Genomic DNA, 52,834 nt, shown 5'->3' with positions numbered 1-52,834 from the left:
TTCTGCCGCCTCAAGGACTTCCGACGCATCGCCACCCGCTACGACAAGCTCGCCTGCACCTACGCCGCAGCCGTCTGCCTCGCCGCCATCGTCATCTGGTGGTTATGAGGCTGGACCCTAGACGTCCACCTCGGCGTCCAGGGCGTTCTCCTGGATGAACTCGCGGCGGGGTTCGACGAGGTCGCCCATCAGGCGGGTGAACATGTCGTCGGCGTCGTCGGCGTGGTTCACCTTCACCTGCAGCAGCGTGCGCGCCTCGGCGTCGAGGGTGGTCTCCCAGAGCTGGTCGGGGTTCATCTCGCCCAGGCCCTTGTAGCGCTGGATGGAGAGGCCGCGCCGGCCGTTGTCCATCACCGCGCCCACCAGGTCGAGGGGCCCGCGCACCGTGGTCGCGCGCTCCTTCCGCGTGAAGGTCGCCAGGCCGTTGAACACCTCGGCCAGCTCCTTGGCGCGCTCGGCCACCCGGCGGGCGTCGGCGGCCTGCAGCAGCACCTCGTCCAGCACGATCCGTTCCGAGACGCCGCGCTTCACGCGCGAGAAGACGTAGCCGCCGCCCTCGCCCTTCTCGCCGCTCCAGGGCCCGTCGCCCTCCTCGGCGTAGAGGTCGAGCCGCTTCGCCGCCGCGGCCAGGTCGCCGGCCTCGCCGAACAGGCCGGCCAGGGCCGCCTGCTCGATGGCGAAGGCGGGCGCGCGCGCCGACAGCCGCTGGATGTTGGCCCGGGCCGTGCGCGAGGCGTTGACCAGGCGCAGCAGGTCGGCCCCCGTCAGCCGCTCGCCCGAGGCCAGCTCCAGCACCGCCCCGTCGGTCCCCTCGTCCACGAGGTAGGCCTCCAGTTCGGCGTCGTCCTTCAGGTAGCGCGAGGACTTGCCCTTGGACGCCTTATAGAGCGGCGGCTGGGCGATATAGAGGTAGCCCCGCTCGATCACCTCCGGCATCTGCCGGTAGAAGAACGTGAGCAGCAGCGTGCGGATGTGGGCGCCGTCGACATCGGCGTCCGTCATGATGACGATCCGGTGGTAGCGCAGCTTCTCGATGTCGAAGTCGTCGCGGCCTATGCCGGCGCCCAGGGCGGTGATCAGCGTGCCCACCTGGTCCGACGACAGCATCTTGTCGAAGCGGGCCCGCTCGACGTTCAGGATCTTGCCGCGCAGGGGCAGGATGGCCTGGTTCTCGCGGTTGCGCGCCTGCTTGGCCGAGCCGCCGGCGGAATCGCCCTCCACCAGGAACAGCTCGGACTTGGCCGGGTCCTTCTCCTGGCAGTCGGCGAGCTTGCCGGGCAGGGAGGTGATGTCGAGGGCCGACTTGCGACGGGTGAGCTCGCGGGCCTTGCGGGCCGCCTCGCGGGCGGCGGCGGCCTCGGCGATCTTCTGGACGATCAGCTTGGCCTCGTTCGGATGCTCCTCGAACCAGGTCGAGAGCCCCTCCGACACCAGGCCTTCCACGGCCGGGCGGACCTCGGACGAGACCAGCTTGTCCTTGGTCTGGGACGAGAACTTGGGGTCGGGCACCTTCACCGACAGCACGCAGGTCAGGCCCTCGCGCGCGTCCTCGCCCGAGACCGACACCTTCTCGCGCTTCGCCGCGCCCGAGCTTTCGGCGTAGCCCGTGATGATCCGCGTCAGCGCCGAGCGGAACGCCGCCAGGTGCGTGCCCCCGTCCCGCTGCGGGATGTTGTTGGTGAAGCACAGGACGTTCTCGTGGTAGCCGTCGTTCCACCAGAGCGCCATGTCGAGTTCCACCGTGTCGCGGCGGCCGCGCACGACGATGGGCGCCTTGACCAGCGGATGCTTGGCCTTGTCGAGGTGGCGCACGAAGGCCTCGATGCCGCCCTCGTAGTGCATGACCTCCTCGAACGGCTCGGCCCCGCGCAGGTCCTTCAGCCAGATGGTCACGCCCGAGTTCAGGAACGCCAGCTCCCGCAGGCGGTGCTCCAGGGTCTTCAGGTCGAACTCGATGAACCGGAAGGTCTCGGCCGACGGCAGGAAGGTGACGTGGGTGCCGGTCAGGAACTCGCCGTTCTCGCGCAGCGGCGCCTTGCCGGTGACGGCCAGCGGAGCGACCGCGTCGCCGCGCCGGAACTCCATCTCGTGCTGCAACCCGCCGCGGAAGATCTTCAGGCGCAGGAAGTCCGAGAGCGCGTTCACCACCGAGACGCCCACGCCGTGCAGGCCGCCCGAGACCTTGTAGGAATTCTGGTCGAACTTACCGCCGGCATGGAGCTGGGTCATGATGACCTCGGCCGCCGAGACGCCCTCGCCCTCATGGATGTCGGTGGGGATGCCCCGGCCGTCGTCGGTGACGGTGCACGAGCCGTCGGCGTTCAGGATCACCTCGACGCGGGTGGCGTAGCCGGCCAGGGCCTCGTCGATGGCGTTGTCCACCACCTCGTAGACCATGTGGTGCAGGCCCGAGCCGTCGTCGGTGTCGCCGATGTACATGCCCGGCCGCTTGCGCACCGCGTCCAGGCCCTTGAGGACCTTGATGGACTCCGCGCCGTACTCGGCCGCCCCGTTGCCGTTGCCGTTCGTCTCGGGAGTGGTGTCTTCGCTCATGCTTCGTCCGAAAGAGGCGCCTTCTTCGGGTTCGGCCCCGGGATCGGACCGGGGCTCGGATGCGCCTGATGGGCGGACGCGCGCGCCCGCGGGATTCACGTCCTCCTATATAGGGTTCGAAGCTGATTCTGCACGAATTTCGGGGGGCGCGGGCCAGAGAGCCGCACCCGCCGCTGGAGAGGGCCGGCGAGGCTAGCCCTCGACTCCTCCCCAGGCTTCACGCCGGGGGGACAGGCGCCGGTCCAGCGGGCCTTCATGGTCGTCACGCCGCCGTCCCGCGCGCCGTCGGGCATGACCACGTAGAGGCCGAACTTCACGTCGTAGGCGACGTCGCTGCCCGTCATCACGAGCTGGGTCTCGGTCTTCAGCCCGCCGGTCTGGGCGCAGACGGCGCTGATCTTCAGGCCGCCCTGGATCGCCGAGCGCCTGGTCTGGCAGGTCGGCGTCTCGCGGGTGAGCATCTCACGCACCTTGGTGTCGATCTCGTCGCCGATGCAGCGGTGAGAGGTCTCGGTCTGGCCCTCCTCGGTGCTGATGATCTCCCACCAGCCGTTGCGGAAGCGCGGCACGCCGTCGCCGCCCAGCTTCAGGCCGGCGGCCTGGATTCCCGCGGCCGAGGTCTCGGCGGCCGGCGTCGCCTCGCCGGTCCGGGCTTCCGAAGCGCCTTCGGGGGCGGCGGGGCCGCAGGCGGAGAGCCCGGCGACGGCGGCGGCGAGGAGCAGGGCGGAGCGAATGCGCATCTGGGCTGACCTTGGTGAGTGGGACGGCCCCGCATGAAGTCCTGGCGGACGCCCTCGCAAGCCGGTTGCGCCCGAGGCCGCCGGCGCGGCGACGAACGCGGCTCAGCCCGCCGCCGCGAAGCCCTGGGCGTCCATGCGGAAGCCCTGGGCGCGCCCCTCCAGGGCCTCGAACAGGTGCTCGTCGGTGCCGGTGAGGAAGGCCTGGAGGCCCAGGGCCTCGATCTCGTCGAACAGGGCCGCGCGGCGGGTGCGGTCCAGGTGGGCGGCCACCTCGTCCAGCAGCAGGATGGGGCTGGGCGCGGCGGCGATGCGGGCCAGGCGCGCGGCCTGGGCCAGCACCAGGTTGAGGATCAGGGCCTTCTGCTCGCCGGTGGAGCACTCGGCGGCGGGCCGGTCCTTCTCGGCGTGGACGACCGAAAGGTCCCCCCGGTGCGGCCCGGTCAGCGCCCTGCCGGCGGCGGCGTCGCGGTCGCGGGCGGCCCTGAGCGCCCCGGCCAGCTTCCCCTCGATGTCGGCGAGCTCGGCGCCGTCCGCGGCCATCTGCGCCCACTCGCCGGTCAGCGTCAGCTTGGCCTGGGGGAAGGGCCGTTCGCCGCGCGTGGCGATCTCGGCGGCGAGCACCGCCACCGTGCGCGCCCGGGCCTCGGCCATCAGGGCGCCGGACTCGGCCAGCCTCGCCTCCAGGGCGTCCAGCCAGGCCGCATCGGCGGGGCCCTCGGTCAGCAGCCGCATCCGCTCGCGCATGGCCTTCTCATAGGCCTGGACGTGGGCGGCGTGCCCGGGTTCGGCGGCGAACACCAGCCGGTCGAGGAAGCGCCGGCGGTCGCCCGCGCCTTCCAGGAACAGGCGGTCCTGGGCCGGGGTCAGCCAGACCTGCCGGACGTGCTCGGCCAGCCGTCCGGGCGGGACCGGCTCGCCGTCCACCCGCACCACGCGGCGCGAGGCCCCGCCCTGCTCGACCCCCGTCCCCAGGCGGATCTCGTCGTCGCCGGACAGAAGCGTCGCGGCCGCCGCCCAGGCGCGGCCCTGGGCCTCGCCCGGCAGTCTTCGGCCGACCTCGGCGATGGACGAACCGCGCAGGCCCCGGCCGGGGATCAGGAAGCTTACGGCCTCCAGTAGGTTCGTCTTGCCCGCCCCGTTCGGCCCGGCCAGCCACACCGGCCGGCCGTCCAGCGCCAGCTCGGCCGTGGCGTACGAGCGGAAATCGGTCAGGGAAAGGCGGGTGAGAGCCGTGCGCACGACTGGGGTCTTAGCCCGCCGCGCCGGTCAGCGTCGATGCTTGGCGACGTGCAGCAGGCCCGCCAGCGCCCCGCCCAGGATCAGGCCCATGACCGCCGAGAACAGGGCGGTGACGACCCAGGCCGCCGCCCCGCCAATCCCGGGCAGGGCGCGGACCGGCGCCGCCAAGGCGTGGGCGAGGTCCGGGATCACCGGGACGCGGTAGTGCTCCAGCCCGTGCAGCAGGATGCCGCCGCCGACCCACAGCATGGCCGCCGTGCCCACCGTGGCGAGCGTCGCCAGCACGCCCGGCATGCCCTTCACCAGGCCCCGGCCCATGGCGCGGGAGAAGGCGGTCGGACGCCGCGCCATGTGCAGGCCGATGTCGTCCATCTTCACGATCAGCGCCACGACGCCATAGACGCCCACGGTGATCAGCAGGCCCACCAGGGCCAGGGCGGCGGCCTGCACGGCCAGCGGCCGGTCGGCCACGTTGGAGAGCGAGATGGCGACGATCTCGGCCGACAGGATCAGGTCGGTGCGGATCGCGCCCGAGACCTTTTCCTTCTCCAGTTCCGCCGAACCCAGGGCCAGTTCGTCCACCTCGTCGGCGGCGTCCTCGTGGAGGATCGCCTCCAGCACCTTCTCGGCCGCCTCGAAGCAGAGGTAGGTCCCGCCCAGCATCAGGATCGGGGTGACGAGCCAGGGCGCGAAGGCGCTGAGCAGCAGCGCGCCCGGCGCCAGGAACAGGAACTTGTTCTTGAGCGAGCCCAGCGCGATCTTCCAGACGATCGGAAGCTCCCGGTCGGGCGTGAAGCCCATGGCGTAGCTGGGGGTGACGGCGGCGTCGTCGACGACCACCCCCACCGCCTTGGTCCCCGCCTTGCCGGCCGCGGCCGAGACGTCGTCGAGCGAGGCCGCCGCCACCTTGGCGATCGCCGCCACGTCGTCCAGCAGGGCGACCAGTCCCGAAGCCATGCGCCTTGGTCCTCCCGTTCCCGCCGATCCGCTAAGGCGTCCAGAAGGCGCCGTCAAAGCCGTTCGAGTCCGAATTCCGCGAGCGACGCGTCACACGCCGCCCCATATCCTCGTCCTGACCGGCGAAGCTCTCAGAGGGGAAACCATGGACCAGTCCGCCAAGGCCGAAGCCTTCCGTCGCCTGCACACCGGGGCCGAGATCCTGGTGCTGCCCAACGCCTGGGACGCGGCCAGCGCCGCCATCATGGCCGACGCCGGCGCCAAGGCCGTGGCCACCTCCTCGGCCGCCGTGGCCTGGGCCCACGGCTACCCGGACGGCGACGCCGCTCCCATCGACAAGATGTGCGCGACGATCGCCGAGGTCGTGGGGGCGGTGGACGTCCCCGTCACCGCCGACATCGAGGGCGGCTACACCGACGACCTCGCCGAGCTCGCCGACAACGTGGCCAAGGTGGCCGGGGCCGGCGCGGTGGGGATCAACCTCGAGGACGGCAAGCGCGCGCCCGAGCTGCACGCCGCCAAGATCGCCGCGGTCAAGACGGCGCTGGGCGACCGCCTGTTCGTCAACGCCCGCATCGACGTCTATCTGAAGGGCCTGGCCGAGGGGCACGCGGCCTTCACCGAGGTCATCCAGCGGGCCGAGCGCTACCGCGAGGCCGGCGCCGACGGCATCTTCGTCCCCGGCCCCGCCGACCCCGACCTCATCGGCCGCCTGGCCGACGCCATCCGCCTGCCGCTCAACGTCATGGGCTGGACCGGGGTGCCGGACGCCGCGCGGCTCCAGGCGCTCGGCGTGCGCCGCCTGTCCTCGGCCACCAACCCGTTCCGCGTGGCCTACGCGGCGCTCGCCCGGTCCATGGAGGCCTTCCTGAAGGACGGCGATCCCGACGCCCTGGCCGCGGCCGGCGCGGGCTTCCCCAACCTGCAGAAGCGGTTCGGCTGACAGCCACTTACGCAAGGCCGCGGGATCGGGCTAAGACCGGCGCCAGGAGGCGCCGCTGAAACTCGACCCTGACGCCATGCCGGACATCGGCCGGATCCGTGAGCAGAGCGCCGCGGCGCTTCGCGCCGGGCGGCACGAGGAGGCTGTCCGCCTGTTGCGCGAGCTCGTCGCCCTGGACCCGGGCGACTGGGCCGGCCACACCAACCTGGGCGTCGCCCTGCGCGCCGTCGGGCGGATCGCGGAGGCCGTGGCGGCGCACGAGGCCGCGCGGCGGCTCAAGCCGGATTCGCCGGCGGTGCTCAACAATCTGGGAAATGCGCTGCTGGCCCTCGATCGCATGGCGGAGGCGCTGGAGGTCTTCGAACGCGTCGTCGCGCTGACGCCGGATAGCCCCCTCGGCCACCGGCACCGAGGGCTCACGCTGATCCGGCTCGAGCGGTTCGCGGATGCGCTGGAAAGCCTGCGGACGGCTGTTTCGCTCGCCCCCCAGGACGCCCAGGCGCACCTCCTCCTTGGCCAGGCCCTGGTGGCCCTGAACCGACATCGCGAGGCGCTCGCCGCCTACGACAGGTCCATCGCCCTCGATCCCCGCCAGGCCACGGCGCACAACGACCGCGGCCTGGCGATGATTTCGCTGGCCTATGCTGAAGGCGAGAGGGCGTGGGAGAAGGCCGGCCTGGCCGCGCTGGACACGGCCGTCGCCATGGATCCGAACAACGGAGACGTCCGCCTGGCGCGCAGCCTCGCGCTGCTTCTGCTCCACCGTTTCTCGGAGGGCTGGGCGGACTACGAGCACCGCTGGCGGGTCGACAGCTTCCGGCGGGGATCCCGCGGCGAGGCGCGCCGCGGCCTGCAGTCGCGCTTCGAGCCGGGCGTCTCCCTGGACGCCCTCCGGGGCCGCAACGTCCTGCTGGTCGCCGAGCAGGGCGTCGGCGACGTCGTCATGTTCGCCAGCATCATCCCGGACCTGATGGCGACGGCCGGATCCGTGACCCTGGTCTGCGAAACGCGGCTGCACCGGCTGTTCGCCCAGGCGTTTCCGGGCCTGGCCCTCCGGGGACCGATGGAGGACGACGACACCGCGCCCGAGTTCGACAAGGTCCTGGCGATGGGCTCGCTGGGCCGGCTGTTCCGGAACCGACTGGAGGACTTCCCGGGCCGTCCCTACCTGTCGGCGTCGGACGAGGTCCGCGCCCGCTGGGCCGCGCGCCTGGGCCCGAAGGAACGGCCGCTGCGCATCGGCCTCTCCTGGCGCGGGGGGCCGCCGGGGGAATCGTCGATCAGGCGCTCCATGACCCTCTCCACGCTCCGGCCATTGCTGGAACGGCCGGACTGCGAGTTCGTGAACCTGCAGTACGGCGACGTCCGGGCGGAGCTGGCGGCCGAGAACGCGACGCTGCCGCGGCCGATCTGGTCGCCGCCCCCCGAGGACGTCGCGGACTTCGAGGACCTGGCCGGGCTCGTCCAGAACCTGGACCTGGTGGTCTCGGTCCAGACGGCGATCGTCCACCTGGGCGGGGCGCTGGGCGCGCCGGTCTGGATGATGGCCCCGCGCCAGCCCGAATGGCGCTACGGCGCCGAGGGCGAGCGCATGCCCTGGTACGGCTCGGTCCGCATCTTCCGCCAGTCTCCCGATGGCCGATGGGAGCCCGTCGTCCGCCAGGTCGCCGACGCACTGACCGCGCAGGCAAGGAACATCGCCCGGGAACGGGGCGTGGCGGCGATCCGCGAAGGTCGCTACGGCGATGCGGTCCGCCTGCTGCGGGAGCACGTCGCGAAGGATCCCGCCGACTGGATTTCGCACACCAACCTCGGCTCGGCCCTGCGCAGCCAGGGGCGCAGCGCCGAGGCTGTCGACGCCCACGAGGCGGCCCGAAGGCTCAATCCCCACTCTGTGGCGGTGCTGAACAACCTGGGGAACGCCCTCCTGGACGTCCACCGCGTCGCCGACGCGCTGGCGGTGTTCGAACGCGCGGTGGAGCTGGAGCCGGACGGCGCCCTCGGCCACCGGCACCGCGGCCTCGCCCTTGTCAGGCTCAAGCGACACGAGGAGGCCCTCGAGAGTCTCCAGAAGGCCCTCGCCCTGGAGCCGGACCACGCCCAGACGCTCTTCTTCATGGGCAACGCCCTGAGCTGCCTGGGACGCCTGCGCGAGGCGCTCGCCGTGTACGACAGGTCCATCGCGCTCGACCCGCGGTATGCGCTGACGCACAGCAACCGCGGCTTCATCCTGATCGACCTCGCCTACGCCGAAGGGAACAGGGAGCTGGAGCAGGAGGCCCTGGCGGCCTTCGAAAGGGCCGCCGCGCTGGACCCCCATCACGAGGACATCCGCTGGTCGCGCAGCCTCGCGCTGCTTCGGCTCCACCGTTTCTCGGAGGGCTGGGCGGACTACGAGCACCGCTGGCGGGTCGACAGCTTCCGGCGGGGATCCCGCGGCGAGGCGCGCCGCGGCCTGCAGTCGCGCTTCGAGCCGGGCGTCTCCCTGGACGCCCTCCGGGGCCGCAACGTCCTGCTGGTCGCCGAGCAGGGCGTCGGCGACGTCGTCATGTTCGCCAGCATCATCCCGGACCTGATGGCGACGGCCGGATCCGTGACCCTGGTCTGCGAAACGCGGCTGCACCGGCTGTTCGCCCAGGCGTTTCCGGGCCTGGCCCTCCGGGGACCGATGGAGGACGACGACACCGCGCCCGAGTTCGACAAGGTCCTGGCGATGGGCTCGCTGGGCCGGCTGTTCCGGAACCGACTGGAGGACTTCCCGGGCCGTCCCTACCTGTCGGCGTCGGACGAGGTCCGCGCCCGCTGGGCCGCGCGCCTGGGCCCGAAGGAACGGCCGCTGCGCATCGGCCTCTCCTGGCGCGGGGGGCCGCCGGGGGAATCGTCGATCAGGCGCTCCATGACCCTCTCCACGCTCCGGCCATTGCTGGAACGGCCGGACTGCGAGTTCGTGAACCTGCAGTACGGCGACGTCCGGGCGGAGCTGGCGGCCGAGAACGCGACGCTGCCGCGGCCGATCTGGTCGCCGCCCCCCGAGGACGTCGCGGACTTCGAGGACCTGGCCGGGCTCGTCCAGAACCTGGACCTGGTGGTCTCGGTCCAGACGGCGATCGTCCACCTGGGCGGGGCGCTGGGCGCGCCGGTCTGGATGATGGCCCCGCGCCAGCCCGAATGGCGCTACGGCGCCGAGGGCGAGCGCATGCCCTGGTACGGCTCGGTCCGCATCTTCCGCCAGTCTCCCGATGGCCGATGGGAGCCCGTCGTCCGCCAGGTCGCCGACGCACTGACCGACATCGCTCCGGGAGGCTCGCCGGCCGATCGCCGCAGATGACCTCGGGCCCGAGCCGCCCTATCTTGCCGGGATGACCGACACGCTCGACGCCGATCCCCAGACGGGCCCGGAAACCCTGGCCGAGATCCCGCGCGAACCGACCCAGGATGGGCCCAAGGTCCGGCTCTATCTGGTGGACGGCTCGGGCTTCATCTTCCGGGCCTTCCACGCGCTTCCGCCGCTGACCCGCAAGTCCGACGGCCTGCCGGTGGGCGCCGTGGCCGGTTTCTGCAACATGATCTGGAAGCTGCTGGTCGAGATGCGCAGCCAGGCCGACGCGCCGACCCACCTGGCGGTCGTCTTCGACCACTCCGAGAAGACCTTCCGCAACGCGCTCTACGACCAGTACAAGGCCCACCGTCCGCCGCCGCCCGAGGACCTGGCGCCCCAGTTCCCGCTGGTGCGCGAGGCCGCCAGGGCGTTCGGCGTGCCGTCGCTGGAGCTGCCCGGCTACGAGGCCGACGACCTGATCGCCGCCTACGCCTGCAAGGTCCGCGACATGGGCGGCGAGGTGGTCATCGTCTCGTCCGACAAGGACCTGATGCAGCTCGTCGGGCCGCAGGTCTCCATGCTCGACACCATGAAGAACGCCCGCATCGGCATCGAGCAGGTGATCGAGAAGTTCGGCGTAACGCCGGACAAGGTCGTCGATGTGCAGGCCTTGTGCGGCGATTCGGTGGACAACGTACCGGGCGCGCCGGGCATCGGCATCAAGACCGCCTCCCAGCTCATCAACGAGTACGGCGACCTCGACACCCTTCTGGCCCGCGCCGCCGAGATCAAGCAGCCCAAGCGCCGCGACACCCTCATTGAGTTCGCCGACCAGATCCGCCTGTCGCGCGAGCTGGTGCGGCTCGACTGCGACACGCCGCTCCCCTTGCCCATCGACGAGCTGGTGGTGGACGATCCCGACCCGGCCGTGCTGGCCGACTTCCTGGAGCGGATGGAGTTCCGCACGCTCGCCCGCCGCGTGGGCGACGGCAAGGCCGGCGCCGCGAACGGCGCCCAGAATGGAACCGGGCCCGCCGCCGACACGCCCGCCCCCGAGGCCCGCCCCCGCGTGGCGCCCAGGCACGGCGCCATCGACGTCAACGCCTACGCCTGCGTCCGCGACCTCGACACCCTCGACGCCTGGATCGCGCGCGCCTACGCGGCCGGCGTCATCGCCTTCGACACCGAGACCGACGCGCTCTCGGCCTCCAGCGCCGGGCTCTGCGGGATCTCGCTGGCCGTCGCGCCGGGCGAGGCCTGCTACATCCCGGTTGGCCACGCCGAGAGCGAGGGGCTGCAGCTCGACGCGCCCTCCGACCTCACCCAGATCCCTTGCGAGGAGGTCGTCGCCCGGCTGAAGCCGCTCCTGGAAGACCCCTCGATCCTGAAGGTGGCCCAGAACGCCAAATACGACCTGGCGGTGCTCGCCCGCTACGGGATCGACGTGGCGCCCATCGACGACACCATGCTGATCAGCTTCACGCTGGAGGGCGGCCTGCGGAAAGGCCACGGCATGGACGAGCTCTCCAAGGAGTGGCTGGGCCACGAGCCCATCGCCTTCAAGACCGTGGCCGGGACCGGCAAGGCGCAGAAGAGCTTCAAGTACGTGGGCCTCACCGAGGCCACCTGCTACGCCGCCGAGGACGCCGACGTGACGCTCAGGCTCTGGGAGCACCTGAAGCCGCGGCTGGCCCAGGAAGGTCTGGCGACGATCTACGAGACCGTCGAGCGCCCCTTGCCGCGCGTGCTGGTCGACATGGAGCTGGCCGGCGTCAAGGTCGACACCCAGCGCCTGCGCGAGCTCTCCAACGACTTCGGCGTGCGCATGGGCGAGCTGGAGGCCGAGGCCCACCGGCTGGCCGGCCGGCCGTTCAACCTGGGCTCGCCCAAGCAGATCGGCGAGATCCTCTACCAGGAGATGGGCCTGGCGTCCGGCAAGGCCACGGGGACGGGGGCGGCCTCCACCGACGCCTCGGTGCTGGAGGACCTGGCGGCCCAGGGCCACGCCCTGCCGCGCACCCTGCTCGACTGGCGCCAGCTCTCGAAGCTGAAGGGCACCTACACCGACAACCTCGTCGAGGCGATCAATCCGAAGACCGGCCGGGTGCACACCTCGTTCAAGCTGGCGGCCGCCACCACCGGGCGCCTGGCGTCCGAGGACCCCAACCTCCAGAACATCCCGATCCGCACCGAGGAAGGGCGCAAGATCCGGCGCTGCTTCATCGCCGAGCCGGGTCACGTCCTGATCAGCGCCGACTACAGCCAGATCGAATTGCGTCTCCTCGCCCACATCGGCGACATCCCGCAGCTCAAGCGGGCCTTCGCCGAGGGCCTGGATATCCACGCCATGACCGCCTCGGAGATGTTCGGCGTGCCGATCGAGGGCATGCCGTCCGAGACCCGGCGGCGCGCCAAGGCGATCAACTTCGGCATCGTCTACGGCATCTCGGCCTTCGGCCTGGCCAACCAGCTCGGCATCCCGCGCGAGGAGGCCGGGGCCTACATCAAGACCTACTTCGAGCGCTTCCCCGGCATCCGGACCTACATGGACCGCATGCAGCAGCAGGTGCGCACCCAGGCCTTCGTCACCACCATCTTCGGCCGCAAGGTCCACATCCCCGCCGCCCGCGGCAAGAGCCAGGCCGAGCGCAGCTTCGCCGACCGCGCCGCCATCAACGCCCCGATCCAGGGGGCGGCCGCCGACGTCATGCGCCGGGCGATGATCCGCATGCCGGGCGCGCTCAAGGCCGAGGGCCTGACGGCCAGGATGCTGCTGCAGGTGCACGACGAACTGGTCTTCGAGGCCCCCGAGGCCGAGGCCGAGGCCGTCATCGCCGTGGCCCGCCGGATCATGGAGAAGGCCGCCGAGCCCGCCGTCTCGATCTCGGTGCCGCTGGTGGTCGAGGCCCGCGCCGCCGCCAACTGGGACGACGCCCACTAGGGTTATTCAGCCGTGGGCGTGGCCGTGATGGTCGATATGGGCGTGGGCGCCGGCCCGCACCTCGATGGTGACGTGCGACAGGCCGGCCAGCCCGGCGAGGCGGGCGCGGTAGGCCTCCACCGGCTCTGGATGGTCGGCCGCCAGCACCGCGATGGCGGCGTGATGTCCCGGCCCCAGGCGCCACAGGTGCAGGTCGATCACCCGCTCTCCGCCCGACGAGAGCCGCGCCCGCACCTCGGCGGTCAGCTCGGGCGAGGGGTTGATGTCGAGGAGGGCCTTGCCGGCCCGCTTCAGAAGGGTCGCGGCGAACTGGGCGACGAGCCCGGCCGCCAGCAGGCCCGCCAGCGGGTCGGCGAAGCTCCAGCCCAGCCGCTCGCCCGCCACCACCGCCGCCAACGCCAGCACGGACACCGCCGCGTCGGCGCCCAGGTGCAGGTGGATGGCCGAGAGGTTGAGATCGCCGTCGGGATCGTGCCGGGCCGCGTGTTCCCGGGTGGGCCGCAGCAGCCACATGCAGACCAGGGTGACGGCGAGGCCGCCCGCCGCGATCGGCGTCGCGCCGGCGTAGTCCACGGCGTGCGGCCTGACGAAGCGCTCGACGCTCTCGGCGGCGATCAGGACCGCGGTCCCGGCCAGCACCACGGCGTTGGCGAAGCCCGCCAGGTAGCCCACCTTGCCGGTGCCGAAACTGAAGGCCGGGTTCTCCGCATGGCGGCGCGCCAGCCGGTAGGCGTAGGCCGCCACCACCAGGGCCACCACGTGGGCGGCCATGTGCAGCCCCGCCGCCGTCAGCGCCACCGAGCGGGTGGCGAGGCCGCCCGCCACCAGCGCCACGAGGGTGCCTGCGCAGATCACGGTGACGATCAGGGTGCGGCGCTCGTTCCGGCGATGGTCGGCCCCCAGATAGGTGCGGTCCTCGCGGAAGGCGTCCAGCGTCGTGGCGGGTTCGGGGCGCTCGACCATGTTCATGGTGTTACTTTATAACACTCCAGCTTGAGAACGCCACTTCATAAGTTCGCGCGTCGGCCCTACATGGACGCCCATGAACGACAAGACCGCGAGCGAAAAGACACCCGTGACCGTGCTTACCGGCTATCTCGGCGCCGGCAAGACCACCCTTCTGAACCGCATCCTCTCGGAGGACCACGGCAAGACCTACGCCGTCATCGTCAACGAGTTCGGCGAGGTCGGCATCGACAACGACCTCATCGTCGGCGCCGACGAGGAGGTGTTCGAGATGAACAACGGCTGCGTCTGCTGCACGGTGCGCGGCGACCTGATCCGGGTGCTCTCGGGCCTGATGAAGCGGAAAGGCAAGTTCGACGCCATCATCGTCGAGACCACGGGCCTCGCCGATCCGGCCCCGGTGGCCCAGACCTTCTTCGTGGACGAGGACGTCAGCGCCCGCACCGAGCTCGACAGCGTCACCACCGTCGTCGACGCCAAGCATCTGCCGCTGCGCCTGAAGGATTCCAGGGAGGCGGCCGAGCAGATCGCCTTCGCCGACCAGATCATCCTCAACAAGACCGACCTCGTGTCCGAGGACGAGCTGGCGGAGGTCGAGAGCGCCATCCGCACGCTCAACCCCCTGGCGCCCATCCACCGCGCCCAGCGCTCGAACGTGCCGCTCGATCTCATCCTGGGCCGCCACGCCTTCGACCTGACGCGGGTCACCGAGCTGCAGCCCGACTTCCTCAACCCGGCCCACGGCGAGCCGGGCCACGTGCACGACGAGCACTGCGGCCATGACCATCACGACCATGGGCACGACCACCATCACCATGATCACGGCCACGACCATGGGCACATCCACGACCACGTGGCCGAGAGCGGTATCGGCTCCATTTCGCTGACCGCCCGGTCGCCCCTCGACGGGAACAAGGTCACCGCCTGGCTCAACAACGTGCTGCAGACGCAAGGCGTCGACATCCTGCGCGCCAAGGGCATCCTCGACATCAAGGGCGAGGACCGCCGGCTGGTCTTCCAGGCCGTGCACATGATCCTGGAGGGCGACTTCCAGGGCCCCTGGCGCGAGGGCGACAAGCGCTATTCGCGCCTGGTCTTCATCGGCCGCAACCTCGACGAGGCCGCGCTGAAGGCCGGCTTCGAGAGCTGCATCGCCTGACCCTTCCTCTCCCGCTCCCCGGGAGAGGGGGACCGCCCGCCGACCCCGGCCTTGAGCCGGGGGAAGAGCGGGTGGGGGAGAGGGAAAGCGGCGCGCACGGCGCCTGCGGCCTTCCCTTCCCACCCTCGGCTCTTCGCTGCGCTCGGCCGACGGTCCCCCCTTCCCGCAAGCGGGAAGGGAGCCGACAAAGAAAAAGCCCGCCGAGGTCTCCCCCGGCGGGCTCTTCCCGAAACTGGTCCGAGGAGCCTAGAGCTCTTCGTTGATCAGCGCGACCTGGTAGAAGCCGTTGCCCTGCAGGTCGTTCATCACCGACATGAAGTCGCCGTAGCGGACGTCGCGGTCGGCGCGGATGTAGACGCGCTGCTCGGTGGCCGGCTTGGTCGGATCGTCGCGCTGGAGCTGGGCCGTCAGGTCCGACGCCAGGCGCTCGAGCGCCGTGGGCTTGTCGCCGATGAACAGGCCGCCGCGCTGGATGTTGATCAGCGTCGGCTCCTCGACCTTGGTGCCGGGCGGCGGCGGAATGGCCGGCGGCAGGTCGAGCTTGATCGACACCGTCGCAGCCGGGATCGACACCATGAAGATGATGAGCAGCACGAGCATCACGTCCACGAAGGGCGTGACGTTCATGTCCGCATTCTGGCCGAGGTCGAACTTGCTGCCGCCCCCGCCACCCATTTTAGCGCCCATACGTCCTGGATCCTTCCCTGATCCTCAAACCTTGGGGCGGCGAGACCTTGCGCGCCCGATCGGGGCGACCATTGGCAAGCCGATAACGGGTTGTAAAGGCCCTAAGCGGCCGCCTTGCGGTCCGGCCCCTCGCCGGACTAGGCAGAAGCCATGATTTTCAGCTTCGACGCCTATGTAACCGCCGCGCTGTTCGACCGCTCGGGTAACGCCGGATTCGCACTGGGCGACGGGACGGTCCGGTTCCAGGGCGGCGAAACCGTGGAAGCCCACGACGGCGCGAGCCTCTCTGCGTGCGTGCATCCCTCGGGCGAGGGCCTGCTGTCCGGCGGCGACGACGGGCGCCTGGTCTGGGCGAGGGCCGGCGGGGTCCAGGAGCTGGCCAGGGTCCCCGGCCGCTGGATCGAGACCGTGGCCGCTTCCGCCGACTCCAGGCTCATCGCCTTCGGGGCCGGCCGCGAGCTGCACGTCCGCGACGCCGCCGACGCCGCGTTCTCGCGCACCTTCGCCCATGAGAAGACGGTGGCCGACGTGGCCTTCGACCCCAAGGGGCGGCGGATCGCGGTCGCCACCTACGGCGGCGCCTGGCTCTGGTACGCCCGGATCGCCGACCAGAAGCCCGTGGTGCTGAAGTGGGCCGGCAGCCACGTGGCGCTGGCCTGGAGCCCCGACGGCAAGTTCCTGATCAGCGCCATGCAGGAGAACCAGCTCCACGGCTGGCGCGTGGCCGACGAGAAGAACATGCGCATGGGCGGCTATCCGTCGAAGCCGCGCAGCCTGGCCTTCCTGTCCAAGGGAAGCCTCCTGGCGACCTCCGGCGCCAACGGCGTGGTGGTCTGGCCGTTCGCGGGCGCCACGGGCCCCATGGGCAAGCAGGCCGCCGAGGTGGGCTATGACGAGAGCGCCACCGTCGTGAAGGTGGCGACCGCGCCCGCGACGAGCTGGCTGGCCGCCGGCCTCGACGACGGCCGCGTCTGGGCCTGCGACCTCACCGGCCAGCGGATCATCCCCCTGAAGGCCGAGAAGGGGTCGCAGATCACCGCCCTGTCGATCACCCCCGACGCGAAGCGCGTCGCCTGGGGCGACGAGGACGGGAACGCGGGCGTGGCGGCCGTGGCCTAGAACCCGCGCAGCTCGCCCCAGGCCTCGAAGGGATCGCGGGCCGCCTTCAGGGTGTTGATGGGCGCACCCTCGTCGCGGTAGCCCAACGCCATGCCGGAGAACAGCATCAGCTCCTCGGGCAGACCCAGGACCTCGCCGACCGTCTTCGGATAGCGGGCCCAGTACTCCTGGGCGCAGGTGTCGAGGCCGCGCTCCACCGCCAGCAGCATCACCGTCTGCATGTACATGCCAAGGTCCGCCCACTGCGGGGGCCCGAGCTTGCGGTCCAGGCAGAAGAAGATCCCTGCCGGCGCGCCGAAGAACTCGCCGTTCTTCGCGAGCTGGCGCAGGCGGGCGGGCTTGTCCTCGCGCGGGATGCCGATGGTGGCGTAGAGGTCCTCGCCGTTCTGGAACCGCCGCGTGCGGAAGGGGTCCCAGAGGTTCGGCGGATAGACGTCGTACTCCGGCGGCTCGCCGAAGGGATTGGCGGCGACCCGCCGCTTCAGCTCGGCCAGCGGCGCGCCCGCCAAGGCATAGACCCGCCAGGGCTGCAGGTTGCCGCCGGAGGGCGCCTTGGCCGCCCGCTCCAGAATCTCGCGCACCAGGGCGCCCGGGACCGGATCGGGTCTGAAGGCGCGGATCGAGACGCGGCGTTCGACGGCCTCGGAAACATTCATCTTGCGGCAACCATGTCCTAGGAGTTTCGGGAGCTTAAGCATCCGGTCCTAGGGTCAAGGCAAGCCAGTGGCCAAGCGCGCAAAGGGGATCTTCCGCCGGACGGCGGGCGGCCTGCTCGTCGCGCTCCTGCTCGTCTTCTGGGTGGGGCCGGTGCTGGCCGTGGCCGTCTATCGGTTCGTCCCCCCGCCGATCACCTTCCTGATGGTCCAGCGGGCGTTCGAGGGGAAGGGCTTCGAGCGGCGCTGGGTCCCGCTGGACGACATCTCGCCCCACCTGGTCCGCGCCGTGATCGCCGCCGAGGACGCCCGCTACTGCCAGCACATGGGCTTCGACGTCGAGGCCATCGAGAAGGCCATGGAGGCCAACGCCCGCGGCGGCAAGGTCCGCGGCGGCTCGACCATCAGCCAGCAGACCGCCAAGAACGTCTTCCTGTGGCCGCGCCGCGACTGGGTCCGCAAGGGCCTGGAGGCCTATTTCACCGTCCTGATCGAGGTGGGCTGGGGCAAGCGGCGGATCATGGAGGTCTATCTGAACTCCATCGAATGGGGGCCGGGAATCTACGGCGCCGAGGCCGCCGCCCGGAAGAACTTCGGCGTTCCGGCGAAGAAGCTCACCGCCGCCCAGTCCGCGCGGCTCGCCGCCATCCTGCCCAAGCCGCTGTCCTGGCGGGCCGCCAAGCCGGGGCCGTACGTCAAGCGCCGCTCGGGCTCGATCCGCCGCAACGCGGGCGCCGTGCGCAGCCAGGGCCTGGCCCACTGCGTGCTAGACTAGCCGGCGAAGCTATTCGTTCTCTTCGCTGTCCTCGACCTCGCGCAGCTTGGCGCGCTCCTCGGCGAGGAACATTTCCAGGCGCTGTCGATCCTCGGGCGCGGTCGCCGTCTCGAGGAGATCTTCGAAGTGCCTGATGTTCTGTTGGATCACGAATTTCTGCATGCGCAGCGATCCGCAAGTTCACATGCCCCAGGGACTAAATTCATAGCATAGCCACTACCGTAAGGCGAATCCGCGCCCCTAATCGATAACGTGGTTACTTGAATTCGGGCCGCCGAAGTGCGGAGCCGCACTCCCGATTACTGATCGCCGGTAAGACTAAAGCGAAACGGGCTTCCTGGCCGCGTCAGCGGTCGTCGCCGTAGCGGTCGTGGTCGCGACCGTAGTAGCGGCCATAATAGCGGCCCGTTTCGTAGCGGTCGTAGCCGCTGTAGCGCGTGTCCCGGTAATAGGGCCGGGCGGCGCGATAGCTGTGGCGATAGTGCTTCTTGTCCTTGGCCGTCGCCGCGCCCAGGGCCGCGCCCGCCGCCGCGCCCACCAGGACGCCGGTGGCGTCGTCCTTGGCGATGGCGGCGCCCGCCACCCCGCCCAGGATCGCGCCGATCACCGCGCGCTCGGTCTTCTCGCCCGCCTGGGCGCCGGCAGCGCGATCGAGCCCGCCACCAGGGCGGCCACCCCGACCTTGATCTTGCCCTTCGTCTTCTGGCCTTGCCTCATTATGGTCTGGCTCCTTGTCCGTTGGAGCCGTTATGGCGCCCGCGCCTTGAACCCAGGCTGAAACACCCCGTTCACCTGCCGCTCATCTTCCGACACATGAAAAAGCGCCCCGCGGAGGTCCCGCGAGGCGCCTCGAAGTCCGTCGGGAAGTCCGTCGGTCGGCGGGGACGTCAGTCCTTCTTGCCGGCCTGCTGCTCGATCCGGTCGGCCTGGGCCTCGCCCCGCCGCTCGACCGCGTCGGCCTTGTTCTCCAGGGCGTCGGCCGTGGCCTCGTGGCCGGCCGTCTCGGCGGCGTCGGCCTGGTTCTCGATGGCGTCGGCCTTCTGTTCGGTCTGGGCCTCGACGGCGTCGGCCTTCTGTTCGGCGGCCTTGTCGGCGGGGCTGTTGCAGGCGGCCAGGCTCAGGGCCCCGGCGGCGGCCAGGATGGCGATCCCAAAACGCATTCGTCTCTCCGAAACGGGTTGAAGCCCAGCTTCAGCGCACGGAGACGTGATCGGTTCCCTCGGAGCTCCCGGTCAGGCCTTGCGGACGAACTCCGCCCGCAGCACCAGCCCCTTGATGCCCTCGTAGCGGCAATCGATCTCCTGGGGATCGCCGGTCAGCCGGATCGAGCGGATCTTCGTGCCGCGCTTCAGCGTCTGGCCCGCGCCCTTCACGTCCAGGTCCTTGATCAGCACCACCGCGTCGCCGTCGGCCAGCAGGGTCCCCTGGAAGTCCCGCACCTCGACGACGCCCGCGGATCTGGCCTTCTCGGCGGCCTCGGCCGCGCTGATCCACTCGCCGGTGGCCTCGTCGTAGACGAAATCCTCGCCGCTCATGCCGCCCTCCCATCACGCAAACACGCGCCGGCTTAGCCCCTCGCCGCCCCAAATGTCACGAAGCTGAATCGAGACCGCCAGATTTGCGGCGTGTTCGTGCGCCACAAGGCGGGGCGTGGGGAGCCCGTCTTACAGGGAGCGCCGCCGATGACGCCGACGCCTGCGGATTTCGAAACCGACCGCCGCCCGTCCAGGGCCTTCGCCCTCCACTTCACCCCGGCCGAATGGCGGGCCCTGCTGGAGGACGAGTCCTTCCTGCGCGAGGGCGACAACAGCTATCGCCCGCGCCGCTTCATGGGCGTGCCGGTCGAGATCGTCCCCGACCACCGCTTCGGCTAGGTCTGCGGGACGACGCTCTCCTCCTCGGCCTCGCTGCTCGACCAGGCCGCGCCCGCCGCCGCGGCCATCACCATGGCCACCCCGCCGATCTGGACGAGGCCCAGCCGCTCGCCCAGCAGCACGAGGCCCGAGAGCACCCCGAACGCCGGCTCCAGGCTGGTGAAGACCGCGAAGGTGCGGGCCGGCATCCGGGCCATGGCCCAGAACTCCAGCGAGAAGGGCACGGCGGTCGACATCACCGCCACCAGCAGGGCCAGCGGCAGCAGCGCGGGGTCCAGCAGCGCGGCCCCGGCGTGGCTCACCCCCACCGGCAGCATGATCACCGCCGCGAGGCCGATGGAGAGCGCCGCCGTCGAGCGCCCGAAGGCCGCCGTCACCACCCGGCCGGCGACGATGTAGGCGCCCCAGCAGGCCGCCGCCCCCAGGGCCCAGGCGATCCCCACGAGGTCGAGCTTCGTCCCGGCCTGCCCCCCGTCGTGGCCCGCGCCGTGGCCCTGCGCCACCAGCAGCCAGACCCCGCCGGCCGCCAGGGCCGCCCAGGCGAGGTCGGCGGGCTTGCGCGAGCCCACGACCGCCACGGCCAGGGGTCCCATGAACTGCAGGGCGATGGTCACGCCCAGCGGCAGGGTCTCCAGCGCCAGGTAGAAGAAGACGATCACGCCCGCCACCGCCGCGCCCAGCACGGCCAGCGCGCCCAGCGGCGGCTTCACGGGCCAGTTCCGCCAGGGCCGCATCAGCGCCAGCAGCATCAGGGCCCCCAGCACCAGGCGCAGCGTCGCCGCCCCTTGCGCCCCCACCGCCGGGAACAGCCCCTTGGCGAAGGCCGCCCCGGCCTGGAACGCCGCCATGGCCGCCACCGTGGCGAGCAAGGGGAGCACGATCCCCGCCGGTCCCTTCCGATCCCCCACCCGAATACCCCCTCGCTACGGTCAAGCTCTCGCGCGATGCTCACGGCAAGAACAACGATTCGGAGGAAACCCCATGGACACCGCAGCCGTCGCGCCCATCCTGGGCCCCGTCGTCGCCCTCGTGCTCTGGTCGATGGTCATGTGGGCCTGGCTCTACGCCACCCGCATCCCGGCCATGCAGAAGGCCAGGATCTCGCTCGACCCGACCCTCACCGCCGCCGACCTCGCCGCCAGGCTGCCGCCGAACGTCCGCTGGAAGGCCGACAACTACAACCACCTGATGGAACAGCCGACGGTGTTCTACGCCACGGCGCTCGCCCTCGCGCTCGCCGGCGCCGGGGCCGATCCCCTGAATGTCGGCCTCGCCTGGGGCTACGTCGGCCTGCGCGTGGTCCACAGCCTGATCCAGGCCACGGTCAACGTCATCATGCTCCGCTTCGCCGTCTTCTCGGTGGCCTCGCTGGTGCTGGTCGCCCTCGCCGTCCGCGCGGCGATGGTGGTGTTCTAGCTTCGCGTGCTACGTCGGCGGGATGAGCGATCCCGCCGACAAGCCCGAAACCCCGATGCAGAAGGCCCTGCGCCTGAAGAAGGCCGCCCAGAAGGCCGCCCAGCGCCCCGGCGCCGAGCAGCACAGCGAACGCGCCGCCGCCCACGCCTCCTCGTCCAAGTCCAAGCCCTGGATGAAGCGGTAGGGTCCCCCACGCCGTCATCCCCGGCCTCGTGCCGGGGCCCCAGAAACGCCGACCCGCCTCCAGTCCGGCCCAGGCCCGCGCTTATGGGTGGCCGGGACGGGCCCGGCCATCACGGTCAGAGGGGAAACGGCCCCCCGACGTTGACTCAGCGCTCGCCGCCTGTATAACCGCGCCTCCTCGCTCGTGAGCCCCGCTCGCGGGCGCGAACACGCTTTCAATCAAGAAGAAATACAAAGGCGCGAGACGATGTACGCGGTGATCAAGACCGGCGGCAAGCAGTACCGGGTCCAGCCCGGCGACCTGCTGGTGGTCGAAAAGCTCGAAGGCGAACCTGGCGCGAACGTCGCGTTCGGCGAAGTTCTGATGCTGGGCGACGGCGAGGCTGTCACCGTGGGCGCGCCCACCGTGGCCGGCGCCTCGGTCGCGGCCACCCTGATCGAGACCCGCAAGGGCGACAAGGTGAAGATCTTCAAGAAGATCCGCCGTCAGGGCTACCGCCGCACCCGCGGCCACCGCCAGCTCGAAAGCGTCCTGCGCGTCACCGCCATCGCCGCCAACGGCAAGGAAGCCAAGTGGGACGGCAAGGTGGACCTGACCACCAAGGCCGAGCTCGACGCCCGCGCCCGCGGCCTGGCGTTCCAGGCTCCGGCCGCCAAGGCCGAAGCCGCCCCGGTCGCCAAGGCCGCCCCCAAGGCCAAGGCCGCCGCGCCGAAGGCCAAGGCCGAAGCCGCCCCGCAAGCCGAAGCCAAGCAAACGCCGGCGCCGAAGAAGGCCGCCGCCCCGAAGGCTGAAGCCGAAGCCAAGAAGCCCGCGGCCAAGAAGGCCGCCGCCAAGAAGGACGAGGGCGCCGCCGAGTAATCGGCCGGGCCCCTTTGAGAGAGTAGGAGCGAGCTATGGCTCACAAGAAATCCGGCGGCTCCTCGCGCAACGGGCGCGATTCCGCGGGCCGTCGTCTCGGCGTGAAGAAGTTCGGCGGCGAAGCCATCAACGCCGGCGGCATCATCGTGCGCCAGCGCGGCACCAAGTTCTGGCCGGGCGAGAACGTGGGCATGGGCAAGGACCATACCCTCTTCGCGCTTGTCGGCGGCGCGGTGAAGTTCGTCACCAAGCGGAACAACCGTACCTACGCGACGGTGGTCCCGGCGAACAAGGTGATGGCGGCCGAATAGGCGGAACCACCTTCCAACCGGTTCCGCCCACTCCATCTGAGGCGGACCGGAAAGGCGAACCTAGCGGGGAGTCCGGTCGGCCGGGCTCCCCGCTTTCGTTTTGGCCCCTCACGACAACGAAGGGGCCGGGAGGGTTGAAGACATGTGCGCGCTGGAAGTGGCTCCCGCCATCGGGACCGACCGGCTGATCCTCAGGCGTCCGGTGAAGGCCGACGCCCCCGCGATCGCCGAACTGGCCAACGACCTGGGCGTGGCCGGGATGCTGGCGCGCATGCCCTACCCGTACCGCCCGGCCGACGCCGAGGCCTTCCTGTCGCGGTTGGGCGGCGAGAACCCGCGCACCGAGGCGACCTTCGCCGTCGAGCACCGCGAGTTCGGCCTCATCGGCATGCTGGGCTTCCGCGAGGACCAGCCCCGCCGGCCCGAGGTCGGCTACTGGCTGGGCCGCCCCTTCTGGGGCCGCGGCTACGCCACCGAGGCGCTGAAGGCGGCGCTCGCCTGGGCGCGCCAGGACTGGCGGAAGAATGTCGTCTGGGCCGGCCACTTCGCCGACAACCGGGCCTCGGGCCAGGTGCTGGTGAAGGCGGGCTTCCTCTACACCGGCGACGTCGAGCCGCAGGACTGCCTGGCGAGGGGCTGCAAGGTCCCGAGCCGCAGGATGGTCTGGCTCGCCTGATCAACCACGAAAAGCACGAAAGACACGAAAGGACCGCGAAGCGGTCGATCAGCGAGGATCAAACCACGGAAGACACGGAATACACGGACGGCGTCGGCGCTTTCCGTGTCCTTCCGTGTATTCCGTGGTTCCTTCGAGGGGACGCCGCCGCGCTGGCGGCGGCCCATTTTCTGGACCACGGATTTCACGGATGAGCACGGATTACGCCGCCGCCATCCGTGCAATCCGTGAAATCCGTGGTTTCTGTGATATTGCGACCGGCCCATGAAGTTCCTCGACCAGGTCAAGATCTACGTCCGCTCCGGCAACGGGGGCGCCGGCGCCGTGTCGTTCCGGCGCGAGAAGTACATCGAGTACGGCGGCCCCGACGGCGGCGACGGCGGCAAGGGGGGCGATGTCTGGATCGAGGCGGTGGAGGGCCTGAACACCCTCATCGACTACCGCTACCAGCAGCACTTCAAGGCCGCGACCGGCGTCCACGGCATGGGCCGCAACCGCCACGGCGCCAACGGCGAGGACGTGGTGCTGAAGGTCCCGGTCGGCACCGAGGTGCTGGCCGAGGACAAGGAAACCCTGATCGCCGACATGGACGAGGCCGGCAAGCGCGTCCGCCTGCTGAAGGGCGGCAACGGCGGCTTCGGCAACGCCCACTTCAAGGGCCCGGTGAACCAGGCCCCCAAGCACGCCAATCCCGGCCAGCAGGGCGAGGAGATGGCGATCTGGCTGCGGCTCAAGCTGATCGCCGACGTGGGCCTCGTGGGCCTGCCCAACGCCGGCAAGTCCACCTTCCTGGCCGCCGCCAGCGCGGCCAAGCCCAAGATCGCGGACTACCCCTTCACCACTCTGACCCCCAACCTGGGCGTCGTGGACCTGTCCGAGGGCGAACGCTTCGTCCTGGCCGACATCCCGGGCCTGATCGAGGGCGCCCACGAAGGCGCCGGCATCGGCACGCGCTTCCTGGGCCACATCGAGCGCACCGCCGTCCTCATCCACCTGGTGGACGGGACGCAGGAGGACATCACCGGCGCCTGGAAGACCGTCCGCCACGAGCTCGAAGCCTACGGCGCGGACCTGGCCGACAAGCCCGAGCTGCTGGCCATCAACAAGATCGACTCCCTCGACGAGGCGGCCCGCGCCGAGAAGCAGGCCGAGCTCTCCAAGGCGGCCGGGGCCCCCGTCCGCCTGGTCTCGGGCTTCACGGGCGAGAACGTCACCGAACTGCTGCGCGAGGCCTTCGCCCTGGTGCGCGAACGCAAGGCGCAGGCCGCCGAGGAGGCCGCCCGCGCGTCCGGCGCGGCCCCCGGGGGCTGGACGCCGTGAGCGGCCTTGCGGCCGCGAAGCGGGTCGTCGTCAAGGTCGGCTCGGCCCTGCTGGTGGGCGAAGGCGGCGCGCCCAACGCCGCCTGGCTGGCCGATTTCGCCGCCGACGCCGCCCGCCTCCGGGCCAGGGGCCAGCAGGTGCTGGTGGTCAGCTCGGGGGCGGTGGCGCTGGGCCGCCGGCGCCTCGGCTTCGGCAAGCGCGCGCTGACGCTCCCTGAGAAACAGGCCGCCGCCGCCGCCGGCCAGTCGGCCCTGATGCGCGCCTGGGAGGAGGCCTTCGAGCCCCACGGCGTCGTCTGCGCCCAGGTGCTGCTCACCCGCGACGACACCGAGGTCCGCCGCCGCTGGCTGAACGCCCGGGCCACGGTCGAAACCCTGCTCGACAATGGCGTCATCCCCATCGTCAACGAGAACGACACCGTCGTCACCGAGGAGATCCGCTACGGCGACAACGACCGGCTGGGCGCCCGCGTGGCCCAGCTCGCCGGCGCCGACGTGCTGGTCCTGCTCTCGGACGTGGACGGCCTCTACACCGCCGACCCGCGCAAGGACCCGGCCGCCCGGCACATCCCGCGCGTCGGCCAGCTCACGCCCGAGATCGAGGCCATGGCCGGCGGCGCCAACGCCGAGGGCGGGGTCGGCACGGGCGGCATGGCCACCAAGATCGCCGCCGCCCGCATCGCCGCCGCCGGCGGCTGCGCCACCGTCATCACCCTGGGCGCGCGGCCCCGGCCGCTGGCCGCCGTCGAGGCGGGCGAGCGGGCCACGGTCATCGAGCCGGCCCTGACTCCCGCCGCCGCGTACAAGGCCTGGATCGCGGGCTCCCTGGCGCCCGCCGGCTCGCTGGTGGTGGACGCCGGCGCGGCGGCCGCCGTGCGCAAGGGCAAGAGCCTGCTGGCCGCCGGCGTGACGCGCGTCGAGGGCCGCTTCGACAAGGGCGACGCCGTGGTCGTCCGCGACGAGGCCGGGACCGAGATCGCCCGGGGCCTCGCCCGCTACGACGCCGAGGACGCCGCGCGCATCTGCGGCCTGAAGTCCGAGGCCATCGAGGCCGTCCTCGGCTACACCTCCGGCCCCCTGGTCCACGCCGACGACCTGGCGCTCCACGCCCTCCCTTGATGGGGAGTTTGCTGACCCAGGGAAAGACGCCTAGGAAGTGCTCAACCTGAGCATATGGGGTCCAGGGTGGACGACGGCGGAACATCGAAGCGGACGGACGCGCGGCTGGAGAGCCTCTCTCCGGGCCAGCCGATCCCGTTCGGCGGCGACCGCGTGGCCCATGTCTCCCCCGAACTCGCGGCCGCCTTCCGGGCCGGCGATCGGCTGGTGGTCGTGCAGGACACCGGCGACCTGTTGCACATCCCAGCCGCCGAGCATGCCACGGCGTCCGCCGCCGTCGGCCTCGCCGCCGCCGCCTTCGCCCGCATGGGCGAGGTGAGCGACGCCGCGATCACCGCCTTCTTCGACGCCTTCGCCCGCCGGCTGGAGGACGACGCCGTCTGGGCCGCGATCGCTCAGGCCAACGCCCAGGACGTGGAGCGCGCCAGGGCCCGGGGCCGCTCCACCACCCGCCTGGAGGTTTCCGACGCGATGCGCCGGGACATGGTCCTAGGGCTCCGCGCCTGGCGCGACGCCGAGGGCGCGCGGGGCCGCGTGCTGGAGGCCGTCGAGCATCCCGGCTGGCGGGTCGAGCAGGTCGTCGCGCCCCTGGGCGTGGTGGGCTTCGTCTTCGAGGGCCGCCCCAACGTCTTCGCCGACGCCACCGGCGTGATCCGCACCGGCAACACCGTGGTCTTCCGCATCGGCTCGGACGCGCTGGGCACCGCCCGCGCCATCGTGGCCCGGGCCCTGGACCCCGCCATCGCCGAGGCCGGCCTGCCGCCCGGCTCGGCCGTGCTGGTGGATAGCGCCGCCCACGCCGCCGGCTGGGCCATGTTCGCCGACAGCCGGCTGGCGCTGGCCGTGGCCCGGGGGTCGGGCGCGGCCGTGGCCCAGCTCGGCGCCATCGCCCGCCAGGCCGGAACGCCGGTCAGCCTGCACGGCACGGGCGGCGCCTGGATGGTGGCCGACGAGACCGCCGATCCCGACCGCTTCTTCGCCGCCGTCTTCCATTCGCTGGACCGCAAGGTCTGCAACACGCTCAACGTCTGCTGCATCGTCGAGAGCCGCGCGGCCGAGCTGCTCCCCGTCTTCCTCGACGCCCTGAAGGCCGCCGGCGAGCGCCGCAAGGGCTGCAAGCTGCACGTGGCCGAGGCCGACTTCGACCGGCTGCCGCAGGACTGGCGCTCGGGCCGCGGCCTGGTGGTCCGCGCCGAGGGCCCGCGCGAGGAGCCGCTGGCCGAGCCCATCGCCCCCTCGGACCTTGGCCGCGAGTGGGAGTGGGAGGAGACCCCCGAGGTCAGCCTGAAGATCGTGGCCGACGTGGAGGAGGCGGTGATCCTCTTCAATGCGCTCAGCCCCCGCTTCGCCGCGACCCTGATCTCGCAGGACGCCCAGGCCCACCGCCGGTTCTTCGAGACCATCGACGCGCCCTTCGTCGGCGACGGCTTCACCCGCTGGGTCGACGGCCAGTACGCCCTGAAGAAGCCCGAGCTCGGCCTCTCCAACTGGGAGAACGGCCGCCTGTTCGCCCGCGGCGGCGTGCTGGCCGGCGACGGGGTCTTCACCGTCCGCGCCCGCGTGGCCCAGGCCGACCCCCACCTCGACCGGCAGGGCGCGCCCACCCCGCCCCGCAAGGCCTGACCGGGCGATGTGGTTCGCAGGACCGGCCCGCCGCGCCCCGGTGGCTGGGCGGCCCCGCGCGCTCCGGCTGGGCTTCACCCTGTCGCGCGGCATGCGCGTCGGCCTGTTCGGCGGCTCGTTCAACCCGCCCCACGAGGGCCACGCCCACGTGGCCGAGACCGCCAAGCGCCGGCTGAACCTCGACCGGGTGATCTGGCTGGTCTCGCCGCAGAACCCCTTGAAGTCCCGCCACGAGACCGCCGACCTCGCCCATCGCGTGGCTGAGGCCCGGGCCCTGGCCCGGGGCCCGGGGATGATCGTCTCGGACGTGGAGAGCCGGCTGGGCTCGGCCTACACCATCGACACCATTCGCGCGCTGAAGGCCCGCTTCCCGGGCGTGCAGTTCGTCTGGATCATGGGGGCCGACAGCCTGGCCTCGTTCCACCGCTGGCGCGGCTGGACCCAGATCATGAAGGAGGTCCCGGTGGCGGTGGTCTCGCGCCCCTGGATCTCGCTGAAGAGCCGTTTCTCGCCGGCCGCCCGCCGGTTCGCCCACGCCAAGCGCCGATCGCAGATGGCCCCGGTGCTCGCCCGCACCCGGCCGCCGGCCTGGGTGTTCCTGTTCGGCCGCTTCAATTTCCAGTCCTCGACGGCGCTCCGGGAACGCCTGCGCGGCGTCCGCTCCTGAAGTCTGCGTGAGGACGGCTGACCCGGGCCCCCGCCCGTGCTAGGATTGTTCAAGCGAGGACACCAAAGGAGCAACCCCGCTGCAACGTGAAACCGCGCCCAAGCCCGCCGGGCGACAGATGGCGCACGAGGAGCAGGCCCAGGCCGCGGACTCCTCATCGGACGACCAGGGCCTCGGCGCCCTGGAGGACCTGATCCTGGCCCGTCTCGACGACGACAAGGCGCAGGATGTCGTTCTCATCGATCTCAAGGGCAAGAGCCCCGTGGCGGACGCGCTGGTCGTGGCCTCCGGCCGCTCGCAGCGGCATGTCGGCGCCATGGCCGACCACCTGCTGCGCGCGCTGAAGGAAGCCGGCTACGGCAAGTGCCGCGTCGAAGGCATGCCCAGCGCCGACTGGGTGCTGATCGACACCGGCGACGTGATCGTCCACCTGTTCCGGCCCGAAGTCCGCTCGTTCTACAACATCGAGAAGATCTGGTCGGTGGAGACCGGCGGCCACCGCGCCGCGGTCTGAGGACCAGCGCGTCCGCTTCGTGCGCGCAGGCGCGTCCTGAATGAAGATCGCCATCGTCGCCATCGGCCGGCTGGCGCGCTCGCCCGAGACGGAGCTCGTGAAGCTGTACGTCGAGCGCGCCACCGCCGCCGGCCGCGCGCTCGGCCTGGGCCCCGTCGAGGTGGTCGAGGTCGAGGCCCGCAAGCCCGGCAAGGCCGCCGAGGCCGAGGCCCTGCGGGCGCACCTGGCCGACAGCCACGTCATCGCCTGCGACGAGCGCGGCGCGGCCCGCGGCTCGCGCGCCTTCGCCGAGGAGATCGGCAAGCTCCGCGACCGGGGCGTGCGGCGGCTGGTGTTCCTGATCGGCGGCGCCGACGGCCTCGATCCCGGGCTCGTCGCCCAGGCCAACGGCAAGCTCGCCTTCGGCCCCCAGACCTGGCCCCATGCGCTGGCCCGCGCCATGCTGGCCGAACAGGTCTATCGGGCGGTCTCCATCCTGGGCGGATCGCCCTATCATCGGGACTGATGCGCGGACGGATTCTCCTGACCGGGACCTTGGGCGCGGCGGCGCTGTCCGCCGTGGCCCTCGCCGCGACCGGCGAGCGGCTCTCCCGGCTCAACCTCGCCGAGACCGAGATCTCGGCCGAACAGGCGCACAACCGCCACCAGCTCGCCCGCCTGCTGTCGGTGCTGGAGATGCTGAGGCGCGACCCGCCGCCTGCCCTTCTGGTCTCTCCGCAGGACGCCAAGGACGCGGTGCGCGCCGCCATCCTGGTGAAGGCCCTGACGCCCGAGTTGCAGGCCCGGGCCCGCGGCTACGCCCAGGACGCCTCGGAGGTGATGCGCCAGCGAAGGCTCGCCGCCGTGCAGAGCGAAGCCCTGTTCGAGCGCGAGAGCCTGGAGGCCGAAGCCCTGCCCGAGCCGGACTCCCGGGCGGGCCTGGCGCTCCGCGGCCCCCTGAGCGGCCTGCCGCCCGGCGTGCTGCGGGCGCCCGAGTCGCTGACGGCGCCCGCCGCCGGCCCCGTCGTCCGCCGCTTCGGCGACGCGCTGCCGGGCGGGGGCGCCGCCAACGGCGTCACATTTGCGGCGCCGCGCGGCGCCAGGGTGGTCAGCCCCGGCGACGGCGTCGTGCAGTATGTGGGCCCCGTGAAAGGCTGGGGCGTCATCCTGATTTTAAGACTAGCGGGCGGATACCATCTCGTGCTTGCTGGTCTTGAAAGAACGTCGGTCCAGCTCGGACAATCCGTCGCGGCGGGGCAACCTGTCGGTTCCGCCGCCGATGGTCGACAATCGACGTCCGAACTCTATCTCGAATTGCGGGAGCAGGGTTCGCCGGTCGACCCCAGCCGTTGGCTTGGCCAAGGGTCGGGGCCGGGCCGGGGCTGAACGAGAAGCGGGCTGACGCGCCGCGAGGCGCGAAGGGGGCCTGGTCGACAAGCGGCGAAAGCCGTGGAAGGGAGCCTGAGCAAGGCGATGAAGAAGTACCTCCTGATCGGCGCGTCCGCGTTCATCCTGGGCGCCGGGTCCATGGCCTACGTGAGCCAGCAGGCCATCGCCTCGGCCCAGCCGCGCGCCAAGACCTACCGGATGCTCGGCCTGTTCGGCGACGTGCTGAACACCGTCGAGAACCAGTACGTCACGGAGGTCGACGACACGAAGCTGATCCAGGCGGCCATCGACGGCATGCTGACCTCGCTCGATCCCCACTCGGGCTACCTCGACCCCTCCGACTTCGACGACATGCGCGACCAGACGCGCGGCGAGTACGGCGGCCTGGGCATCGAGGTCACCAGCGAGGACGGCGTGGTCAAGGTGATCTCGCCGATGGACGGCACCCCCGCCTTCAAGGCCGGCATCAAGGCCGGCGACTACATCACCGCGGTGAACGGCGAGAGCGTGCTCGGCCTGTCGGTCAACGAGGCCGTCAAGCAGATGCGCGGCCGCCCCGGCGAGGCCGTGACCCTGACCATCGCCCGCGAGAAGTCCGATCCCTTCGACGTGAAGGTGGTCCGCGAGGTCATCAAGCCCAAGTCGGCCACCGCCCGGATGGAGGGCGACTACGGCCTGCTGCGCATCTCCAGCTTCAACGAGAAGACCACCGACGAGGCCGAGGAGGCCTTCCACCAGTTGCGGATGAAGAACCCGCAGATGAAGGGCCTGATCCTCGACCTGCGCAACAACCCCGGCGGCCTGCTCGACCAGGCGGTCGGCGTCTCGGACCTGTTCCTGGAGGGCGGCGAGATCGTCAGCCAGCGCGGCCGCGATCCGCGCGATGTCGAGCGCTACAACGCCCGCCCGGGCGACATCACCGGCGGCCTGCCGATGGTGGTGCTGATCAACTCGGGCTCCGCCTCGGCGGCCGAGATCGTCGCCGGCGCCCTGCAGGACCGCAAGCGCGCCGAACTCGTCGGCCTGACCAGCTTCGGCAAGGGCTCGGTGCAGACGGTCATCCCGCTGCGCGGCGGCATCGACGGGGCGCTCAAGCTGACGACGGCGCGCTACTACACGCCGTCCGGCCGCTCGATCCAGAAGACCGGCATCGAGCCCGACCTCGAGGTGGCCTCCAGCCGCGACGAGGCCCAGGCCATCGCCAACCGCAGCTACCAGTTCTCGGAAGCCTCGTTCCGCAACGCGCTGAACGCCGACGAGGGCAAGGCCCGCAAGGGCGCCCACGAGCCGGCCGAGGCGCCGCCCGAGACCTTCGACGAGAAGAAGGACTTCCAGGTCGCCCGCGCGACCGACGTCCTGCGCTACGGCTCGGTGGCCGCCACGCCCAAGCTGCCCAGGCCGCAGCCCAAGCTCGCCGGCATCCTGGCCAAGGACAAGGTCGCCGCGGTGAAGCCGCCGGAAACCACGCGGAAGTAGTCTGCTCGGCCCGTCTCCCTTCGCGGGAGACGGCGGCCCGCCCGCAACAGAAATCGGTCGCGCGACCGCAGCCGGCTCGTGTATCCGGAGGCAGACGTCCCCGGGGTGGAACGTCGATGGAGCAACCGCCTTGACCGACGAGACCCGGCCCGCCGGCGCCGCCGCGCCCACGCCGATCAGCATCAAGCAGTACGAGCAGCTGCAGCCGCGCGCGGCCATCGAACACGCCGGCGTGCGGATGGTCTTTTCGACCCCGTCCGAGATGGCGCTGTGGCGCGTGCGGACAATCCGCACGAAGGAGCCGTGCACGCTTGAGTGGATAGAGGGGTTCCAAGCGGACGACGTGCTGCTGGACTGCGGCGCGAACGTCGGCATGTACACGATCTGGGCCGCCGCCACGCGCGGGGTGCGGGTGTTCGCCTTCGAGCCGGAGGCGCAGAACTACGCCCTGCTGAACCGCAACATCCTGCTGAACAATCTTTCGGCGCGGGTGCACGCCTACTGCATGGGCCTGTCTGACACCTCGGGCCTGTCGCAGTTGCACATGGCCGACCTGCGGCTGGCCGGCTCGTGCCACTCCGTCGGCGAGGCGCTGGACTACAAGCTGGAGCCGCTGCGCCCCCTCTTTGTGCAGGGCTGCGTGGTCTCTCGGCTCGACGACCTGATAGCCCAGGGCGCGACGCCGGTCCCGACACACATCAAGATCGATGTGGACGGCTTCGAGCACAAGGTCATCGACGGCGCCCGGCAGACGCTGCGCAACCCGGCGGTGAAGTCGCTCCTGATCGAGACGAATCCGGCTCTCGCGGAGCACCGTGGCATGGTGGAGGCCCTGAGAGACCTCGGCTTCGCCTACGACGAGGCGCAGGTGTCGGCCGCCGCCCGCAAGGAAGGTCCCTTCAAGGGGGTGGCCGAGCACATCTTCCGCCGCTGAGGCGGGGCTTCTGGCGGCGGGCGGCGGGAGTGGATTCCGGAGCCGTGTTGTGCGATCCACCGGCCATGTCGAGCGCCCTCGAAGGCCAACTGGTCTACAACATCGCCAACACGCCGGTGCGGCCCTATCCCTATCCGCACCTCTATGTGCCGCAGGTGTTTCCGGCCGAGTACTACGCCGCGCTGCAGGCCAACATCCCCGACCCCGACGTCATGCTGCCCATCGAGCAGGCGCGTCCGGTGCGAGGGTACAAGGAACGCTTCGTTCTCGATCTGAACCAGCATGGCGACCGGCTGACCGCTGACCAGAACGCGTTCTGGCGGGGGACTCACGCGCTGCTCACCCGCGGCGGCCTTCGCGACTGCCTGCTCAGGAAGTTCAACGGCGAACTGCGCAAGCGCTTCGAGGCTGGGCCCGTGACGCTGAGCCAGGAGACCCTGCTCGTCGAAGACATCACCCGCTATGCGCTCGGCCCTCACACCGACACGCCCGCCAAGGTGATCACGGTGCTCTTCTATCTGCCGAGGGACGAGAGCCAGGCGCACCTCGGCACCTCGATCTACGTGCCCAAGGACCCCACCCGCCGCTGCCCGGGCGGCCCGCACCATGGCTATGAGGACTTCGACCGGGTGGCCACCATGCCCTTCATGCCCAACTCGATGTTCGCCTTTGTGAAGACCGACAACTCCTTCCATGGAGTCGAGCCGGTGACCGATCCCGACGTGCGCCGCTGGCTGCTGCTCTACGACATCAAGGTCCAGAGAACGCCTGCGCAGCCGCCGACCGGACAGCCCGCGACGGCCCGCTAGCTCGCCGGCGACCGCCGGCCTCTGTCGCGGTTGCAGACCTGCGTATTGATCGAGCATTAACCATGTTCGGCGACCCTCAAGGGGGAGGAGTCCCCCTGCCTTGGCCACCATCGCCTTCCCCCAGCCGAAGCTCCCCGACGTCGGCGCCCTCGTGAAGAGCCCCGCCGTGGGCGTGGCGGCGGCGGCCGTGCTGTTCGCGGGCGCGGCCTTCGCCCTGGTCAACCTGCTGGGTCCCTTCGAGGGCGGCTCGGGCCAGGCCCAGGTCCCGCTTCAGGCGGCGCTTTCCCAGGCCCCCGCCGGCTGGCGGGAGGCCCTGAAGCCCGCTCACGGTCCGCTCACGCCCCAGCCCGACGTGGTGCGCCTGTCGGAACGACCCCTGGCCCCGCTCGCCGCCGTCACCTGGAACGGCCCCGCCGCGCCGGCCGTGCGCCCGCTGGCCGGCGGCGCCCTGCCGCCCGCCCCGATCGCCGGCTTCTTCGCGCCCGGCCCCGGCGGGCCCCTGCCGATCATCGCCCAGGACGGCCGCACGCCGGCCGAGGCCTATGCGCGGCCCTTCACCTCCAACGGCCGGCCCAGGATCGCCCTGGTGGTCGGCGGCCTCGGCCTCAACGCGCGGGCCACCCGCCAGGCCATCGAGACCCTGCCGCCCGAGATCACCCTGTCCTTCGTCGTCTACGCCGAGGGCCTGCAGGGGTGGATCGACATGGCCCGCGCCGCCGGCCACGAGGTCCTGCTCGAGACGCCCCTGGAGCCGCTCGACTATCCCGACAACGACCCCGGCCCCTACACCCTGATGGCCGACGCCGCGCCGCCCGAGACGGTGAAGAAGCTGGAGTGGATCCTGTCGCGGGCCACCGGCTATTTCGGCCTGACCAACTACCTGGGCTCGCGCTTCCTGGCCGACGATCGGGCCTACGGCGCCCTGGCCAGTTCGCTGCGCGCCCGGGGCCTCGCCTTCATCGACGACGGCGCGGCGGCCCGCCGCGGCGGCGGCGTGCCCCGCGCCACGGCCGAACGGGTCATCGACGACCGGCTCTCGGGCCCGGCCATCGACCAGCAGCTCCTGGCGCTCGAGGCCGGCGCCCTGCAGCGGGGCCAGGCCCTGGGCTCGGGCTTCGCCTATCCAGTGACGTTGGAGAAGGTTGCGCGTTGGGCTTCCGAGGTGGAACAGAGGGGCTACCAGCTCGCTCCCGCCTCGGCGCTCATGACCCGCAGATGACCGATCTCTCCAGCTACCGTCCCAATGTCGGCGTCGTGCTCTTCCACCCGGACGGCCGGGTGTGGCTGGGCCGCCGCGCCGGCGCGCCCGGGCCCTACAACTGGCAGTTCCCGCAAGGGGGCATCGACGACGGCGAGGATGTCGAGGCCGCCGCCCGCCGCGAGCTCGCCGAGGAGACCGGCGCGGCCACCGTCACCCAGCTCGGCCGCACCGACGGCTGGATCGTCTACGACTTCCCGCAGGGCATGGGCGGCCCCAAGGCCTGGCGCGGCTTCAAGGGCCAGCGGCAGGTGTGGTTCGCCTTCCGCTTCGACGGCGAGGAGGCCGAGTTCGACCTTTCCGCCCACCACGAGCCCGAATTCGACGCCTGGCGCTGGGGCTACCTGGCCGAGGCCGCCGACCTGGTCGTGCCGTTCAAGCGCCAGGCCTACGAGCAGGTGATCCGCGCCTTCGAACCCTTCGCCGCGCCCCGTCCGAAGGGCGAGAGCGCCGCCTAGGATTTGGCCTGAAACCTGGACCCCTCCCCGGGTTTTCCGTCTAGACTGTCCCCCGACAGATCGGCTCCGGGGGGAGCGAGGCGGCATGACGACGGTGGTCATGGTCCACGGGGCCTTCTGCGGCGCCTGGGCCTTCGAGCGGTTCAGGCGCCCCTTCGAGGACCGGGGCTGGCGCGTGCTCGCGCCCGACCTGCGCGGCCATGGCCCGGACGCCGAGACCAGCGCCGTGGCGGGCCTGTCCATGGCCGACTACGCGGCCGACCTCGTGCGCTACTGCGAGGGCCTGCCCGAGCGGCCGGTGCTGGTGGGTCACTCCCTGGGCGGCCTCGTCTGCCAGATGGCGGCGCGGCGGATCGACGCGCGCGCCCTGGTGCTGCTGGCGCCCTCCTCGCCCTGGGGCGTGCCGGGCTCCACGATCGAGGAGGCGTTCACCGCCGTGGGCGTCAACCTGCTCGACCCGTTCTGGTCGGGCGCGGTGGCCCCCGACCGCGGCCTGATGCGCAGCCACAGCCTCGACCGCGTGCCCCCGCGCGAGCGCGAGGCCATCCTCGCCCGTGTCGGCCCCGAGAGCGCGCGGGCGCTGCGCGAGGTGCTGAACTGGTGGCTCGACCCCTTCATGACCACCAGCGTGGGCGCGGGGCCGTTGCCGGTCCCGACGCTCGTGTTCGCCGGCGAGCGGGACCTGGTCCATCCGCCCGGCACCGTGCGCCAGACCGCCAAGCGCCTCGGCGGGGCGTTCCGGGCGATGCCCGGCATGAGCCACTGGCTGATCGGCGAGCCGGGTTGGGAGCGGGTGGCGGACGCCGCGCTCGCCTGGCTGGAAGCCGACGCCCGCGCCGCGGCCTAAGCTGCCCGCCCTCTCTCCCGATGGGGGAAGGCAACCCGTGGTCCCTACTCCTTCGTCACCAGCTTAAGCCCCACGATCCCGGCCAGGATCAGGCCCACGCAGGCCAGCCGCGCCACCGTGGCCGGCTCCTTGAACAGGACCACGCCCAGGACCACCGTCCCGGCCGCGCCGATGCCGGTCCATACCGCATAGGCCGTGCCGATCGGCAGGCTGCGCACCGCCAGCCCCAGGAGGCCCATGCTGGCCACGAGGCTGACGCCCGTGAACACCGTCGGCCAAAGGCGCGTGAAGCCCTCGGTGGACTTGAGCCCGATGGCCCAGCCCACCTCGAACAGTCCGGCGAAGAACAGGATCACCCACGCCATGAGGGGCTCCAGGAAGAGGACGCCGGAAGGCGCCAAGGAAGAACGGGCGGTTCGGTCGTGGCGGAACGAGACCCAATCCGACCGCGGAGAGGGCGGAGCCGCACGGCCTCTCTGCGACCTCCGCGTGATCTCCGCGACCTCTGCGGCAAATCCCCCCGGCCCCGCACTCAACGGGAAGACAGCCCAAAATGAAAGCGCCGGGGGTCGCCGGCGCCTTCGGGTCGCGACAGGGTCGGAACCGATCCTAGAACTTGCGTTCCTGGTACTGGAAGGTGGCCAGGTCGTAGGCCTTGTTGACCGGGCTGCCGTCCGGCTTGCGCACGGTCGAGATATTCAGGCCCGTCGACGAATTCGACTGCACGTTCTCCCACGAGCGGCGCACGCGGGTGAGGCCGTCCGGGTCGACCGGCTGGGTGTAGTTGGCGGTCGGGTCCAGCGGCGGCTGGTGAACGAAGGCCCAGACGTTCAGCGCCTGGGTGATCGGGGCGTCCTGGCCGATGGCGAAATGGACCTCGCCGAAGCAGGAATCCTTGTTCGAGCCCTGCGGGAACAGGATGACCTGATAGGCCTTGGCGCCGCCGAGCGGCTTCGACCAGGTCATGTCGCGCTTGTTCAGCTTGAAGCCCTGGGCCTTGGCCAGGTCGTCCAGCTTCTGGCCGCGCACCGCGGGCACGCAGATGTTGTCGAGGACCGAGATCACGGCCGCGCCGTCGCCGGTGGTCGGCAGGGTGGGAGCCGGCGCGGCCGGCTGCTCGGCCGCGGGGGCCGGCGTCGGAGCGGTCGGGTCGGCGGGCTGGGCGACGTCCTGCGCCTGGGCGGCGGTCGCGAGACCAGCGGCGAGGATCAGGCTGGAGATGGCGATACGCATGGACGGTTCCCCTGACTTTTCGGCCGGCATCAAACTTTAGGCTCGCGCCCGAGGCAAGACCCGACGGCGCCGACGATGCGGCGCGGCGCCGGGCGCCTCGTTACGCAGCTTCCGAGGCGTGCTCGGCCAGGATCGTGAGGCCTTCCGGCGTCACGTCGGCGAAGCCGCCGCGCACGTCGTACACGGTGATCTTGCCGCCATTGTGAACGCGGACCTGGCCTTCCTTCAGCGCCGTCATGAACGGGGCGTGGTTGGCCAGGACGCCGAAGTCGCCTTCCGACCCCGGCGCGTCGACCTGGTCCACCGGGCCCGAGAAGAGCTCGCGCTCGGGGGAGACCAGCGAGAAGTGGAGCTTTTCGGCCATCGGTCCTTACGCTTCCGCGGCCAGCTTCTCGGCCTTGGCGACCGCTTCCTCGATGGTGCCCACCATGTAGAAGGCCGCTTCCGGCAGGTGGTCGTACTCGCCGTCGCAGATCGCCTTGAACGAGCGGATGGTGTCCTTCAGCTCGACGAAGGCGCCGGGCGTGTTGGTGAACTGCTCGGCCACGTGGAACGGCTGCGACAGGAAGCGCTGGATCTTCCGGGCGCGGGCCACGGTCAGCTTGTCCTCTTCCGACAGCTCGTCCATGCCCAGGATGGCGATGATGTCCTTCAGGGCCTTGTACTGCTGCAAGATCTCCTGCGTGCGGCGGGCCACCTGGTAGTGCTCCTCGCCGATCACCAGCGGGTCCATGATCCGCGAGGTGGAGTCCAGCGGGTCCACGGCCGGGAAGATGGCCTGGGCGGCGATGTCGCGCGACAGCACGGTCGTGGCGTCCAGGTGGGCGAACGACGTGGCCGGGGCCGGGTCGGTCAGGTCGTCGGCGGGCACGTAGATGGCCTGCACCGAGGTGATCGAGCCCTTGTTGGTCGAGGTGATGCGCTCCTGCAGGTTGCCCATCTCCGTGGCCAGCGTCGGCTGATAGCCCACGGCCGAGGGGATGCGGCCCAGCAGCGCCGACACCTCGGCGCCCGCCTGCGTGAAGCGGAAGATGTTGTCGACGAACAGCAGCACGTCCTTGCCTTCCACGTCGCGGAAGTACTCGGCCTGGGTCAGGCCGGTCAGGGCGACGCGGGCGCGGGCGCCGGGCGGCTCGTTCATCTGGCCGTACACGAGGGCGCACTTGGAGCCTTCGGTCGAGCCGTTGTTCTTCTTCGGGTCCACGTTCACGTTGGACTCGATCATCTCGTGGTAGAGGTCGTTCCCTTCGCGGGTCCGCTCGCCCACGCCGGCCAGCACGGAGTAGCCGCCGTAGGCCTTGGCGATGTTGTTGATCAGCTCCTGCATCGTCACGGTCTTGCCGACGCCGGCGCCGCCGAACAGGCCGATCTTGCCGCCCTTGGTGTAGGGGCACATCAGGTCGATGACCTTGATGCCCGTGACCAGCACCTCGGCCGAGGTGGACTGCTCCGCGAAGCTCGGGGCCTCACGGTGGATCGGGGAATAGGTGGTGGTCTTGATCGGGCCGGCCTCATCGATCGGCTCGCCGATGACGTTCATGATGCGGCCGAGCGTGCCCGGACCCACCGGCACGCTGATCGAGGCGCCGGTGTCGGTCACCGGCTGGCCGCGGGTCAGGCCCTCGGTGGTGTCCATGGCGATGGTGCGCACGGTGTTCTCGCCCAGGTGCTGGGCGACCTCGAGCACCAGGCGGAAGGGCTGGCCCGTCCGCTGGTCGGTGTTGGTGGTCTCGAGCGCGTTCATGATCGCCGGCAGGTGGCCGTCGAACTCGACGTCGACGACGGCGCCGATGACCTGGACGATCTTGCCCGTGGCGACGCCCTTGGCGGCCTTGGCGGCGGCGGGAGCCTTCGGGGCGGCGGCCTTCTTGGCCGGGGCCTTCTTGGCGGGCTTCTTGGCGACAGCAGCTTCAGACATGGCGGGCTCTTTCGGTGACTAGAGCGCCTCGGCGCCGGAGATGATCTCGATCAGCTCCTTGGTGATCTGCGCCTGGCGTGAACGGTTGTATTGCAGGGTGAGGCTGGCGATCATGTCGCCGGCGTTGCGGGTCGCGTTGTCCATCGCGGTCATCTGGGCGGCGAAGAAGCCGGCCTGGTTCTCCAGCATCGCCGAGAAGAGCTGCGTGGTGACGTTGCGCGGCAGCAGGGTCTCGAGGATCTCCTCCTCGCCGGGCTCGTACTCGTAGCTGGCGCCCTTCAGGTCGAGCGAAGCGCCGCCCTCGGCCACCTCGGCCGGGATGAGCTGGCGCACGGTCGGGACCTGCGAGACCACCGAGCGGAACTGCGAGAAGATCAGGTGGACGACGTCCACCTTGCCCGCCTCGAACAGCTCCTGGACCTTGGCCGAGACCTCCTCGGCGACGGCCAGCGACGGGTTGGAGCCCGCCTCGAAGGACTCGATCAGCCGGTCGCCGGCCAGGCGGCGGAGCTGGTCGCGCGCCTTGCGGCCGATGGTCAGGACGCTGACCTCCTTGCCCTGGGTCGACAGGCTGTTGATCTTCTCGCGCGCGGCGCGGACGATCGATGAGTTGAAGCCGCCGGCCAGGCCGCGGTCCGAGGTCGCCACCACCACCAGATGGCGCTGGTCCGAGCCGGCGCCGACGAGCAGCTTCGGCGCCCCGTCGCCGGACACGCCGGCGGCGAGGTTGGCGATGACGGCCGCCATGCGCTGGGCGTAGGGCCGCGCGTTCTGGGCGGCGTCCTGCGCTTTGCGCAGCTTCGCCGCCGCCACCATCTGCATCGCCTTCGTGATCTTCTGCGTGGCCTTCACGCTTCCGATCCGATTGCGCATCTCCTTGAGGCTGGCCATCGCCGGCTACTCGCTCCTGGGTCCGCGTGCGCTTAGGCGAAGGATTCGGCGAAGGCCGAGAGCACGGCCTTCAGCTGGTCTTCCACCGGGCCGAGGTCCTTCTTGGTGCGGATCGCATCCAGGATGTCCTGGTGCTTGGCGTGCATGTGGCTGAGCAGCTCGGCCTCGAAGCGGCCGACCTGGGCGGTCGGGACCTTGTCGAGGTAGCCGCGGGTGCCGGCGTAGACGCTGACCACCTGCTCTTCCACCGCCAGCGGCGAGTACTGGGGCTGCTTCAGGAGCTCGGTCAGGCGCTCGCCGCGCGCCAGTTGGCGCTGTGTGGCGACGTCGAGGTCCGAGCCGAACTTCGCGAAGGCGGCCATTTCCCGGTACTGGGCGAGCTCGCCCTTGATCGGGCCGGCGGCGGTCTTCATGGCCTTGATCTGGGCCGAGGAGCCCACGCGCGACACCGAGATGCCGACGTTCACGGCCGGGCGGATGCCCTGGAAGAACAGGTCCGTCTCCAGGAAGATCTGGCCGTCGGTGATCGAGATCACATTGGTCGGGATGTAGGCCGACACGTCGTTGGCCTGCGTCTCGATGATCGGCAGGGCGGTCAGCGAGCCCAGGCCGTTGTCCTCGTTCAGCTTCGCCGCGCGCTCCAGCAGGCGGGAGTGCAGGTAGAACACGTCGCCCGGATAGGCCTCGCGGCCCGGCGGACGGCGGAGGAGCAAGCTCATCTGGCGGTAGGCGACGGCCTGCTTGGAAAGGTCGTCATAGATGATCACGGCGTGCATGCCGTTGTCGCGGAACCACTCGCCCATGGCGCAGCCGGCGAACGGGGCCAGGAACTGCAGCGGGGCCGGCTCGGAGGCCGTCGCCGACACGACGATGGTGTAGTCGAGGGCGCCGCGCTCCTCGAGGGTCTTCACGATCTGGGCGACGGTCGAGCGCTTCTGACCGATGGCCACGTAGATGCAGTAGAGCTTCTGGCTCTCGTCGCCCGAGGCGTTGATCTGCTTCTGGTTCAGGATGGTGTCGATCGCCACGGCGGTCTTGCCGGTCTGGCGGTCGCCGATGATCAGCTCGCGCTGGCCGCGGCCGACGGGGATCAGGGTGTCGATGGCCTTCAGGCCGGTCTGCACCGGCTCGTGCACCGACTTGCGCGGGATGATGCCCGGGGCCTTCACGTCCACGCGGCGGCGCTCGGCCACGTTCTTGATCGGGCCCTTGCCGTCGATCGGCTCGCCCAGCGGGTTGACGACGCGGCCCAGCAGGCCCTTGCCCACCGGCACGTCCACGATCTCGCCCAGGCGGCGGACCTCGTCGCCCTCGCGGATGGCGCGGTCCTCGCCGAAGATCACGATGCCGACGTTGTCGCGCTCGAGGTTCAGGGCCATGCCCTTCACGCCGGCGGAGGGGAACTCCACCATCTCGCCGGCCTGGACGTTGTCGAGGCCGTAGACGCGGGCGATGCCGTCGCCGACCGACAGCACCGAACCGACGTCGGAGACGTCGGCTTCCTCGCCGAAGTTGGCGATCTGCGACTTCAGGATGGCCGAGATTTCGGCGGCGCGGATATCCATGGGCTTTACGCTCTCTTGAGGGCGAATTTCAGGGAGTCGAGCTTCGAACGGAGCGAAGCGTCGAAGAGGCGGGAGCCGACCTTCACCTTGATGCCGCCCAGGAGGGCGGGATCGACGCGGGTCGTGATTTCGGGGTCCTTGCCCAGGGCCTGGCGCAGCGCTTGAGCCACGCCCTTGGCCTGCGCCGGCGACAGCGGGAGCGCGGTGACGACTTCGGCCGAGACGGCGCCGCGGGCGTCCGCCGCCAGGCGCTCGAACGAGGCGATCACGGCCGACAGCGCCGAGGCGCGGCCGTTGACGGCCAGCAGGCCCAGGAACTTCTTGGTCACCGCGTCGAACTTCGCCTTGTCGGCGATGGCGGTCAGGCCCTTGCGCTTGGCGTCCGCGTCGAACGCGGGCGAGGCCAGCAGCACGCGCAGGTCGCGGCTGTCGGCGATCGCGGCCTTCAGCGATTTCAGGTCGGCCTCGACCGCGGCGACCTTTTTCTGCTCGGCCGCCAGATCGAACAGGGCCTGGGCGTATCGTTCGCCCACATTCGTAGCCTTGGAGTCGTCCGCCACTTAAAACTCGCCCGGTGCGTTTCATGTGCCGCCAACGGAGCGTCCGCGGCAGCCTAAAGGCTTGGAAGTGCTTGGAAAAAAGCACAGCGAGCCAAGAAGTCCGAAAGACCCCTGACCGTCAGCCGCGCGCCAGTTAGCACGCGATGTTTTGCGCTGCAACCGAGGGGGACGGGGGGGCGGCAATTAAGCCCGCCCAAAGCCCGGAAAGGCGCCGCAACGTCACCTTGGCCGAAAGTCCAGCCCAGGACGAAAAAGGGCCGCCGGGAAGCCCGGCGGCCCAGTTCGCAACAGAGCTCGACTAGAGACTGCTGGGAGACTTGAAGGCTTACTGCTTGGCGAGCTGGGCGCCGCCGGCGGCCTTGGCCACGGCCTTGGCGTTGCAGTCGGCGAGGCGCGCCTCGTCCAGGGTCTTGCGGCCGGAGAAGGCGGCCACCGGGCCCACCTTGTCGGCGACGGTCTTGCAGGTCGACGTCGCGAAGGTCTGCGAGGTCGGCGCGGTGGCGATGCAGGTGTCGCCCTCGCAGGCGAACATCGCGCCGCCGGCGATGAACTTGGTCTTCTCGGCCACCGGGGCCTGCAGCTTGGCGGTGACGGCCTCGGCCGCGAAGGCGGAGCCGGCGGTCAGGGTGGTGAAAGCGGCGCACACAGCCGCGAAGGTATGGAGCTTCATCGAGCCCTCCAGCGTTTTGGGGAGTGACGGCGCCCTGCTCAGGTGACGCCGGCCCCGCCCGCCGAGTGGATTCGCCGCGAGTATCCCCACCCGCGGCGCACGACGAACTGAGCAACGTAAAGATAACGGTGTTAAGATCGGTCGCGCAACCGCTATTTGCGCAACGCCGCTATGCGGGAATGCAGACCCCCCGCGCCGTTCATGTCTCGTCAATCTTGTTGGGCGTTCCGTTCCCCTACGGTATGGCAGGCGCCGGGCTGGGGCGGCCTCGAATTCGGTAGGACGACGCAGAGATGGCCAATGCGGGACAGGGCGGTCGCGGATCGCGGCCCCCTCGCGACAAACGCTCGCCCCTGCAGGCGCTGATTTACTGGGTGCTCGTGCTGGGCGTCTGGGGCCTGATCTTCCTGGTGGCGTTCTTCGCGGTCTTCGCCGTCGACCTGCCCGACACCTCGACGCTCTACGACGTCAAGCGCCAGCCCTCGGTGTCCTACCTCGACCGCTCGGGGGCGCTGGTGGCCGTGCGCGGCAGCCAGTACGCCCCGCCCGTCGACCTCGACCGCCTGCCCAGGTACGTGCCCGAGGCGTTCATCGCCATCGAGGACCGCTGGTACTACTGGCACTTCGGCTTCAACCCCTGGGGCATCGTCCGCAGCCAGGTCTACAACTGGACCCACCGGGGCCAGGGCGGCCCCCTGCGCGGCGGCTCGACCATCACCCAGCAGCTCGCCCGCAACCTGTTCCTGACCCCCAACCAGACCTACCGCCGCAAGGCCCAGGAGCTGATCCTGGCGGTCTGGCTGGAGGCCCGCTTCTCCAAGAAGCAGATCCTCGAGCTCTACCTGAACCGGGTCTATTTCGGGGCCGGCGCCTACGGCATCGAGGCCGCCTCCCAGCGCTACTTCGGCAAGCCGGCCGAGAAGCTCACCCTCGGCGAGGCCGCCCTGCTGGCCGGCATGATGAAGGGCCCCTCGCGCTATTCGCCGGTCTCGGCCACCGACCGGGCCGCGCGCCGCGCCACCATCGTGCTCGACGAGATGGTCGAGAACCGCTTCATCACGCCCCAGGAGCGCGACGAGGCCTTCCGCACCAAGGTCCGCGTCAATCCCGTGCTCGCCAACCAGCGGGCCCAGTATTTCACCGACTGGGTGGACGATCAGGTCCGCGCCCTGGTGGGCGAGCCCACCGAGGACCTGGTGGTCGAGACCACCCTCGACCTGCCGCTCCAGGCCGCCGCCGAACAGGCGATCCAGCGCGGCGTCGAGGCCGCCAAGGGCTCGGGCGTCGAGCAGGGGGCGCTGGTCTCCATCGACGGCGAGGGCCGCATCCGCGCCTACGTCGGCGGGACCAACTACCTCCAGACCCAGTTCGACCGCGCGACCATGGCCAGGCGCCAGGCCGGCTCGGCCTTCAAGCCCTTCGTCTACCTCACCGCCATGGAGGCCGGGCGCACGCCCCAGACCCCGGTGGTCGACGAACCGGTCAGGATCGGCAACTGGGAGCCGCGCAACTACACCGGCCAGTACCTGGGCCCCATCACGCTCCAGACCGCCCTGCAGGAATCGGTGAACACCGTGGCCGCCCGCCTGGCCAACGAGGTCGGCACCGCCAACGTCGCGGCCACCGCCCGGCGCCTCGGCATCACCTCGAACATCCAGCTCGACCCCTCCATGGCGCTGGGCGCCGTCGAGGTCAGCCCGCTGGAGATGGCCCAGGCCTACGCCCCCTTCGCCAACGGCGGCTTCCTGGCCAAGGGCTACGGCATCGAGCGCATCCGCACGGCTGCCGGCCGGGTGCTCTACGACCACGGCATGGACCGCCCGCCCCGCCAGGCCGTCATCGGCCAGCCGGCGCTCGCCTACATGAACCAGATGATGCGCCAGGTGGTGCAGCAGGGCACCGGGGCGCGGGCCAACGTCCCGGGCTACGACCTCGCCGGCAAGACCGGCACCACCAGCGACTACCGCGACGCCTGGTTCGTCGGCTACACGGGCGGCTTCGTCACCGCCGTCTGGGTCGGCAAGGACGACAACAAGCCGATGCGCCGGGTGACCGGCGGCGGCGCGCCGGCCGGCATCTGGAAGGACTACATGACCGCGGCCCTGCCCCGGCTGAAGGTCCAGCCCATCCCCGGAAGCACGCCGCCCCCGCCGCCCGAACCCGACCCGATCGGCGACCTTATCGACGGCGTCACCGACTTCTTCGGCGGCGGCGACCGGCCCCCGCCCTCCGAGTTCGACCAGCCCGCCCGCCAGCGCCCGCGCGAAGAGGTCCCGTTCTGACGAGCTCTTCCCTCCCCCTCGTGGGGAGGGTGGCGAGCGCAGCGAGACGGGTGGGGAAGTGTCGACCGGACGCGGAGCCCGGGGATTGGCCTCCCCACCCTGCTCGCCTCCGGCGAGCTGTCCCTCCCCATTAAGGGAGGGAGGCCTACCGCCCGAAGGCGTGCAGCCTGGCCCCTTCCGCCCTGAGCCACGCCCGGTGGCGGCGCTCGTCGCCGACCAGCGTCCGCACATGGGCCCAGAACCGCGGGCCGTGGTTCAGCTCCAGCAGGTGGGCGCATTCGTGGGCGGCCACGTAGTCGGCCACCTCGAACGGCGCGAGCGCCAGGCGCCAGGAATAGCGGATCGAGGCCGGCAGGCCCCGCGTCGCCGGGCGGCACGAGCCCCAGCGTGACTTGGCGTCGGCCACGCTGACCTTCGGGACCGCCACGCCCAGGGCCTCGCAGTGGACCGCCGTCCGCTCGGTGAGCACCGCCAGCGCCCGGCGCTTCAGGACCAGCGTCACGGCCCGGGCGTAGCCCTCGCCCTCGCCCATGGCGGCGATGCGCGGGGTGGAGCCGTCCTCGGGTTCGATCCAGCGGGCCCGGCCCGATCCGGCCTCCAGCCGCACCGGCGTTCCGAACACGTCCACCAGCATCCCAGGCTGGAACGGCGCGGCCGGCGGCAGCTCGGCCAGCCGCTCGGCGATCCACTGGGCCCGCTCCTGGGCGAAGGCCGCCGCCTCGGGCAGGCGCCGCGGCGAGGGTGCGGTGGCCACGATCTCGCGCCGGGTGCGGTCCAGCCTCAGCGACACGCGCCGGGCCCGGCGGTGCACGCGCAGGCGCACCACCGCTCCGGCCACCTCCAGCCGGTCTCCGTCAGCGAAACCTCGGCCGAAGGGACTCACCGCCCCAATCTAGTGCGTCAGGCGGCCGCTTGCGACCGGTCGGCGGCGTCTTCCATGCGGCGGACGAACGCCCGCACGCGCGGATAGATCTCCTCGCGGAAGCGCTTGCCGTTGAAGACGCCGTAGTGGCCGACGTGCGGCTGCACCCAGTCCTCCTTCAGCGCCGCGGGAATGCCGGAGCACAGGTCATGAGCGGCCTGCGTCTGGCCGATGCCCGAGATGTCGTCGTTCTCGCCCTCGACGGTCATCAGGCCGATGTCGCCGATTCGCTCGGGCCGCACGGGGCGGCCCCGGTGGACCAGCTCGCCCTTGGGCAGCAGGTAGCGCTGGAACACCACGTCCACCGTCTGGAGGTAGAACTCCTCGGTCAGGTCCAGGACCGACAGGTACTCGTCGTAGAACTCCAGGTGCTTGTCGGCGGAATCGCCGTCGCCGTCCATCAGGTGCGCCAGGTAGCGCCGGTGCGCCTCCTGGTGCTTCTCCAGGTTCATGGACATGAAGCTGGCGAGCTGGACGAAGCCCGGATAGACGCGCCGCCCCATGCCCGGATAGGGCCCGGGCACGGTGTAGATCATGTTCGACTGGAACCAGGCGAAGGGCCGCTCCTCGGCCAGCCGGTTGGTCACCGTGGGCGACAGGCGCGCGTCGATCGGCGAGCCCATGAAGGTCATCGAGGCCGGGCGGCTCTCCTCGCCGTCCTCGCTCATCAGGGCCGCGGCGGCCAGCACCGGCGGCCCCGGCTGGCAGACCGCCACCACATGCGGCCGCGGGCCCAGCACGCGCAGCATCTCGCGCACGTGGTCGATGTAGTCGTGGAAGTCGAAGCGGCCTTCCAGCACCGGCACGTCCCGGGCGTTGACCCATTCGGTGATGAACACCTCGTGGTCCTGCAGGAAGGCCTGCACCGTGCCCCGCAGCAGGGTGGCGTAGTGGCCCGACAGCGGCGCCACGATCAGCACCGCGGGCTCCAGGCCGCGGCGCCCGGCCCGGCGCATGTCGGACATGTCGCGCACGAAGTGGGTCAGCTTGCACCAGGGCGTCGACCACACCTCCACGGCGCGCACCCGCACCGGCTGGCCGTCGACCTCGACGCTGTCGATCCCCCAGGCGGGTTTGCCGTAGCGCCGGGTCAGGTTGGCGTAGAGGTCCGAGACGGCGAAAAGCCTGCGGCCCAGGTCCGTGTCGGCCGCCGGATTGAGCGGCGAGCTCCAGAACTGCCGGTTCGCCAGCGCGGCGAACCGCAGCGGCGTCGAGGCGTAGTAGCCGGCTTCATAGAGGGAGTAGAGCATCGGGCCCCCTTATTGTGCACTGCAGCATAACACGCGAAGCGTAAACGAGGTCCACCCCTTCCTTGCCTCCCCCGCGAAGCGGCGGGAGGGGGACCGATCGCCGACCCCGGCCTCAAGCCCGGGGGAAGAGCGATTGGTGAGGGGGCAGGCACGGGACCTCGCCCCCCTTCTCCTCCCCCGTCGGGGGAGGGGGACCGGCCGAAGGACGGTGGAGGGGGCCAAACGACGAGCTCGGCGCTTCCGGCAAGCCCCCTCCACCATGCTGGCGCATGGTCCCCCTCCCCCGATTGGGGAGGAGAGAGGGCGCCGCCTCAGCAGCTCGTGGCGTCGGGGCCGGCCTTCATGGCGGCCTCGATCTTGGCCGTCACCTGCTCGGGCGTCAGCTCGTAGGCCAGGACGCAGACGAACCGCCCCTTGGGGCTCATCAGATAGGTGTAGGAGGCGTGGTTGACCGTGTAGTCGTCGCCCTCGCCGACCTTCTGGTAGTAGACGTGGTAGGCCTTGGCCGCCCGGTCCGTCTGGGCCAGGGTCCCGGTGAGCCCGATCAGGCGCTTCGGGAAGGCGTCGTTCCTCACATAGGCCGCGACCTGCGCCGGAGTGTCGCGCTCGGGGTCCACCGAGATGAACACCGCCTGGAAATCGTTCGCCTTGGCCCCGAGCTGCTTCTCCACCTCGCCCAGCTCGAACAGGGTCGTGGGGCAGATGTCCGGGCAGTGGGTGAAGCCGAAGAACACCGCGCTCCACTTGCCCTTCAGCACGTCCTCGTCGACGCTGCGGCCCGTCTGGTCGACCAGTTGGAACGGCCCGCCGACGGCGGCGGTCTGCGCCTTCTGGGACCCCAGGACGCCCTGTTTGACGGCGAGACCGGTGAGGATGGCGAGCGCCAGAGCCAAGACCGCGACGAGCGCTAGGACGCGCCTGGACATGCGAGCTTCCCTTGCCTTGCGGCCCGGCCGCGCCGGGCGGACCTGATCCCTATGGCGTCCCAGATGGCTTCACCGGCCTTGCAGGCGGCGACGGCCAGGTCGGACCCTGACGGCCTCGATAGGGCCCAGGCCCAGGCGGCGCAAGGCGTCTGGGACGGCGCCAACGTCCGCCGCAGCCGTCTGCGGGTGCGCACCCTGGTCGCCCTGCGCTGGCTGGTGCTGACGGGCGAGATCCTGCTGCTCGCCGTGCTCATCCTGGGCCTCGGCTACGACCCGCCGCTGACGCTGGCGCTGGCGACGGTCGGGGTGGGCGCCTGGGTGAACCTGCTGACCAGCGTCGCCCAGCCCATGCAGCGGATGATGGGCGACCGCGAGGCCGCCGGCCACCTGGCCGTCGACGTCGTGCAGATCGCCCTCTTCATGGCCCTCATCGGGGGGACCGCGAACCCCTTCGTGGTGCTGCTTGTCCTGCCCGTGACGCTGGCGGCGGCCACCCTGCCGCGCGGCCCCCTCCTGGCCGTGGGCGCCCTGGCCGCGCTGGCCTCCCTGGCGCTGGCCGAGTTCGGCCTGCCGCTCAGCCCCGCCCCGCGCCTCACCCTCGAACACCGCTACGCCGCCGCCCTGGCCAACATCGCCGGCATGGCCCTGATCGCCGGCTACGTGCGCCAGGCCGCCGCCGAGGCCGGCCGCATGGCGCTGGCCCTCGACGTCACCCAGGCCGTCCTCTCGCGCGAACAGAGGCTGTCGGCCCTGGGCGCGCTCGCCGCCGCCGCCGCCCACGAGCTGGGCACGCCGCTCGCCACCATCGCCATCGTCGCCAAGGAGATGGCCCGCGAGGCGCCCACGCCCCAGTGCAAGGAGGACGCCGAGCTCCTGATCGTCCAGGCCGAGCGCTGCCGCGAGATCCTGCGCCGCCTCACCGAGACGCCCGACAAGGCCTCCGACGAGGTCCACGAGCGGCTCTCCCTGCGCCAGCTCGTCCAGGAGGTCATCGAGCCGCACGCGAACGTGAAGGGGGTCCGCGTCGAGGCCATCGTCGCCGGCGCCAAGGGGGTGAAGACCCCCGACATCCGCCGCCTGCCCGAGATCGCCCACGCCATGACCTCGTTCGTCGAGAACGCCGTGGACTTCGCCGCCTCCGAGGTGCTGGTCACCGCCCGCTTCGACGCCGACAGCGTGTCGATCGAGGTGCGCGACGACGGCCCCGGCTTCTCCCCCGAGATCCTGGCCAAGCTCGGCGAGCCCTATGTCACCAGCCGCCAGGGGGTGGCGGGCGGGCGCACCGGCCATGTCGGCATGGGCCTGGGCTTCTTCATCGCCAAGACGCTGCTGGAACGGACGGGGGCCCAGGTGAGCTTCCAGAACGGCCGCCCGCGCGGCGCCGTCGTCTCGGCCCGCTGGCCCCGCCGGACCGTCGAGGCGGTTTGACTTATGTCGCAGCCAAGCTTGCGAAGATGCGTTTAGCTGCGACAGACTGCCGCATAATCAGGTGAGGGAGCCCCAGCCGGGGTCCTAGCATGACCGATCTTTCCGCCGACATCGCCGCGCTCCCCGACAAGTCCCTGTTGGTGCTCGACGACGATGCGCCCCTGCGCACCCGCCTCGGCCGGGCGCTGGAGCAGCGGGGGTTCGAGCCCACCCTGGTGGGCAGCGTCGCCGAGGCCATCGCCGCGGTGCGCGCCAGGCCGCCGGCCTACGCCGTGCTCGACATGCGCCTTGAGGACGGCTCGGGCCTGAAGGTGGTCGAGGCCGTGCGCGACGCCCGGCCCGACGCCAAGATCATCATGCTGACCGGCTACGGCAACATCGCCACGGCGGTCCAGGCGGTGAAGGCCGGGGCCGTGGACTACCTCTCCAAGCCCGCCGACGCCGACGACGTGGCCCGCGCCTTGCTGGCCCGGGGCGGCGAGGCCCCGGCCCCGCCGGAAAATCCCATGAGCGCCGACCGGGTCCGCTGGGAGCACATCCAGCGGGTCTACGAGCTCTGCAACCACAACGTCTCCGAGACCGCCCGGCGCCTCAACATGCACCGCCGCACCCTCCAGCGGATCCTGGCCAAGCGCGCGCCCCGGTAGAGCGTGGCCACCTGGGAGGACGTCCGCGCCGCGGCCCAGCCTCTGCCGGGCGCCGAGGAGGATGCCTGGTGCGGCGAGCCCCTGTTCCGGGTGGGGACCAGGGGCTTCGTCCAGACCGCGCGGGGCCGGGTGATCATGAAGCTCGACAGGGCCCATCAGGAGCTCCTCTTCGAGGCCCGCCCCGAGGTCTTCACCCCCTTCGTCGCCGGCGCCCTGCGCTGGGCCTGCGTCGACCTCGCCGCCCTCGACGCCCGCGAGACCGCCGACCTCGTGGTCGAAGCCTGGACGATGGTCGTGCCGAAGAAGACCAGCCGCCCCTGGCTGGCCGAACAGCGCTAGGCCCCTACCTCCCCCGCAAAGCGGCGGGAGGGGGACCGCTCGCCGCAGAGCGAGCGGTGGAGGGGGCGAGCCTCAGGCACAGCGGCGACAAGACACCACGGATTTCACGGATTCCACGGATTGGCCGTGCGCCCCCTCTCCCCCCGAGCGCAGCTCGGAGAGGGAGCCTGGAGCGCGACCGCCCCGACCGCCGCGAAGCGGCGACTCACAAGGACCAGACCACGGAAGACACGGACCACACGGACGGCGTCGGCGCTTTCCGTGTCTTCCGTGTCTTCCGTGGTTCCTTCAAAGGGCCGCGGAGTCCCACGGAGTGGCCGGCCATCCGTGCAATCCGTGAAATCCGTGGTTCTCGCCCCCTACAGCGCGAACGCCTCCACGCCCCCGGCCCGGAGCGCCGCCAGCCGTCCGAACGCCAGCGTCAGCGCCTTGCGCCGCGCCCCGGCCAGCGGCGTGACCGGCGCCTCGCGCAGGATCGCCCCGCCGAAGCCGTCGGCCACGATCAGGCCCGGGTCCTCCGGCAGGATGTCGCGCGGGAACTCCGGGGCCACCGCGAAGGCGAAGGCGTCGCAGTAGGGCAGGTACTCATGCCACTTCTGGTCGGTGCGGAAGTCCTCGACCCCCGACTTCACCTCGACGATGAAGATCTCGCCCTTGGGGCCCAGCGCCATCAGGTCGGCCCGCCGCCCGTTCGGCAGGGTGACCTCCGCCAGCGGCGCATAGCCCAGCGCCGTCAGGAACCTGGCCGCCCCGCGCGTGACGGCGGCGGTGGTCTCGGGCCGCGAGACGGAAACGACGGTGACGGAGACGTCCATGCCCTCTAGCTTGTTCCGGCTACGTTCCGGATGCAAGCGGGGCTTCAGCTCCGCGGCGGGCCCGGGAACTCCAGCCGCGCCGGGTCGAAGCCGAGCTGCTTCATGCGGGCGACGGCCTGGGCCTTGATGGCGGCCGGCAGGGTGGGCTTCTGCGACATCAGCCAGACGTACTTGCCGTTGGCGGTGCCCAGGATCAGCCAGCCTTGGTCGATGCGGTGCTCCAGCACCCGGTAGTCCTGGCTGACCAGCCCGCCGAAGAAGCTCATCTTGATGCGGGTGTTGGAGGGATCGGCGGTGGCCTTGGCCTTCCAGGTGGTCTGGCCGCCGTCGTCCTTCCAGCAGCGCTGGACCACGGCGAAGCCGCCCTCGCGCGGCGTCCAGTCCGAGGCGCCGGCCTCGCAGCCGTCCTGCAGCTTGTTGGGCACCCGGGCCACCTCGTACCAGCGGCCCATCATCTTGGTGAGCTCGATCTTCTCGGGCTCGGCGCTCGCCGGCGCAGCCACAAAGAGGGCGGCTGCGGCCGCAGCGAGGATCAGGCGCTTCATCATGCCGGGGACCGATACCCGTGTCTGGTGTCGAACTGAACGCCCCGCGTGCGGCGCGCGGCGCTACATATAGACGCGGGCGCCCTTTGGCCAATGTTCGGCGATTCTGTTGCGGGAATGCGAACGCCCGCCGATCGGCCGACCGGCGGGCGCTGCGTCTTGCGGCTTGAGAGAAAGCCCTACTCGGCGGCGATCAGGACCTGCTTGGCGCGGTCCTTGAAGTTGATCTCCTGGAGGAACTTGATGCCCTCCTCGGCGATCTCGTCGCCCACCATGGCCTCGCCCTCGGACTTCAGCTCGTCCAGGTCGACGTACATGGCGTAGAACGCCCGCGTCCGGTCGGTGATGATGCCGGCGTTGACCAGGGTCTTCACCAGCACGCGGAAGATGTTGGTCTGCTCCTTCATCCCCTCGCGGCGCTTCTCGTCGGTGATGATCTCGGCCAGTTCGGCGATCACCCGGTCGGGGTCGAGGCCGAACTCCTCGTAGAGGCTGCGCTGCTGCGACGGCCCCACCAGGTTGAACAGCAGGGTCTGGAAGCAGTGGGCCGCCCAGGTCTCGATGATCTCGTGCTCCTGGGGCGTCAGGTGCGGGATGGTCCGGTCGGCCCAGATCTTCCCGAACTTGTGGTGGAAGGCCTCGTCGGTCATCACGAGCTGGGTGAGCTGGCGGGCCAGCGGGTCGTTGGTCAGCTTGAAGACCGTGGCGAAGGCGCCCATCGCCAGGCCCTCGACCAGCATCTGCATGCCGATGATCTTCTTGTAGACCTCGGGGCTGCCGATGATCTCGACCAGCAGGGCCTTCAGGGTCGGGCCGCATTCCACCGGCCGGCCCCAGCGGGCCTTGATGTACTTGGCGAAGGCCGTGACGTGGCGGGCCTCCTCGCGGGTCTGGTTGGCCGCGTACTCCTGGGCGCCCTGGTCCTTCAGCACGTGGCACAGGCTGGCCGACAGGTTCAGCGCGCCCTGCTCGCCGTGCAGGATGGAGGAGAAGGTGCGCAGCGCGAACTGGTTGACGAACCGCACGCGGTCCTTGCGGTCCTGGAGGCGGTCCGAGACGTACTTGGTCTGCAGGGAGACGA

At 71.0% G+C, this 52,834-nt stretch carries 55 protein-coding genes and 1 pseudogene (1 of these 56 cut by a window edge); 30 read left to right on the top strand and 26 right to left on the bottom strand.

Features of this window, described 5'->3' with window-relative positions; all coding sequences use genetic code 11:
- Positions 1-108, top strand: a pseudogene (locus tag ACK4TT_RS06605) (IS5/IS1182 family transposase); the annotation flags it as partial.
- A gap of 9 nt (positions 109-117) precedes the next feature.
- On the opposite strand, the gene gyrB reads toward ACK4TT_RS06605, so the two are convergent.
- The 4 genes from gyrB to ACK4TT_RS06585 form a co-directional block, all read right to left on the bottom strand.
- Positions 118-2,553, bottom strand: a complete 2,436-nt coding sequence (gene gyrB, locus ACK4TT_RS06600; protein ID WP_409637797.1) for a DNA topoisomerase (ATP-hydrolyzing) subunit B — start codon at positions 2,551-2,553, stop codon at positions 118-120.
- A 95-nt stretch (positions 2,554-2,648) separates the two neighbouring features.
- Positions 2,649-3,293, bottom strand: coding sequence for a DUF3617 domain-containing protein (locus ACK4TT_RS06595; protein ID WP_410212666.1), 645 nt, complete (start codon positions 3,291-3,293; stop codon positions 2,649-2,651).
- 102 nt (positions 3,294-3,395) lie between these two features.
- Entirely contained in the window at positions 3,396-4,532 is a 1,137-nt protein-coding gene (gene recF / locus ACK4TT_RS06590) for a DNA replication/repair protein RecF (RefSeq protein ID WP_410212665.1), read from the bottom strand.
- Positions 4,533-4,559: 27 nt separating this feature from the next.
- Positions 4,560-5,489, bottom strand: a complete 930-nt coding sequence (locus ACK4TT_RS06585; protein WP_409637806.1) for a DUF808 domain-containing protein — start codon at positions 5,487-5,489, stop codon at positions 4,560-4,562.
- Positions 5,490-5,634: 145 nt separating this feature from the next.
- Here ACK4TT_RS06585 and ACK4TT_RS06580 point away from each other — a divergent pair, with 145 nt between their 5' ends.
- From ACK4TT_RS06580 to polA, 3 genes are all read left to right on the top strand, one after another.
- Positions 5,635-6,432 (top strand): isocitrate lyase/phosphoenolpyruvate mutase family protein, encoded by a 798-nt coding sequence (locus ACK4TT_RS06580; RefSeq protein WP_410212664.1) that lies wholly within the window; start codon positions 5,635-5,637, stop codon positions 6,430-6,432.
- A gap of 76 nt (positions 6,433-6,508) precedes the next feature.
- A complete protein-coding gene (locus ACK4TT_RS06575; RefSeq protein ID WP_410212663.1) occupies positions 6,509-9,760 on the top strand; it encodes a tetratricopeptide repeat protein in 3,252 nt (1,083 codons plus the stop codon).
- A gap of 31 nt (positions 9,761-9,791) precedes the next feature.
- Positions 9,792-12,692 (top strand): DNA polymerase I, encoded by a 2,901-nt coding sequence (gene polA / locus ACK4TT_RS06570; RefSeq protein WP_409637814.1) that lies wholly within the window; start codon positions 9,792-9,794, stop codon positions 12,690-12,692.
- Between the two features lie 6 nt (positions 12,693-12,698).
- Here polA and dmeF read toward each other — a convergent pair whose 3' ends face one another.
- Positions 12,699-13,661: a CDF family Co(II)/Ni(II) efflux transporter DmeF gene (gene dmeF / locus ACK4TT_RS06565; RefSeq protein WP_409637817.1), complete on the bottom strand. Its 963-nt coding sequence runs from the start codon at positions 13,659-13,661 to the stop codon at positions 12,699-12,701.
- A gap of 73 nt (positions 13,662-13,734) precedes the next feature.
- On the opposite strand from dmeF, the gene ACK4TT_RS06560 reads away from it, so the two are divergent.
- On the top strand, positions 13,735-14,817 hold the full coding sequence (locus ACK4TT_RS06560) for a CobW family GTP-binding protein (RefSeq protein WP_409637820.1): 1,083 nt from the start codon (positions 13,735-13,737) through the stop codon (positions 14,815-14,817).
- Positions 14,818-15,063: 246 nt separating this feature from the next.
- Here ACK4TT_RS06560 and ACK4TT_RS06555 read toward each other — a convergent pair whose 3' ends face one another.
- On the bottom strand, positions 15,064-15,504 hold the full coding sequence (locus ACK4TT_RS06555; RefSeq protein ID WP_409637823.1) for a biopolymer transporter ExbD: 441 nt from the start codon (positions 15,502-15,504) through the stop codon (positions 15,064-15,066).
- A gap of 150 nt (positions 15,505-15,654) precedes the next feature.
- On the opposite strand from ACK4TT_RS06555, the gene ACK4TT_RS06550 reads away from it, so the two are divergent.
- A complete protein-coding gene (locus tag ACK4TT_RS06550) occupies positions 15,655-16,623 on the top strand; it encodes a WD40 repeat domain-containing protein (RefSeq protein WP_409637825.1) in 969 nt (322 codons plus the stop codon).
- On the opposite strand, the gene ACK4TT_RS06545 is transcribed toward ACK4TT_RS06550, so the two are convergent.
- Complete coding sequence (locus ACK4TT_RS06545; RefSeq protein ID WP_409637827.1) at positions 16,620-17,279, bottom strand: nitroreductase; 660 nt, start codon at positions 17,277-17,279, stop codon at positions 16,620-16,622. The genes ACK4TT_RS06550 and ACK4TT_RS06545 overlap by 4 nt on opposite strands.
- Before the next feature lie 67 nt (positions 17,280-17,346).
- Between ACK4TT_RS06545 and mtgA the strand changes: the two genes are divergently transcribed.
- Complete coding sequence (gene mtgA / locus ACK4TT_RS06540) at positions 17,347-18,051, top strand: monofunctional biosynthetic peptidoglycan transglycosylase (protein ID WP_410212662.1); 705 nt, start codon at positions 17,347-17,349, stop codon at positions 18,049-18,051.
- Positions 18,052-18,060: 9 nt separating this feature from the next.
- On the opposite strand, the gene ACK4TT_RS06535 is transcribed toward mtgA, so the two are convergent.
- From ACK4TT_RS06535 to ACK4TT_RS06520, 4 genes are all read right to left on the bottom strand, one after another.
- A complete protein-coding gene (locus tag ACK4TT_RS06535) occupies positions 18,061-18,213 on the bottom strand; it encodes a hypothetical protein (protein WP_409637833.1) in 153 nt (50 codons plus the stop codon).
- A gap of 184 nt (positions 18,214-18,397) precedes the next feature.
- The gene (locus ACK4TT_RS06530; RefSeq protein ID WP_410212661.1) at positions 18,398-18,658 is read right to left on the bottom strand and encodes a hypothetical protein; all 261 of its coding nucleotides are present in this window, start codon (positions 18,656-18,658) and stop codon (positions 18,398-18,400) included.
- Positions 18,659-18,938: 280 nt separating this feature from the next.
- Complete coding sequence (locus ACK4TT_RS06525) at positions 18,939-19,211, bottom strand: hypothetical protein (RefSeq protein WP_409637839.1); 273 nt, start codon at positions 19,209-19,211, stop codon at positions 18,939-18,941.
- A gap of 72 nt (positions 19,212-19,283) precedes the next feature.
- Positions 19,284-19,490: an alkylphosphonate utilization protein gene (locus ACK4TT_RS06520; RefSeq protein WP_409637974.1), complete on the bottom strand. Its 207-nt coding sequence runs from the start codon at positions 19,488-19,490 to the stop codon at positions 19,284-19,286.
- 243 nt (positions 19,491-19,733) lie between these two features.
- Between ACK4TT_RS06520 and ACK4TT_RS06515 the strand changes: the two genes are divergently transcribed.
- Positions 19,734-19,925, top strand: a complete 192-nt coding sequence (locus ACK4TT_RS06515) for a hypothetical protein (RefSeq protein ID WP_409637842.1) — start codon at positions 19,734-19,736, stop codon at positions 19,923-19,925.
- Here the strand turns inward: ACK4TT_RS06515 and ACK4TT_RS06510 are convergent.
- A complete protein-coding gene (locus tag ACK4TT_RS06510) occupies positions 19,922-20,803 on the bottom strand; it encodes an EamA family transporter (RefSeq protein ID WP_409637845.1) in 882 nt (293 codons plus the stop codon). The two genes, ACK4TT_RS06515 and ACK4TT_RS06510, sit on opposite strands and share 4 nt — an antisense overlap.
- Before the next feature lie 103 nt (positions 20,804-20,906).
- Between ACK4TT_RS06510 and ACK4TT_RS06505 the strand changes: the two genes are divergently transcribed.
- The 18 genes from ACK4TT_RS06505 to ACK4TT_RS06420 all read left to right on the top strand — a co-directional run bounded on the left by ACK4TT_RS06505 (position 20,907) and on the right by ACK4TT_RS06420 (position 35,762).
- On the top strand, positions 20,907-21,341 hold the full coding sequence (locus tag ACK4TT_RS06505; protein WP_409637848.1) for an MAPEG family protein: 435 nt from the start codon (positions 20,907-20,909) through the stop codon (positions 21,339-21,341).
- Between the two features lie 22 nt (positions 21,342-21,363).
- Positions 21,364-21,525, top strand: coding sequence for a hypothetical protein (locus ACK4TT_RS06500; protein WP_410212660.1), 162 nt, complete (start codon positions 21,364-21,366; stop codon positions 21,523-21,525).
- A 246-nt stretch (positions 21,526-21,771) separates the two neighbouring features.
- Positions 21,772-22,383, top strand: coding sequence for a 50S ribosomal protein L21 (rplU, locus tag ACK4TT_RS06495; protein WP_410212659.1), 612 nt, complete (start codon positions 21,772-21,774; stop codon positions 22,381-22,383).
- A gap of 35 nt (positions 22,384-22,418) precedes the next feature.
- Positions 22,419-22,694: a 50S ribosomal protein L27 gene (rpmA, locus tag ACK4TT_RS06490; RefSeq protein WP_409637857.1), complete on the top strand. Its 276-nt coding sequence runs from the start codon at positions 22,419-22,421 to the stop codon at positions 22,692-22,694.
- 142 nt (positions 22,695-22,836) lie between these two features.
- Positions 22,837-23,370, top strand: a complete 534-nt coding sequence (locus ACK4TT_RS06485) for a GNAT family N-acetyltransferase (protein ID WP_409637860.1) — start codon at positions 22,837-22,839, stop codon at positions 23,368-23,370.
- Positions 23,371-23,634: 264 nt separating this feature from the next.
- The gene (gene obgE / locus ACK4TT_RS06480) at positions 23,635-24,690 is read left to right on the top strand and encodes a GTPase ObgE (RefSeq protein WP_409637863.1); all 1,056 of its coding nucleotides are present in this window, start codon (positions 23,635-23,637) and stop codon (positions 24,688-24,690) included.
- Entirely contained in the window at positions 24,678-25,808 is a 1,131-nt protein-coding gene (gene proB / locus ACK4TT_RS06475; RefSeq protein WP_409637977.1) for a glutamate 5-kinase, read from the top strand. The genes obgE and proB overlap by 13 nt, the downstream gene beginning before the upstream one ends.
- 66 nt (positions 25,809-25,874) lie before the next feature.
- The gene (locus ACK4TT_RS06470) at positions 25,875-27,431 is read left to right on the top strand and encodes an aldehyde dehydrogenase family protein (protein WP_409637866.1); all 1,557 of its coding nucleotides are present in this window, start codon (positions 25,875-25,877) and stop codon (positions 27,429-27,431) included.
- Positions 27,432-27,438: 7 nt separating this feature from the next.
- A complete protein-coding gene (locus tag ACK4TT_RS06465; RefSeq protein ID WP_409637869.1) occupies positions 27,439-28,098 on the top strand; it encodes a nicotinate-nucleotide adenylyltransferase in 660 nt (219 codons plus the stop codon).
- Between the two features lie 118 nt (positions 28,099-28,216).
- The gene (rsfS, locus tag ACK4TT_RS06460) at positions 28,217-28,612 is read left to right on the top strand and encodes a ribosome silencing factor (RefSeq protein ID WP_409637873.1); all 396 of its coding nucleotides are present in this window, start codon (positions 28,217-28,219) and stop codon (positions 28,610-28,612) included.
- A gap of 40 nt (positions 28,613-28,652) precedes the next feature.
- Entirely contained in the window at positions 28,653-29,117 is a 465-nt protein-coding gene (gene rlmH / locus ACK4TT_RS06455; protein ID WP_409637876.1) for a 23S rRNA (pseudouridine(1915)-N(3))-methyltransferase RlmH, read from the top strand.
- Positions 29,117-29,977, top strand: coding sequence for a murein hydrolase activator EnvC family protein (locus ACK4TT_RS06450; RefSeq protein ID WP_409637879.1), 861 nt, complete (start codon positions 29,117-29,119; stop codon positions 29,975-29,977). Before rlmH ends, ACK4TT_RS06450 begins: the two co-directional genes overlap by 1 nt.
- Before the next feature lie 87 nt (positions 29,978-30,064).
- Positions 30,065-31,456, top strand: coding sequence for a S41 family peptidase (locus tag ACK4TT_RS06445; RefSeq protein ID WP_409637882.1), 1,392 nt, complete (start codon positions 30,065-30,067; stop codon positions 31,454-31,456).
- A gap of 130 nt (positions 31,457-31,586) precedes the next feature.
- Positions 31,587-32,390, top strand: coding sequence for an FkbM family methyltransferase (locus ACK4TT_RS06440; RefSeq protein ID WP_409637885.1), 804 nt, complete (start codon positions 31,587-31,589; stop codon positions 32,388-32,390).
- A 65-nt stretch (positions 32,391-32,455) separates the two neighbouring features.
- On the top strand, positions 32,456-33,199 hold the full coding sequence (locus ACK4TT_RS06435; RefSeq protein ID WP_410212658.1) for a hypothetical protein: 744 nt from the start codon (positions 32,456-32,458) through the stop codon (positions 33,197-33,199).
- A 100-nt stretch (positions 33,200-33,299) separates the two neighbouring features.
- The gene (locus tag ACK4TT_RS06430) at positions 33,300-34,418 is read left to right on the top strand and encodes a divergent polysaccharide deacetylase family protein (protein WP_409637891.1); all 1,119 of its coding nucleotides are present in this window, start codon (positions 33,300-33,302) and stop codon (positions 34,416-34,418) included.
- Entirely contained in the window at positions 34,415-34,915 is a 501-nt protein-coding gene (locus ACK4TT_RS06425) for an RNA pyrophosphohydrolase (RefSeq protein WP_409637894.1), read from the top strand. Before ACK4TT_RS06430 ends, ACK4TT_RS06425 begins: the two co-directional genes overlap by 4 nt.
- Before the next feature lie 85 nt (positions 34,916-35,000).
- The gene (locus tag ACK4TT_RS06420; RefSeq protein WP_409637897.1) at positions 35,001-35,762 is read left to right on the top strand and encodes an alpha/beta hydrolase; all 762 of its coding nucleotides are present in this window, start codon (positions 35,001-35,003) and stop codon (positions 35,760-35,762) included.
- A gap of 44 nt (positions 35,763-35,806) precedes the next feature.
- Here the strand turns inward: ACK4TT_RS06420 and sugE are convergent, their stop codons facing one another.
- From sugE to ACK4TT_RS06380, 8 genes are all read right to left on the bottom strand, one after another.
- Positions 35,807-36,127 (bottom strand): quaternary ammonium compound efflux SMR transporter SugE, encoded by a 321-nt coding sequence (sugE, locus tag ACK4TT_RS06415; RefSeq protein WP_409637900.1) that lies wholly within the window; start codon positions 36,125-36,127, stop codon positions 35,807-35,809.
- A 244-nt stretch (positions 36,128-36,371) separates the two neighbouring features.
- Entirely contained in the window at positions 36,372-36,995 is a 624-nt protein-coding gene (locus tag ACK4TT_RS06410) for a hypothetical protein (RefSeq protein ID WP_409637902.1), read from the bottom strand.
- A gap of 100 nt (positions 36,996-37,095) precedes the next feature.
- Positions 37,096-37,359, bottom strand: a complete 264-nt coding sequence (locus ACK4TT_RS06405; RefSeq protein WP_409637905.1) for an ATP synthase F1 subunit epsilon — start codon at positions 37,357-37,359, stop codon at positions 37,096-37,098.
- A gap of 6 nt (positions 37,360-37,365) precedes the next feature.
- Positions 37,366-38,913 (bottom strand): F0F1 ATP synthase subunit beta, encoded by a 1,548-nt coding sequence (gene atpD, locus ACK4TT_RS06400; RefSeq protein WP_409637908.1) that lies wholly within the window; start codon positions 38,911-38,913, stop codon positions 37,366-37,368.
- 18 nt (positions 38,914-38,931) lie between these two features.
- Entirely contained in the window at positions 38,932-39,804 is an 873-nt protein-coding gene (locus ACK4TT_RS06395) for a F0F1 ATP synthase subunit gamma (RefSeq protein WP_409637910.1), read from the bottom strand.
- Between the two features lie 32 nt (positions 39,805-39,836).
- Positions 39,837-41,369 (bottom strand): F0F1 ATP synthase subunit alpha, encoded by a 1,533-nt coding sequence (gene atpA / locus ACK4TT_RS06390; protein WP_409637913.1) that lies wholly within the window; start codon positions 41,367-41,369, stop codon positions 39,837-39,839.
- A 5-nt stretch (positions 41,370-41,374) separates the two neighbouring features.
- Positions 41,375-41,929, bottom strand: coding sequence for a F0F1 ATP synthase subunit delta (locus tag ACK4TT_RS06385; protein ID WP_410212657.1), 555 nt, complete (start codon positions 41,927-41,929; stop codon positions 41,375-41,377).
- Between the two features lie 325 nt (positions 41,930-42,254).
- On the bottom strand, positions 42,255-42,599 hold the full coding sequence (locus ACK4TT_RS06380) for a CC_3452 family protein (protein WP_409637919.1): 345 nt from the start codon (positions 42,597-42,599) through the stop codon (positions 42,255-42,257).
- Between the two features lie 293 nt (positions 42,600-42,892).
- Between ACK4TT_RS06380 and ACK4TT_RS06375 the strand changes: the two genes are divergently transcribed.
- The gene (locus ACK4TT_RS06375) at positions 42,893-44,881 is read left to right on the top strand and encodes a transglycosylase domain-containing protein (RefSeq protein WP_410212656.1); all 1,989 of its coding nucleotides are present in this window, start codon (positions 42,893-42,895) and stop codon (positions 44,879-44,881) included.
- A 145-nt stretch (positions 44,882-45,026) separates the two neighbouring features.
- Here ACK4TT_RS06375 and ACK4TT_RS06370 read toward each other — a convergent pair whose 3' ends face one another.
- The 3 genes from ACK4TT_RS06370 to ACK4TT_RS06360 all read right to left on the bottom strand — a co-directional run bounded on the left by ACK4TT_RS06370 (position 45,027) and on the right by ACK4TT_RS06360 (position 47,979).
- Positions 45,027-45,719, bottom strand: coding sequence for a M48 family metallopeptidase (locus tag ACK4TT_RS06370; protein ID WP_409637925.1), 693 nt, complete (start codon positions 45,717-45,719; stop codon positions 45,027-45,029).
- A 62-nt stretch (positions 45,720-45,781) separates the two neighbouring features.
- Positions 45,782-47,053: a polyhydroxyalkanoate depolymerase gene (locus tag ACK4TT_RS06365; RefSeq protein ID WP_409637928.1), complete on the bottom strand. Its 1,272-nt coding sequence runs from the start codon at positions 47,051-47,053 to the stop codon at positions 45,782-45,784.
- 311 nt (positions 47,054-47,364) lie between these two features.
- Positions 47,365-47,979 (bottom strand): SCO family protein, encoded by a 615-nt coding sequence (locus tag ACK4TT_RS06360; RefSeq protein WP_409637931.1) that lies wholly within the window; start codon positions 47,977-47,979, stop codon positions 47,365-47,367.
- 63 nt (positions 47,980-48,042) lie between these two features.
- Here ACK4TT_RS06360 and ACK4TT_RS06355 point away from each other — a divergent pair, with 63 nt between their 5' ends.
- From ACK4TT_RS06355 to ACK4TT_RS06345, 3 genes are all read left to right on the top strand, one after another.
- The gene (locus ACK4TT_RS06355; RefSeq protein WP_409637934.1) at positions 48,043-49,407 is read left to right on the top strand and encodes an ActS/PrrB/RegB family redox-sensitive histidine kinase; all 1,365 of its coding nucleotides are present in this window, start codon (positions 48,043-48,045) and stop codon (positions 49,405-49,407) included.
- Positions 49,408-49,496: 89 nt separating this feature from the next.
- Positions 49,497-50,054: an ActR/PrrA/RegA family redox response regulator transcription factor gene (locus ACK4TT_RS06350; protein ID WP_409637937.1), complete on the top strand. Its 558-nt coding sequence runs from the start codon at positions 49,497-49,499 to the stop codon at positions 50,052-50,054.
- Positions 50,055-50,057: 3 nt separating this feature from the next.
- Positions 50,058-50,393 (top strand): MmcQ/YjbR family DNA-binding protein, encoded by a 336-nt coding sequence (locus ACK4TT_RS06345; RefSeq protein ID WP_410212655.1) that lies wholly within the window; start codon positions 50,058-50,060, stop codon positions 50,391-50,393.
- Between the two features lie 359 nt (positions 50,394-50,752).
- On the opposite strand, the gene mmcB is transcribed toward ACK4TT_RS06345, so the two are convergent.
- The 3 genes from mmcB to ACK4TT_RS06330 all read right to left on the bottom strand — a co-directional run.
- The gene (mmcB, locus tag ACK4TT_RS06340) at positions 50,753-51,208 is read right to left on the bottom strand and encodes a DNA repair putative endonuclease MmcB (RefSeq protein WP_409637943.1); all 456 of its coding nucleotides are present in this window, start codon (positions 51,206-51,208) and stop codon (positions 50,753-50,755) included.
- A 44-nt stretch (positions 51,209-51,252) separates the two neighbouring features.
- Entirely contained in the window at positions 51,253-51,753 is a 501-nt protein-coding gene (locus ACK4TT_RS06335; protein ID WP_410212654.1) for a lipocalin family protein, read from the bottom strand.
- Between the two features lie 179 nt (positions 51,754-51,932).
- Positions 51,933-52,834, bottom strand: the 3' portion of a protein-coding gene (locus ACK4TT_RS06330; RefSeq protein WP_409637948.1) for a ferritin-like domain-containing protein. The gene runs 226 nt beyond the window's last position; the window shows 902 of its 1,128 coding nt (coding positions 227-1,128); the start codon falls outside the window, past its right edge; the stop codon is at positions 51,933-51,935.

It is taken from the genome of Phenylobacterium sp., assembly GCF_046463815.1.
In the GTDB taxonomy this organism is placed as follows: domain Bacteria; phylum Pseudomonadota; class Alphaproteobacteria; order Caulobacterales; family Caulobacteraceae; genus Phenylobacterium.
This window is presented reverse-complemented; position numbering and strand designations above follow the sequence as displayed.

Coding starts and splice junctions, on each gene's coding strand:
- rplU (WP_410212659.1), top strand. CDS start 21,772: ATGTACGCGGTGATCAAGACCGGCGGCAAGCAGTACCGGGTCCAGCCC.
- ACK4TT_RS06335 (WP_410212654.1), bottom strand. CDS start 51,753: ATGAAGCGCCTGATCCTCGCTGCGGCCGCAGCCGCCCTCTTTGTGGCT.
- atpD (WP_409637908.1), bottom strand. CDS start 38,913: ATGTCTGAAGCTGCTGTCGCCAAGAAGCCCGCCAAGAAGGCCCCGGCC.
- ACK4TT_RS06405 (WP_409637905.1), bottom strand. CDS start 37,359: ATGGCCGAAAAGCTCCACTTCTCGCTGGTCTCCCCCGAGCGCGAGCTC.
- ACK4TT_RS06500 (WP_410212660.1), top strand. CDS start 21,364: ATGAGCGATCCCGCCGACAAGCCCGAAACCCCGATGCAGAAGGCCCTG.
- sugE (WP_409637900.1), bottom strand. CDS start 36,127: ATGGCGTGGGTGATCCTGTTCTTCGCCGGACTGTTCGAGGTGGGCTGG.
- ACK4TT_RS06580 (WP_410212664.1), top strand. CDS start 5,635: ATGGACCAGTCCGCCAAGGCCGAAGCCTTCCGTCGCCTGCACACCGGG.
- ACK4TT_RS06550 (WP_409637825.1), top strand. CDS start 15,655: ATGATTTTCAGCTTCGACGCCTATGTAACCGCCGCGCTGTTCGACCGC.
- ACK4TT_RS06560 (WP_409637820.1), top strand. CDS start 13,735: ATGAACGACAAGACCGCGAGCGAAAAGACACCCGTGACCGTGCTTACC.
- rlmH (WP_409637876.1), top strand. CDS start 28,653: ATGAAGATCGCCATCGTCGCCATCGGCCGGCTGGCGCGCTCGCCCGAG.
- obgE (WP_409637863.1), top strand. CDS start 23,635: ATGAAGTTCCTCGACCAGGTCAAGATCTACGTCCGCTCCGGCAACGGG.
- ACK4TT_RS06365 (WP_409637928.1), bottom strand. CDS start 47,053: ATGCTCTACTCCCTCTATGAAGCCGGCTACTACGCCTCGACGCCGCTG.
- ACK4TT_RS06515 (WP_409637842.1), top strand. CDS start 19,734: ATGACGCCGACGCCTGCGGATTTCGAAACCGACCGCCGCCCGTCCAGG.
- ACK4TT_RS06445 (WP_409637882.1), top strand. CDS start 30,065: ATGAAGAAGTACCTCCTGATCGGCGCGTCCGCGTTCATCCTGGGCGCC.
- mmcB (WP_409637943.1), bottom strand. CDS start 51,208: ATGGACGTCTCCGTCACCGTCGTTTCCGTCTCGCGGCCCGAGACCACC.
- ACK4TT_RS06450 (WP_409637879.1), top strand. CDS start 29,117: ATGCGCGGACGGATTCTCCTGACCGGGACCTTGGGCGCGGCGGCGCTG.
- ACK4TT_RS06420 (WP_409637897.1), top strand. CDS start 35,001: ATGACGACGGTGGTCATGGTCCACGGGGCCTTCTGCGGCGCCTGGGCC.
- atpA (WP_409637913.1), bottom strand. CDS start 41,369: ATGGATATCCGCGCCGCCGAAATCTCGGCCATCCTGAAGTCGCAGATC.
- ACK4TT_RS06485 (WP_409637860.1), top strand. CDS start 22,837: ATGTGCGCGCTGGAAGTGGCTCCCGCCATCGGGACCGACCGGCTGATC.
- rsfS (WP_409637873.1), top strand. CDS start 28,217: ATGGCGCACGAGGAGCAGGCCCAGGCCGCGGACTCCTCATCGGACGAC.
- ACK4TT_RS06525 (WP_409637839.1), bottom strand. CDS start 19,211: ATGCGTTTTGGGATCGCCATCCTGGCCGCCGCCGGGGCCCTGAGCCTG.
- ACK4TT_RS06535 (WP_409637833.1), bottom strand. CDS start 18,213: ATGCAGAAATTCGTGATCCAACAGAACATCAGGCACTTCGAAGATCTC.
- ACK4TT_RS06585 (WP_409637806.1), bottom strand. CDS start 5,489: ATGGCTTCGGGACTGGTCGCCCTGCTGGACGACGTGGCGGCGATCGCC.
- rpmA (WP_409637857.1), top strand. CDS start 22,419: ATGGCTCACAAGAAATCCGGCGGCTCCTCGCGCAACGGGCGCGATTCC.
- ACK4TT_RS06505 (WP_409637848.1), top strand. CDS start 20,907: ATGGACACCGCAGCCGTCGCGCCCATCCTGGGCCCCGTCGTCGCCCTC.
- ACK4TT_RS06355 (WP_409637934.1), top strand. CDS start 48,043: ATGGCTTCACCGGCCTTGCAGGCGGCGACGGCCAGGTCGGACCCTGAC.
- ACK4TT_RS06575 (WP_410212663.1), top strand. CDS start 6,509: ATGCCGGACATCGGCCGGATCCGTGAGCAGAGCGCCGCGGCGCTTCGC.
- ACK4TT_RS06380 (WP_409637919.1), bottom strand. CDS start 42,599: ATGAAGCTCCATACCTTCGCGGCTGTGTGCGCCGCTTTCACCACCCTG.
- ACK4TT_RS06545 (WP_409637827.1), bottom strand. CDS start 17,279: ATGAATGTTTCCGAGGCCGTCGAACGCCGCGTCTCGATCCGCGCCTTC.
- ACK4TT_RS06425 (WP_409637894.1), top strand. CDS start 34,415: ATGACCGATCTCTCCAGCTACCGTCCCAATGTCGGCGTCGTGCTCTTC.
- ACK4TT_RS06360 (WP_409637931.1), bottom strand. CDS start 47,979: ATGTCCAGGCGCGTCCTAGCGCTCGTCGCGGTCTTGGCTCTGGCGCTC.
- ACK4TT_RS06465 (WP_409637869.1), top strand. CDS start 27,439: ATGTGGTTCGCAGGACCGGCCCGCCGCGCCCCGGTGGCTGGGCGGCCC.
- ACK4TT_RS06435 (WP_410212658.1), top strand. CDS start 32,456: ATGTCGAGCGCCCTCGAAGGCCAACTGGTCTACAACATCGCCAACACG.
- ACK4TT_RS06555 (WP_409637823.1), bottom strand. CDS start 15,504: ATGGGCGCTAAAATGGGTGGCGGGGGCGGCAGCAAGTTCGACCTCGGC.
- ACK4TT_RS06410 (WP_409637902.1), bottom strand. CDS start 36,995: ATGCGTATCGCCATCTCCAGCCTGATCCTCGCCGCTGGTCTCGCGACC.
- ACK4TT_RS06595 (WP_410212666.1), bottom strand. CDS start 3,293: ATGCGCATTCGCTCCGCCCTGCTCCTCGCCGCCGCCGTCGCCGGGCTC.
- ACK4TT_RS06350 (WP_409637937.1), top strand. CDS start 49,497: ATGACCGATCTTTCCGCCGACATCGCCGCGCTCCCCGACAAGTCCCTG.
- polA (WP_409637814.1), top strand. CDS start 9,792: ATGACCGACACGCTCGACGCCGATCCCCAGACGGGCCCGGAAACCCTG.
- ACK4TT_RS06395 (WP_409637910.1), bottom strand. CDS start 39,804: ATGGCCAGCCTCAAGGAGATGCGCAATCGGATCGGAAGCGTGAAGGCC.
- dmeF (WP_409637817.1), bottom strand. CDS start 13,661: ATGAACATGGTCGAGCGCCCCGAACCCGCCACGACGCTGGACGCCTTC.
- gyrB (WP_409637797.1), bottom strand. CDS start 2,553: ATGAGCGAAGACACCACTCCCGAGACGAACGGCAACGGCAACGGGGCG.
- ACK4TT_RS06375 (WP_410212656.1), top strand. CDS start 42,893: ATGGCCAATGCGGGACAGGGCGGTCGCGGATCGCGGCCCCCTCGCGAC.